42 protein-coding genes and 1 other RNA gene are annotated in these 51,229 nt (G+C 62.5%); 31 read left to right on the forward strand and 12 right to left on the reverse strand.

Annotated elements, in window-relative coordinates; translation table 11 throughout:
* Positions 1 to 162 precede the first annotated feature (162 nt).
* From hppD to maiA, 4 genes are all read left to right on the forward strand, one after another.
* A complete protein-coding gene (hppD, locus tag PG898_RS13970) occupies positions 163 to 1,293 on the forward strand; it encodes a 4-hydroxyphenylpyruvate dioxygenase (RefSeq protein WP_043129621.1) in 1,131 nt (376 codons plus the stop codon).
* A 50-nt stretch (positions 1,294 to 1,343) separates the two neighbouring features.
* Positions 1,344 to 2,495 (forward strand): homogentisate 1,2-dioxygenase, encoded by a 1,152-nt coding sequence (locus PG898_RS13975; protein ID WP_270824417.1) that lies wholly within the window; start codon positions 1,344 to 1,346, stop codon positions 2,493 to 2,495.
* 10 nt (positions 2,496 to 2,505) lie between these two features.
* Complete coding sequence (locus PG898_RS13980) at positions 2,506 to 3,504, forward strand: fumarylacetoacetate hydrolase family protein (protein WP_270824416.1); 999 nt, start codon at positions 2,506 to 2,508, stop codon at positions 3,502 to 3,504.
* A gap of 73 nt (positions 3,505 to 3,577) precedes the next feature.
* Positions 3,578 to 4,216, forward strand: coding sequence for a maleylacetoacetate isomerase (maiA, locus tag PG898_RS13985; RefSeq protein WP_270824415.1), 639 nt, complete (start codon positions 3,578 to 3,580; stop codon positions 4,214 to 4,216).
* 78 nt (positions 4,217 to 4,294) lie between these two features.
* On the opposite strand, the gene PG898_RS13990 is transcribed toward maiA, so the two are convergent.
* The 4 genes from PG898_RS13990 to PG898_RS14005 all read right to left on the reverse strand — a co-directional run bounded on the left by PG898_RS13990 (position 4,295) and on the right by PG898_RS14005 (position 8,069).
* Positions 4,295 to 4,795 (reverse strand): thioredoxin family protein, encoded by a 501-nt coding sequence (locus tag PG898_RS13990; protein ID WP_270824414.1) that lies wholly within the window; start codon positions 4,793 to 4,795, stop codon positions 4,295 to 4,297.
* Between the two features lie 181 nt (positions 4,796 to 4,976).
* A complete protein-coding gene (asnB, locus tag PG898_RS13995) occupies positions 4,977 to 6,641 on the reverse strand; it encodes an asparagine synthase B (RefSeq protein WP_171273670.1) in 1,665 nt (554 codons plus the stop codon).
* 193 nt (positions 6,642 to 6,834) lie between these two features.
* A complete protein-coding gene (locus tag PG898_RS14000) occupies positions 6,835 to 7,203 on the reverse strand; it encodes a cupin domain-containing protein (protein WP_005330238.1) in 369 nt (122 codons plus the stop codon).
* A 116-nt stretch (positions 7,204 to 7,319) separates the two neighbouring features.
* On the reverse strand, positions 7,320 to 8,069 hold the full coding sequence (locus PG898_RS14005; RefSeq protein WP_005302324.1) for an HAD-IIA family hydrolase: 750 nt from the start codon (positions 8,067 to 8,069) through the stop codon (positions 7,320 to 7,322).
* A gap of 201 nt (positions 8,070 to 8,270) precedes the next feature.
* On the opposite strand from PG898_RS14005, the gene PG898_RS14010 reads away from it, so the two are divergent.
* Positions 8,271 to 9,290, forward strand: a complete 1,020-nt coding sequence (locus PG898_RS14010) for an adenosine deaminase (RefSeq protein WP_270824413.1) — start codon at positions 8,271 to 8,273, stop codon at positions 9,288 to 9,290.
* 75 nt (positions 9,291 to 9,365) lie between these two features.
* Here PG898_RS14010 and PG898_RS14015 read toward each other — a convergent pair whose 3' ends face one another.
* The 3 genes from PG898_RS14015 to PG898_RS14025 form a co-directional block, all read right to left on the reverse strand.
* A complete protein-coding gene (locus tag PG898_RS14015) occupies positions 9,366 to 10,487 on the reverse strand; it encodes an alkene reductase (RefSeq protein ID WP_270824412.1) in 1,122 nt (373 codons plus the stop codon).
* A gap of 155 nt (positions 10,488 to 10,642) precedes the next feature.
* Complete coding sequence (locus PG898_RS14020) at positions 10,643 to 12,193, reverse strand: TerC family protein (RefSeq protein ID WP_005330231.1); 1,551 nt, start codon at positions 12,191 to 12,193, stop codon at positions 10,643 to 10,645.
* A 315-nt stretch (positions 12,194 to 12,508) separates the two neighbouring features.
* Complete coding sequence (locus PG898_RS14025) at positions 12,509 to 13,435, reverse strand: cation diffusion facilitator family transporter (RefSeq protein WP_182788588.1); 927 nt, start codon at positions 13,433 to 13,435, stop codon at positions 12,509 to 12,511.
* Positions 13,436 to 13,604: 169 nt separating this feature from the next.
* Between PG898_RS14025 and ydiJ the strand changes: the two genes are divergently transcribed.
* The 8 genes from ydiJ (at position 13,605) to PG898_RS14065 (ending at position 24,845) form a co-directional block, all read left to right on the forward strand.
* The gene (ydiJ, locus tag PG898_RS14030) at positions 13,605 to 16,667 is read left to right on the forward strand and encodes a D-2-hydroxyglutarate dehydrogenase YdiJ (RefSeq protein WP_270824411.1); all 3,063 of its coding nucleotides are present in this window, start codon (positions 13,605 to 13,607) and stop codon (positions 16,665 to 16,667) included.
* Complete coding sequence (locus PG898_RS14035; RefSeq protein WP_042649317.1) at positions 16,667 to 17,155, forward strand: hypothetical protein; 489 nt, start codon at positions 16,667 to 16,669, stop codon at positions 17,153 to 17,155. Before ydiJ ends, PG898_RS14035 begins: the two co-directional genes overlap by 1 nt.
* Before the next feature lie 96 nt (positions 17,156 to 17,251).
* Positions 17,252 to 17,713, forward strand: coding sequence for a hotdog fold thioesterase (locus PG898_RS14040; protein ID WP_042649316.1), 462 nt, complete (start codon positions 17,252 to 17,254; stop codon positions 17,711 to 17,713).
* A gap of 181 nt (positions 17,714 to 17,894) precedes the next feature.
* A complete protein-coding gene (locus PG898_RS14045) occupies positions 17,895 to 19,781 on the forward strand; it encodes a DEAD/DEAH box helicase (protein ID WP_041205964.1) in 1,887 nt (628 codons plus the stop codon).
* Between the two features lie 329 nt (positions 19,782 to 20,110).
* On the forward strand, positions 20,111 to 20,593 hold the full coding sequence (locus PG898_RS14050) for a molybdopterin-binding oxidoreductase (protein ID WP_043154943.1): 483 nt from the start codon (positions 20,111 to 20,113) through the stop codon (positions 20,591 to 20,593).
* Position 20,594: 1 nt separating this feature from the next.
* Positions 20,595 to 22,511 carry a putative bifunctional diguanylate cyclase/phosphodiesterase gene (locus PG898_RS14055; protein ID WP_042649314.1) on the forward strand — a complete coding sequence of 639 codons (1,917 nt, stop codon included), beginning with the start codon at positions 20,595 to 20,597 and terminating at the stop codon, positions 22,509 to 22,511.
* A 220-nt stretch (positions 22,512 to 22,731) separates the two neighbouring features.
* On the forward strand, positions 22,732 to 23,637 hold the full coding sequence (locus PG898_RS14060) for a LysR family transcriptional regulator (protein ID WP_042649313.1): 906 nt from the start codon (positions 22,732 to 22,734) through the stop codon (positions 23,635 to 23,637).
* A gap of 104 nt (positions 23,638 to 23,741) precedes the next feature.
* Entirely contained in the window at positions 23,742 to 24,845 is a 1,104-nt protein-coding gene (locus tag PG898_RS14065; RefSeq protein ID WP_270824410.1) for an MFS transporter, read from the forward strand.
* Positions 24,846 to 24,910: 65 nt separating this feature from the next.
* Here PG898_RS14065 and PG898_RS14070 read toward each other — a convergent pair whose 3' ends face one another.
* On the reverse strand, positions 24,911 to 26,233 hold the full coding sequence (locus tag PG898_RS14070) for a Na+/H+ antiporter family protein (protein WP_041205963.1): 1,323 nt from the start codon (positions 26,231 to 26,233) through the stop codon (positions 24,911 to 24,913).
* 272 nt (positions 26,234 to 26,505) lie between these two features.
* On the reverse strand, positions 26,506 to 27,168 hold the full coding sequence (rnt, locus tag PG898_RS14075) for a ribonuclease T (protein WP_270824409.1): 663 nt from the start codon (positions 27,166 to 27,168) through the stop codon (positions 26,506 to 26,508).
* Between the two features lie 146 nt (positions 27,169 to 27,314).
* Between rnt and PG898_RS14080 the strand changes: the two genes are divergently transcribed.
* Together PG898_RS14080 and PG898_RS14085 are read left to right on the forward strand one after the other, a co-directional pair.
* Positions 27,315 to 29,288, forward strand: a complete 1,974-nt coding sequence (locus tag PG898_RS14080; RefSeq protein WP_270824408.1) for a methyl-accepting chemotaxis protein — start codon at positions 27,315 to 27,317, stop codon at positions 29,286 to 29,288.
* A gap of 67 nt (positions 29,289 to 29,355) precedes the next feature.
* Positions 29,356 to 30,231 (forward strand): flagellar protein MotY, encoded by an 876-nt coding sequence (locus tag PG898_RS14085; protein ID WP_041205962.1) that lies wholly within the window; start codon positions 29,356 to 29,358, stop codon positions 30,229 to 30,231.
* A 182-nt stretch (positions 30,232 to 30,413) separates the two neighbouring features.
* On the opposite strand, the gene suhB is transcribed toward PG898_RS14085, so the two are convergent.
* Entirely contained in the window at positions 30,414 to 31,217 is an 804-nt protein-coding gene (gene suhB / locus PG898_RS14090; RefSeq protein ID WP_005326757.1) for an inositol-1-monophosphatase, read from the reverse strand.
* 200 nt (positions 31,218 to 31,417) lie between these two features.
* Between suhB and PG898_RS14095 the strand changes: the two genes are divergently transcribed.
* The 8 genes from PG898_RS14095 to emrD all read left to right on the forward strand — a co-directional run bounded on the left by PG898_RS14095 (position 31,418) and on the right by emrD (position 39,455).
* Complete coding sequence (locus tag PG898_RS14095) at positions 31,418 to 31,873, forward strand: hypothetical protein (RefSeq protein ID WP_042649309.1); 456 nt, start codon at positions 31,418 to 31,420, stop codon at positions 31,871 to 31,873.
* Between the two features lie 129 nt (positions 31,874 to 32,002).
* A complete protein-coding gene (locus tag PG898_RS14100) occupies positions 32,003 to 32,212 on the forward strand; it encodes a glutathione S-transferase N-terminal domain-containing protein (protein ID WP_042649332.1) in 210 nt (69 codons plus the stop codon).
* Between the two features lie 170 nt (positions 32,213 to 32,382).
* On the forward strand, positions 32,383 to 33,045 hold the full coding sequence (locus PG898_RS14105; RefSeq protein ID WP_270824407.1) for a glutathione S-transferase family protein: 663 nt from the start codon (positions 32,383 to 32,385) through the stop codon (positions 33,043 to 33,045).
* Positions 33,046 to 33,245: 200 nt separating this feature from the next.
* On the forward strand, positions 33,246 to 34,772 hold the full coding sequence (locus tag PG898_RS14110) for an ABC transporter substrate-binding protein (RefSeq protein WP_270824406.1): 1,527 nt from the start codon (positions 33,246 to 33,248) through the stop codon (positions 34,770 to 34,772).
* The gene (locus tag PG898_RS14115; RefSeq protein ID WP_042649306.1) at positions 34,769 to 35,731 is read left to right on the forward strand and encodes an ABC transporter permease; all 963 of its coding nucleotides are present in this window, start codon (positions 34,769 to 34,771) and stop codon (positions 35,729 to 35,731) included. The genes PG898_RS14110 and PG898_RS14115 overlap by 4 nt, the downstream gene beginning before the upstream one ends.
* 2 nt (positions 35,732 to 35,733) lie before the next feature.
* Positions 35,734 to 36,540 (forward strand): ABC transporter permease, encoded by an 807-nt coding sequence (locus PG898_RS14120; protein WP_042649305.1) that lies wholly within the window; start codon positions 35,734 to 35,736, stop codon positions 36,538 to 36,540.
* The gene (locus PG898_RS14125) at positions 36,537 to 37,967 is read left to right on the forward strand and encodes an ABC transporter ATP-binding protein (RefSeq protein ID WP_171268895.1); all 1,431 of its coding nucleotides are present in this window, start codon (positions 36,537 to 36,539) and stop codon (positions 37,965 to 37,967) included. The genes PG898_RS14120 and PG898_RS14125 overlap by 4 nt, the downstream gene beginning before the upstream one ends.
* A gap of 288 nt (positions 37,968 to 38,255) precedes the next feature.
* Positions 38,256 to 39,455: a multidrug efflux MFS transporter EmrD gene (gene emrD / locus PG898_RS14130; protein ID WP_270824405.1), complete on the forward strand. Its 1,200-nt coding sequence runs from the start codon at positions 38,256 to 38,258 to the stop codon at positions 39,453 to 39,455.
* A 133-nt stretch (positions 39,456 to 39,588) separates the two neighbouring features.
* Here emrD and ssrS read toward each other — a convergent pair.
* A non-coding RNA gene (ssrS, locus tag PG898_RS14135) (6S RNA) lies at positions 39,589 to 39,771 on the reverse strand.
* A gap of 16 nt (positions 39,772 to 39,787) precedes the next feature.
* Positions 39,788 to 40,120, reverse strand: a complete 333-nt coding sequence (gene zapA / locus PG898_RS14140) for a cell division protein ZapA (RefSeq protein ID WP_041205956.1) — start codon at positions 40,118 to 40,120, stop codon at positions 39,788 to 39,790.
* Between the two features lie 173 nt (positions 40,121 to 40,293).
* Between zapA and PG898_RS14145 the strand changes: the two genes are divergently transcribed.
* The 8 genes from PG898_RS14145 to PG898_RS14180 all read left to right on the forward strand — a co-directional run.
* A complete protein-coding gene (locus PG898_RS14145; protein ID WP_042649957.1) occupies positions 40,294 to 40,863 on the forward strand; it encodes a UPF0149 family protein in 570 nt (189 codons plus the stop codon).
* Between the two features lie 208 nt (positions 40,864 to 41,071).
* Positions 41,072 to 42,295, forward strand: a complete 1,224-nt coding sequence (gene ubiH / locus PG898_RS14150) for a 2-octaprenyl-6-methoxyphenyl hydroxylase (RefSeq protein WP_042649956.1) — start codon at positions 41,072 to 41,074, stop codon at positions 42,293 to 42,295.
* A gap of 99 nt (positions 42,296 to 42,394) precedes the next feature.
* On the forward strand, positions 42,395 to 43,615 hold the full coding sequence (locus PG898_RS14155) for an FAD-dependent 2-octaprenylphenol hydroxylase (protein WP_042649959.1): 1,221 nt from the start codon (positions 42,395 to 42,397) through the stop codon (positions 43,613 to 43,615).
* Between the two features lie 387 nt (positions 43,616 to 44,002).
* Positions 44,003 to 45,100 carry a glycine cleavage system aminomethyltransferase GcvT gene (gcvT, locus tag PG898_RS14160; protein WP_005329285.1) on the forward strand — a complete coding sequence of 366 codons (1,098 nt, stop codon included), beginning with the start codon at positions 44,003 to 44,005 and terminating at the stop codon, positions 45,098 to 45,100.
* 78 nt (positions 45,101 to 45,178) lie between these two features.
* Positions 45,179 to 45,568 (forward strand): glycine cleavage system protein GcvH, encoded by a 390-nt coding sequence (gcvH, locus tag PG898_RS14165; protein WP_005329287.1) that lies wholly within the window; start codon positions 45,179 to 45,181, stop codon positions 45,566 to 45,568.
* Positions 45,569 to 45,787: 219 nt separating this feature from the next.
* Positions 45,788 to 48,664 (forward strand): aminomethyl-transferring glycine dehydrogenase, encoded by a 2,877-nt coding sequence (gcvP, locus tag PG898_RS14170; protein ID WP_042649955.1) that lies wholly within the window; start codon positions 45,788 to 45,790, stop codon positions 48,662 to 48,664.
* A gap of 550 nt (positions 48,665 to 49,214) precedes the next feature.
* On the forward strand, positions 49,215 to 50,738 hold the full coding sequence (locus PG898_RS14175; protein ID WP_270824404.1) for a type I restriction-modification system subunit M: 1,524 nt from the start codon (positions 49,215 to 49,217) through the stop codon (positions 50,736 to 50,738).
* Positions 50,728 to 51,229, forward strand: a 502-nt coding sequence (locus tag PG898_RS14180) for a hypothetical protein (RefSeq protein ID WP_270824403.1), incomplete at its 3' end; no start/stop codon positions are given. The genes PG898_RS14175 and PG898_RS14180, both read left to right, overlap by 11 nt.

The following is a 51,229-nucleotide window of genomic DNA, read 5'->3' on the forward strand; positions in this document are numbered from 1 at the left end:
TCTTCTGGCGGTGGCTCTCGCCAAACTATCTGAAACCCGCCTCTTCTCTTCTGCTCCGCCCCTGCTTCTAATGAAACAAGTTGTTAACAATGCCGGTGGCGACTGCCTGTCGTGGCCCCGGTGTGACCCGTTTCGTTATCAATCCATCGCAAGGAGCGCATCATGACGACCTCTTCTTCCCGTTCCCATACCATCAATCCCCTCGGCACCGATGGGTTCGAATTCGTCGAGTACACGGCCCCGGATCTCAAGGGCATTGCCGCCCTCAAGGCGCTGTTCGTCTCCCTGGGGTTTGCGGAGGTGGCCAGACACAAGCACAAGCAGTGCTGGCTCTACCGCCAGGGGGACATCAATTTCGTGGTCAACGCCGAGCCTCACTCCCAGGCGGAGCAGTTTGCCAGCCTGCACGGGCCCAGTGTCTGCGGCATGGCATTTCGGGTGGCGGATGCGGGCCGTGCCCAGCAGTACGCCATCGCCAAGGGGGCCAAACCCTTCGTCGGCAAGATAGGGCCCATGGAGCTCAACATCCCCGCCATCTACGGCATCGGCGAGAGCACCCTCTCCTTTGTCGACCGCTACGGCGAGCAGGGCTCCATCTATGACGTGGATTTTGTCTTCTACCCCGACTGGCAGGCGCGCATGGCCGAGGTGGATGCGGGGCTCTACGAGATCGATCACCTGACCCACAACGTCCATCGCGGCAACATGGACGTCTGGTCCAACTTCTACGAGCGGATCGGCAACTTCCGGGAAATTCGCTACTTCGACATCGAAGGCAAGCTGACCGGGCTGCATTCCCGCGCCATGACGGCCCCCTGCGGCAAGATCCGCATCCCGATCAATGAATCCTCCGACGACAAGTCCCAGATCGAGGAGTACCTGCGCCAGTACAAGGGGGAGGGGATCCAGCACATAGCGCTCGCCTCCAGCGACATCTACCAGACCATCCGCACGCTCAGAGGGCGGGGAACCGGTTTTATGCCGACCCCGGACACCTACTACGAGAAGGTCAACAGTCGGGTGGAGGGGCATCAGGAGGATCTGGAGGCGCTCAAGGCGCTGCGCATCCTCATCGACGGCTCGCCCACCAAGGATGGCATCCTGCTGCAGATCTTTACCGACACCGTCATCGGCCCGGTCTTCTTCGAGATCATCCAGCGCAAGGGCAACGAGGGGTTCGGCGAGGGCAACTTCCAGGCACTGTTCGAATCCATTGAACTGGATCAGATCCGCCGTGGGGTGCTGAGCGGAACCGAGCAGGGCGAGAAGAAGGGGGAGCCGAGCGATGCGTAACGGGATTCGATCTCGTCGGCCGGTATTCATTTCATGGGAGATACACAGCCATGCGTAACTGGATAAGTTTCCCCCACCGGGAGGGGACCCACTCCCGCCAGGCCCACGCCGACCTGCCCGAGCAGGCCATCTATGAGCGTGAACTGGGCCGCTCCGGCTTTTTCGGACCGGCCACCCACATGCACCACAAGCATGCCCCCACCGACTGGAGCAGCTGGGAGGGGCAGCTGCGACCGCGGCTGTTTGATCTCAATGCCCTCGGCGAGGCGGTGAGCTCCCTCTCCCCCTGGGTGATGCCGGATCTCCTCAGCAACCCCCACTGCCGCTACCGGATGTGGCGCCTGAGCGAGTCGATGCCGTTTCTGGTGCGCAACGCCGATGGCGATGAGCTCTTGTTCATTCACGAGGGGGGCGGCGACTTCTTCTGCGACTACGGTCATCTGACCCTGCGGGAGGGGGACTACGTGGTGATCCCCCGCGGCACCATGTGGCGAATCGAGCCGACCGCGCCGCTGTTCATCCTGATGATAGAGGCGACGGAGGACAGCTATCAGCTGCCGGACAAGGGGCTGGTGGGCAACCACGCCATCTTCGATCCGGCGGCCCTTGACGTGCCCGCCATCGATGAGTGTTTCCTGGCCCAGCAGGACGAAAACCCCTGGTCGCTGCAGGTCAAGCGCCACGATCAGGTCTCTGTCATCACCTGGCCCTTCAACCCCCTGGATGCCCAGGGCTGGCATGGGGATCTCTGCGTGGTGCGCCTCAACTGGCGGGACATCCGCCCGCTGATGAGCCACCGCTACCATCTGCCGCCGTCGGCCCACTCCACCTTCGTGGCGAGCCGCTTCGTCATCTGCACCTTCGTGCCGCGCCCCATCGAGAGCGATCCCGGGGCGCTGCGGGTGCCCTTCTACCACAGCAACGACGACTTTGACGAGGTGCTCTTCTACCACGCCGGGGACTTCTTCAGCCGGGACAACATCGAGCGGGGCATGGTCACCTTCCACCCCGCCGGCTTCACTCACGGCCCCCATCCCAAGGCCTTTGCGGCGGGGCAGGCCCATGCCAAAAAGTTCACCGACGAGGTGGCGGTGATGCTCGACACCCGGGATGCCCTGGGGGTCGGCCAGATCTGCGAAGGGATAGAGGATCTCCACTATGTCTCCAGCTGGCAGCGGCCAGACGGCACCATCGGCAAATAAGGAATTCGATATGAAATTGGCAACCTTGAACAATGGCAAGCGCGATGGCGCCTTGGTGGTGGTGAGCCGGGATCTGACCCGGGCGGTGGCCGTGGCCGACATAGCCCTTACCCTGCAAGGGGCGCTTGATGAGTGGGACGAGACAGAGCCCAAGCTGACCGCCGTCTATCAGGCCCTCAACGACGGCGCCTGCCCCGATGCCTTCCCCTTCGATGAGACCGCCTGTCTTTCCCCGCTGCCCCGCGCCTACCAGTGGGCCGACGGCAGCGCCTACGTCAACCACGTGGAGCTAGTGCGCAAGGCGCGTGGCGCCGAGATGCCTTCGAGCTTCTGGCACGATCCCCTGATGTACCAGGGGGGCTCGGACAGCTTCCTCGCCCCCCGCGGCCCCATCGTCATGGGGTCGGAGGAGTGGGGCATCGACTTTGAATCGGAAGTGGCCGTCATCACCGACGACGTGCCCATGGGCACCAGCGCGCAGAAGGCCGAGGAGCACGTCAAGCTGTTGATGCTGGTCAACGATGTGAGCCTGCGCAACCTCATACCCGGGGAGCTCGCCAAGGGCTTTGGCTTCTTCCAGTCCAAACCCTCCAGCAGCTTCTCGCCGGTGGCCATCACCCCGGACGAGCTCGGCAGCGACTGGCAGCAGGGCAAGGTGCATCTGCCCCTGGTGACCCAGCTCAACGGCGCCCTGTTCGGGGAGCCGGATGCGGGGCTCGACATGACCTTCAACTTCTTCGAGCTGCTCGCCCACGCGGCCAAGACCAGACCCCTTGGCGCTGGCTGCATCATCGGCTCGGGCACCGTCTCCAACTACGACAGAAGCCGGGGATCCTCCTGCCTCGCCGAGCGGCGGATGCTGGAAATTATCGAGTCAGGTCAAGCCACTACACCCTTTCTTCGCTTTGGTGATACAGTGTCCATCGCGATGCAGGATCGCAACGGGATGAGTCTGTTTGGCACCATTTTGCAACGGGTCACGCAAGGGGGCGCCAGTCAGACGAGCTAGCAAGGCCTTGGCCGGCCAAGGTCGGCCAGGCGACACGGCAGGTGGCACACACCTGCCACCATAGGGACATAATATGCTGCAGTTGTTTGGATACTGGCGTTCATCGGCCAGCTTTCGCGTACGTCTGGTGCTGCAACTCAAGGGACTTGGTTATGAGCAGCACCCGGTCAATCTGAGACAGGGTGAGCAGAAAGAGAAGGCCTATCGCCGGGTCAATCCCCAGGGGCTGGTGCCTTTTCTCATCGACGGGGATGTGCAGCTGGGTCAGTCGGTGGCCATCATGGAGTACCTCGACGAGACGTATCCGGCCTACCCCCTGATGCCCTCCGCTCCCGAGGAGCGGGCCAGGGTGCGCCAGATAGTCAACATGATCGCCTGCGACACTCACCCCCTCAACAACCTGAGGGTGCTGAACTACCTGGAGCAGGAGCTGGGGCAGGGCAAGACGGCGCGCGATGCCTGGTATCGCCACTGGATTGACGAGACCTTCACCGCCCTGGAGCAGTTGTTGATGACCACCGCCGGCGTCTATTGCGTGGGCAACGAGGTGACCCTGGCGGACTGCATGCTGGTGCCCCAGGTCTATAACGCCCGCCGCTTCAACATGACGCTGGACGACTACCCCACCATCGCGCGCATCGTCGCCAACTGCGAGCAGTTGCAGGCCTTTGTCAAGGCTGCTCCCGCCAATCAGCCGGATGCGCAAGCCTGATTCTTCCCCGTGATAAACATTAAACACCCCGCACCGTCAGGCGACCGTGCGGGGTGTTTGCATCATGGTCAAGGCTTGTCAGCTACGAGCATCCTGGCGCTCAAAGTAGCGGATAAACTTGCCAAACTTGACCTCATCGTAACTTTTCCCCTTCTCCAGCAATCCGGTATTGAAGGACTCCAGCAGCTTGCCTCTGGCGTCCAGCACGTAGAAGTGGGGCACCCCCAGATATTCTGGATAGGCCTTGAGGAAGGGGGCGTTTTTGTTCTCCTTGCTGACGTTCACCTTGACCACCACGAAGGTTCGGTTGAACTGGTGCGCAAGCTCGGGCTCCCGATCCAGGAAGCGGTTCATCTCCTGACACCAGCTGCACCACTCGCCCCCCACCAGCAGCAATACCTGCTTGTCCTCTTGTTGCGCCCTGATGGTGGCAGCGGCGAGATCTTTCGCCGGATCCCGCTGCTCGTCATAGCCCTGACTGTAATCGGGTAAGCCCCTGGCCCAGAGGTGGTCACCCGCGCGGGCGGCACCATTGAACAGCAGGGTGCCCAGCACCAGGGGCAGTAACAGTCGTTTCATCGTCTTTTCCTTGTATTGTCGTTGTTGCTTCCAAGCCGGAATAATGTGACACGAGCGAGCCCCTTCGCCAAGCCGCAAACAGGGAAGGAGAGAAGCAAAAAAGCGGGAATGAAATGGCAGAAAACAACAAAGCCCCTCGAGAGGGGCCTTGTTGTTTGGTCGGGCTCTGTCCGATTGCGGATCAGTAGCTCTGCTGGTGGACGTCCATCACGGCGCGACCGGACGGGTCGGCCATCTCCTTGAACTTGGCATCCCACTCCAGCGCGGTCGGGGTGGAGCAGGCGACCGACTTGCCGTAAGGCACGGTGCGGGCAGCGGACTCCAGCGGGAAGTGCTCGTCGAAGATGGCGCGGTAGAAGTAGGCCTCCTTGGTGAGCGGAGTGTTGACGGGGAAGCGGAATGCCGCCGCCTCGAACATCTGATCCGTCACTTCGGTCTCGACCATGGCTTTCAGGCTGTCAATCCAGGAGTAGCCCACGCCGTCGGAGAACTGCTCCTTCTGACGCCAGGCCACCTCGTGGGGCAGCAGCTCCTCGAACGCTTCCCGCAGGATGTGCTTCTCGATCTTGCCGTTGCCACACATCTTGTCGGCGGGCTGCAGGCGCATCGCCACGTCCATGAACTCCTTGTCGAGGAAGGGCACGCGGCCCTCCACGCCCCAGGCGGCCATGGACTTGTTGGCCCGCAGGCAGTCATACAGATGCAAGGAGGCAAGCTTGCGCACGTTCTCCTCGTGGAACTCCCGGGCGTTGGGGGCCTTGTGGAAGTAGAGGTAGCCGCCAAACAGCTCGTCGGAGCCTTCGCCGGAGAGCACCATCTTGATCCCCATCGCCTTGATGTAGCGCGCCATCAGATACATGGGGGTGGAGGCGCGGATGGTGGTGACGTCATAGGTCTCGAGGTGATAGATGACGTCGCGCAGGGCATCCAGCCCTTCCTGCACGGTGAAGTGGATCTGGTGGTGGATGGTGCCGAGGTGATCGGCCACCTTGCGGGCGGCGGCCAAATCCGGCGAGCCTTCCAGCCCCACGGCGAAGGAGTGCAGCTGGGGCCACCAGGCCTCGCTCTTGCCATCGTCCTCTACCCGACGGGCGGCATAGAGCTTGGTGATGGCGGAGATGACGGAGGAGTCCAGACCGCCGGAGAGCAGTACGCCGTAGGGTACGTCACACATCAGCTGGCGTTTGACCGCCGCTTCCAGAGCGGCTTTCAGCTCGGCCTTGTCACTGACGTTGTGCTCGACCGCCTGATATTCCATCCAGTCGCGTTTGTACCACTGTTTGAGCTCGCCATCCTTGCTCCAGAGGTAGTGTCCCGGCGGGAAGGTCTCGACGCTCTTGCACACCGGCACCAGGGCCTTCATCTCGGAGGCGACGTAGAAGTTGCCATGCTCATCGCGGCCGGTGTAGAGGGGGATGATCCCCATGTGATCGCGACCGATCAGGTAGGCGTCCTGCTCGGCGTCATAGAGGATGAAGGCGAAAATGCCGTTCAGATCGTCCAGGAAGGCGGGGCCCTTCTCCTTGTAGAGGGCGAGCAGCACCTCGCAGTCGGAGTGGGTCTGGAACTGGAAGTCGACCTTGAGGTTCTTCTCCAGTTCCTTGTGGTTGTAGATCTCGCCGTTGACGGCCAATACGTGAGTGCGCTCCGGGTTGTAGAGCGGCTGGGCGCCATTGCCCGGATCAACGATGGCCAGGCGCTCGTGCACCAGGATGGCCTTGTCGGAGCTATAGACGCCGGACCAGTCAGGCCCGCGGTGACGCAGTCGCTTGGACATCTCCAGGGCCGATTTGCGCAAGGCGGCGGAGTCGGTCTTGATGTCCAGAATGCCGAAAATAGAACACATTGGCGGTAATCCTCTTGATTTTTATATGAGCCCCCCACGTTTGGGCTCGAAATTCCATTTACATTCCTCGCCAATCACAATGCCTAGTGCAAAAACCTTTTGCAAGCGGGAAAACCGCACAAAATCATGCCGCAAACGTCAACCTGGCCGGCATGAAAAAGGGCCGCAGACAGGGCCCTAGTTGACGTTGGCGTCAAGTCGCGGCGGGCTCGAAGATCACATAGAGCTTGCGACAGGGGGTGAGGGTCTCCCACTCGCCGACGAAGCCCGCCGGGATGACGAACTGATCCCCCGGTTTGAGGTGCAGCTCGCCCCCCTGGCCGTCGTGGATCCGCGCTTCCCCTTCCAGCAGCTGACAATATTCGTGCTCTGTGTAGTGAATGGCCCAGCGCCCCGGCTCGCAGGCCCAGAAGCCCACGTGAAACTGCTGACTGGGGTCCGAATAGTGGTTCCAGAGGGTCTGGCTCGGGTTGCCGGCCCGGATCCGCTCGGGGGCGGGCATCAGCGGCGTAGGAGAGACGGGGTGCTGGTCCAGCAGGATCCAGTCGTTCAGGCTCTTCATGGTGCGTCCTTGGGGTGGCGAGGGGAGCGTCCTGCTCCCGTTTAGTTTGTTTAACAATGTTGCGCTTACGTTAAACGATGTGTGTCGCCTTGCCAAGGGGGCACCGATGACGGGGATCAGACGATATCGATGTCTACCACGGAGTCGAAGATGTGATTCGGTCTGAACGGCATGCGGTCGATGTCCGCCACCTTGCTCACCCCGGACAGCACCAGCACCGTCTCGAGCCCGGCCTGGAAGCCCGCCAGGATGTCGGTGCGCAGGTTGTCGCCGATGATGATGGTGTCGTCGGAGTGGGCCTCCATCCGGTTGAGCGCCGCGCGAATGATCCAGGCGCTCGGCTTGCCGACGTAGAACGGCTTCTTGCCGGTCATCCGTTCTATGGGGGCGCAGAGGGCGCCGCAGGCCGGGTGCATCATGGGGCCGTGGGTATCGGGGTTGGTGGCGATGAAGCGGGCACCCTGATCCACAAACTTGGCCCCCAGCTGCATCATGGTCCAGTTGTAGTTGCGGGTCTCGCCCACCACCACGAAGTCGGGGTCGATGTCGGTGATGGTGAAGCCGGCCTTGTAGAGCTCGTGGGTCAGGGCCCCTTCGCCGATCACATAGGCCTTCTTGCCATCCTGGCGCTTGAGAAAGTCGGCGGTGCCCATGGCGGAGGTATAGAAGCACTCCTCTGGCACCTCGATCCCGGCGGAGCGGAAGCGGTTTTGCAGATCTTTCTGGGTCTGGGCCGGGTAATTGGTGAGGAACAACAGCTTGCTGCCCTGCTCCAGCAGGCGATGAACGAAACGGTCGGCGCCGGGCACCAGATCGTTGTTGTGCAGGATGACGCCGTCGATATCGCAGATGACGCTTTTCTTCATGGGAACTCCTTGTAGGGGGAGGTGGTTGCCAACCTCGAATGTCTTCAATCACTTATGGCTTTTTTGTGCCGCCATTATAAGGCGCTTTGATGACAAGTCTCCCCCGGCGCGTCAGATGGGTGCACAATGACGGCAGAGGGAGGGCGCCGTTGGCGCCTGTACTTGCCTTAACCATCAGGCGCTGACGATGGAGCCGTCATCATGGAGAACTTTATTGCCGGCTTGCCCAAGCTGGAGTTGCACCTGCATATCGAGGGCACCCTGGAGCCCGAGTTGATGTTTGCCCTTGGCCAGCGCAACGGGGTGACCCTGCCCTGGCCCGACGTGGCGAGCCTGCGAGCCGCCTATGAGTTTGACTGCCTGCAATCCTTTCTCGATCTCTACTACCTGGGGGCCAGCGTGCTGGTCACCGAGCAGGATTTCTTCGACCTCACCTGGGCCTATCTGGAACGCTGCGCCGCTGACAAGGTGGTGCATGTGGAGATCTTCTTCGACCCCCAGACCCACAGTGCCCGCGGCATTCCCTTCGAGACGGTGCTCGGCGGCATAGAGCGGGCATTGCAGCAGGGTGAGCGGCAGCTTGGCATCAGCTGGCGCCTCATCATGAGCTTTTTGCGGCACTTAAGCGAAGAGGCTGCCTTTGCTACCCTGGACGAGGCGCGGCCTCATCTGTCCCGTATCCATGGCATCGGCCTCGACTCTGGCGAGCTCGGCAATCCGCCCGGCAAGTTTGCCCGGGTCTTCGCCCGCTGCCGTGAGCTGGGACTGCCGGTGGTGGCCCATGCGGGGGAGGAGGGACCGGCGGCCTACATCTGGCAGACCATCCAGGAGCTGCAGGTCAGACGCATCGATCACGGGGTGCGCTGCGCCGAGGATCCAGCGCTGGTGCGCTACCTGGCCGATACCCGGTTGCCCCTGACCGTCTGTCCCCTCTCCAACGTACGGCTCAGGGTGTTTGACAAGATGGCGGATCACAACGTGCTGACCCTGCTGGAGCAGGGGCTCTGCGTCACCATCAACTCCGACGATCCCGCCTATTTTGGCGGCTACATGGGGGCCAACTTCCAGGCGCTGGCGAACAGTCTCGGTGCCACGCGGGAGCAGCTCTGCCGTCTCTCCCTCAATGGGGTGGAGGCGAGCTGGCTGAGCCTCGCCGACAAGGTGAAGCTGACCCAGGAGATCAGAGGTTATGGTGCCTGCCACGGGGTGGCTCTCTACTAGCGCCCGGATGTTCAAGAACAACGCGCCCGCCGATAAGGGCGGGCGCGTGTCAGGGTGGCGATACCGGTTGTCGCCTCAGACAAGCAGCGACGCGGCCTCTGCCTGATAGACGGGGTAGTCGGTGAGCCCCTGCTCACCACCGCCAAACAGGGTGGCGGGATCGTGGGGGGCAAAGGGATAGCCGTGGCGCAGCCGGTTCGGCAGATCCGGGTTCGCCACGAAGGGGCGACCGAAGCCAATCAGGTCGGCCCAGCCCGCCTGCAGCGCGGCTCTGGCTCGCTCACCGTCATATTCTCCCGCATAGATGAGGGTGTTGGGGAAGGCATCTCGCAGCCCCTGCTTGAAGCCCTCCGCCATCAGCGGGGCATCGTCCCAGTCCGCCTCGGCGATATGCAGATAGACGATGCCTATTTCCCCCAGCAGCTTCGCGGCAGCCAGGTAGGTCTCCTGCGGGTTCGCATCCACGGTACCGTTGAGGGTGGTGAGTGGCGCAAGACGCACCCCGACCCGATCGGCCCCGATCTCGTTACTGACCGCTTGTGTCACCTCTTTCAGGAAGCGCAGCCGGTTCTCCAGGGAGCCGCCATAGTTGTCGGTGCGGGCGTTGGACTCGGAGTCGAGGAACTGGTTGATGAGGTAGCCGTTGGCGGCGTGCAGCTCTATGCCGTCAAAGCCGGCCTCCATGGCGTTGCGAGCGGCCTGGCGGAACTGGCCCACCACGGCGTCGATGTCGGCCTGGGTCATGGCGCGGGGAGTGACCGTCTCCACAAAGCCGGGGGCGTCGCTGCCGTTGTCGACAAATACCCGCACCCCTTCGGCCTTGATGGCGGAGGAAGAGATGGGCTGGGCGCCGCCGATGTTGTCCGGATGGGTGACCCGGCCCACGTGCCAGAGCTGGGCAAACATGATGCCCCCCCTGGCGTGCACCGCATCGGTCACCAACTTCCAGCCAGCCACCTGCTCGGCGCTATGGATGCCCGGGGTCCACGCATAGCCCTTGCCAAGGGGATCGACCTGGGTACCCTCACCGATGATGAGGCCGGCGCCCGCGCGCTGGGCGTAATAGGTTGCCATCATGGCGTTGGCCACATCACCGGGCTGACTGGCGCGGGAGCGGGTCATGGGCGGCATGACGATGCGGTTGGCGAGGTGCAACTGGCCGAGGCGAAGGGGGCAGAACAGGGGATCGTGGTTCATGGTGAATTCCTCGTGTTGAGATGGAGGAGACTCTAGAGGGGATTGTCATTGTGAAAAAGAGGGGTAATTGCAGAAGAGAATTGCCCTTGGCACAGCAATGGGCCTGAGGCCATGAAAAAGAGGGCCAGTTGGCCCTCTTTTGATGTTGCGGCAGATCAGGCGGCGCTGGCGCCTATCGGGGTGACCCGCACCCGCTCTATCCGGCGCTCGCTCACCGCCAGCACCTCGAAGCAGAGCTGGCCGAGGCGCAGTTGCTGGCCGCTGGTGGGCAGGCTGCCGAAGTGGGAGAGCAGCATGCCCGCGAGGGTCACGTACTCATCGCTCTCGCTCACCAGGCCGTCATGACCCAGGGTCTGCTCTATCTGGTGGATGTTGGTGCTGCCGTTGATGAGCCAGCTCTCCCCCTCCTGGACGATGTCCGGGGTCTCATCCTCGTCCGGCAACTCGCCGACGATGGCCTCCAGCAGATCGTGGTTGGTGACCAGCCCCTGGATGATGCCGAACTCGTCCGCCACCAGAATGAGGCTGCCCCTGGCCTGGCGCAGCTCTGCCAGCAGCCGGATCACGTTGATGGTCTGGGGTACTATGATGGGGTCGTTCTGCCTGGCGAGCTCAGCCAGGGACTGCCCCTCGTTGAGGGAAAACAGCAGATCCCGCGCCTTCACCACCCCGATGATCTCATCCAGCTCCCCGTCGCAGACCGGGAACAGGCTGTGGGGTGCCCGCTGCAGCAGGGCCCGGATCTCGTCCGGGGAGTCATTGACGTCGATCCACTCCATCTCGGCGCGAGGGGTCATGATGGTGCGGATGGAGCGCTCGGCGAGCGACAGCACACCGGTCACCATGTAACGCTCCTCCTCTCCGAAGCTGATGGGGCGGGGTGCCTCCAGCTCCTCTTCCTCATCCTGCTGCGGGTGCTGGTTGGCCCGACTGCCCCCCATCAGTTTGAAGATGGCGGCCGTGGTGCGCTCGCGCAGGGGTTGCCTGGATTCGTGGCGCTGGGCACTGCGCTGGGCTAGCTGGTTGAAGAACTCGATCAGCACAGAGAAGCCGATGGCCGCATAGAGATAACCCTTGGGGATGTGGAAGCCGAAGCCCTCCGCCACCAGGCTGAAGCCTATCATCAGCAGGAAGCTCAGGCAGAGCACCACCACGGTGGGGTGGGCGTTGACGAAGCGGGTCAGGGGCTTGGAGGCGATCACCATCACCACCATGGCGATGGTCACGGCCGCCATCATGACGCCCAGGTGTTCCACCATGCCGACGGCGGTGATGATGGAATCCAGGGAGAAGACTGCATCCAGCACCAGGATCTGGGCGATCACCACGCCGAATCCGGCATAGACACCGGCCGGGCCCTGCTCCTCCGGCTTGGCCTCCAGCCGCTCATGCAGCTCCGAGGTGGCCTTGAACAGCAGGAAGAGGCCGCCCCCCATCAAGATGAGATCACGACCCGAGAAGGGGTGATCCCAGATGTGCAGTATGGGGGTGGTCAGAGTGACCAGCCAGGACATCACGCTCAGCAGGGCGAGGCGCATGATCAGGGCCAGGGAGAGGCCGATGAGCCGTGCCTTGTCCCGCTGGGCGGGGGGCAGCTTCTTCACCAGGATGGCGATGAAGACCAGGTTGTCGATCCCGAGCACTATCTCGAGGATGATCAGGGTGAACAGACCGACCCAGATAGACGGGTCCAGCAAGAATTCCATTAGGATGACCTCAATAAAAACAGACGCAGTGGATGTCGCTCACGGCAAGGGCCGTGGCAGGCGAAGGCTCGAGTGTTTTCAGAGGCGCTGATTGAGCAGGTACAGATAGGCTTTGATGGGGAAAGACGAAGGGCTACTTCGGGGGTTGTCCATGATGAGCAATAAAACCTCGGGTCAAAAGTGAGCCCTGATGATAACGGGAATCCCGTGTTTGGCAAGAGGGCACCCAAGGAAGAGCAAAGGGGAGATGCATGCCGCCAACGGTGGGGACAGGGACGGGCGGAGCTTGCCGGGCAACCTCCGCCTTGTGCTGGCTTACAGCCAGCGCTTCTCGCGGGTGAAGCAGACCGAGAGCCAGGCATCCCCCAGGGTATCGCCGAGGCGGGACCAGAGCTCCTGGCGCAGGGCATCCTGGCGCTCGACGGGCCATTCCTGTCCCGGGGCCACCAGTATGTTCAATTCCAGATCGAAGCGGCGGCCGCTTTTCGCCAGATGGCTGTAGCACTCGATGCCATGGCGTAGGCGCAGGGCCTCGATTTCGCTGGCCACCAGCTGGGAAACATCCCCCTTGGGAGCGATTTTCAACACCTCCCGCAGGTTGCGGCCGAGCACCTTGATGGGGATCAGGGTGGCGCACAGGGCGAGCAGGGTGACCAGCACGGGGTCTATGTAGCGGTTGTAGCGGCCGTAGCCGAGGGCGTCGAGGCCGATGGCGACCACGAAGCCGATGAGCAGGGTGGCGCTGAGCAGGGTGTCGACCAGCCACTCCTTGGCGTCGACCCGCACCAGTTCGGAGTTGAGCCGCTCGGCAACGCCCGCCTCGATCCGGTAGATGATGGCGCAGAAGAAGGTACAGACGGCGGCGTAGATGAGAGCGTGGCCGAGGTCTATCTCCCGTCCCCCTTCGAGCAGGGAGGTGATGCCGCTATAGAGGGCGCCGAGGCAGAGCAGCAGGATGACGGTGCCGTTGATGACGTTGGTGATGGGCTCGAAGTGGGCATAGCCGTACTGGAAGCGTGCGTCGGAGGGGCGAGTCACCAGGTAGGCGGTGATGAGTCCGAGTCCCGTCATGCCCATGCTGAACAGGGTGAAGATGCCATCGAGCATGATGGCGTTGGAACCGACGAACAGGCCGTAGCCGATCCCGAAGATGGCGAAGCTGATGCAGCCGAACAGCGACAGGGTCAGCGCCTGTTTCTCGGTGCGAACCAGCGTACTGATAACATGGCTGTGATGAGCCATAAGAGTCCTCTTTTCAAATGGTGAAGATTGCACGCGCAAGCGGTTTTCTAGCTGATATACTGCCCGCTCACATGTGAGCGGACTGGTTCGGGGGCCCGCGAAGAGGCTGGCCCGAACGGTCGTTGTCGCCGGAGTTCCGGCATCAAGCAAAGGATGGGAACAAGGATTCATGATCCCGAGACTCGATTACCAGGACAGTTTGTCACCTACAACCCTGCAGTTTCTTGAGTTGCTGGCGCGCTCAGCATTTCGTGGTGATATCGAAAAGTCTTATGCAAGCCGGTTGGCGATGGCGACGGATAACAGCGTCTATCAGGTCGTACCTCAGGCGGTGCTCTATCCGCGTAGCGCGGATGACATAGCGGTGATGCTCAAGCTGGCCCAGGGGCCCGAGTACGCGGCCTTGAGTTTCTTCCCTCGCGGCGGCGGTACCGGCACCAATGGTCAATCCTTGGGCGGCGGCATTATCGTCGATCTCTCGCGCCATATGAACCAGATCCTGGAAATTAATCTGGAGCAGGGCTGGGTGCGGGCCCAGGCCGGGGTGGTGAAGGATCAGCTCAACGCCTACCTCAAACCCCACGGCTACTTCTTCTCGCCGGATCTCTCCACCTCCAACCGCGCCACCTTGGGCGGCATGGTCAACACCGACGCCTCGGGTCAGGGGTCGCTGGTGTACGGCAAGACCTCGGATCATGTGCTGGGGCTCAAAGCGGTGCTGGAGAACGGTGACATCATGGTGACCGAGCCGGTGAACGGCCAGCGCCTGGCAGACAAGCTGGCGCTGGAGAGCCGTGAGGGGGAGATCTATCGCACCCTCTATCGCATCGGCCGCGAGCGCCGCGCCGACATCGAGGCGACCTTCCCCAAGCTCAACCGCTTTCTGACCGGATACGATCTCAAGCACCTCTATGTCCCCGAGACCGACACCCTGGATGTGAGCCGGGTGCTGTGCGGATCTGAAGGATCCCTGGGTTTCATCACCGAGGCGCGCCTCAACATCACCCCTATCCCGCGCTACCGTACCCTGGTCAACGTCAAGTACGACAGCTTCCCGTCGGCGCTCAGAAACGCCCCCTTTATGGTGGAGGCTCACGCCCTGTCGGTGGAGACGGTGGATTCCCGGGTGCTGGGGCTGGCTCGCGCCGACATCATCTGGCATTCGGTCAAAGAGTTCATTCAGGACGTGCCCGGCAAGGATCTGCAGGGGCTCAACATCGTCGAATTCGCCGACACCGACGAGGCTGAACACCAGGCCAAGGTGGCCGAGCTGTGCCGCCGCATCGACGCCCTGCTGGCCAAGGAGGAGGCGGGGATCATCGGCTATCAGGTGTGCAGTCACTTGCCGAGCATCGAGACCATCTACGGTATGCGCAAGAAGTCGGTGGGGCTGCTCGGCAATGCCGAGGGGCGAAAGAAGCCGGTAGCCTTCACCGAAGACACCGCCGTGCCACCGGAGTCCCTGGCCGATTTCATCATGGAGTTTCGCGCCCTGCTCGATGGCCACGGCCTCGACTACGGCATGTTCGGCCACGTCGATGCGGGTGTGCTGCACGTGCGCCCGGCGCTGGATTTGTGCGACCCCGAGCAGGAGGTGCTGCTGCGCCGCATCTCGGATCAGGTGGTGGCCCTCACCGCCAAATATGGCGGCCTTATGTGGGGGGAGCATGGCAAGGGTTTCCGCTCCGAATACAGCCCCGCCTTCTTCGGCGAGCTGTGGGAGGAGCTGCAGCGGGTCAAGGGGGCGTTCGACCCGGTCAACCGCATCAACCCGGGCAAGATCTGCATCCCTTATGGCAGCGGTGCCGAACTGGTGTCGGTGGACGGGCCCAAGCGCGGCAAGTTTGACCGCCAGATCCCGATTGCGGTGCGCGAAAGCTACACCCGCGCCATGGATTGCAACGGCAACGGCCTCTGTTTCACCTTCGAGACCGACTCCCCCATGTGTCCCTCGGTCAAGATAAGCCGCGACCGCCGCCACTCCCCCAAGGGGCGGGCCGGGCTGATGCGCGAATGGCTGCGTCAGTTGTCGGAGCAGGGCTTCGATCCCCTGGCCGAAGAAGTGGCGCTGCAAAGCGGTGGTCTGCGCTTCAAGCAGATTGTCGACAAGTTCCGCAATACCCTGGCCCGCGCCCGCGGCCAGTACGACTTCTCTCACGAGGTGATGGAGGCGATGGAGGGGTGTCTGGCGTGCAAGGCGTGCACCAGCCAGTGCCCCATCAAGGTGGACGTGCCCACCTTCCGCGCCCGCTTCATGCAGCTCTACCACAGCCGCTATCTGCGCGGCCCCAAGGATTACTTCGTCGGCACCGTCGAAGCTTACGCGCCGCTGCTCGCCAGGGCGCCCAAGCTGGTCAACTTCTTCCTGGAAAAAGAGTGGGCCCAGAAGGCGACCGAGAAGAGCATCGGCATGGTGGATGTGCCGCTCTTGAGTATTCCCACCCTGGCCGAGGAGCTGCGTGATCACAAGGCCCGCTACTTCGACCTGCCGGGGCTGGAGGCCATGAGCCCCGAGCAGCGCAAGAAGGTCGTGCTCATCGTGCAGGATCCCTTCACCAGCTATTACGACGCCCCCGTGGTGTGGGATTTGGTGAAGCTCGCCAGCAAGCTGGGCTATCAGCCCTACCTGCTGCCCTTCAAGCCCAACGGCAAGCCCCAGCACGTGAAGGGCTTCCTGCGCGCCTTCGCCCGCACCGCAGCCAGCAGTGCCCAGTTCCTCAACAAGATGGCGGCGCTGGGCATCCCCATGGTGGGAGTCGATCCCTCCCTGGTACTCTGTTATCGCGATGAATATGTGAAGGCGCTGGGCCCTGCCCGCGGCGACTTCCAGGTGCTGCTGCCCCAGGAGTGGCTGCTCTCTCTTCCTGCCCCGCAAGTCAGTGCCGCAGCGAAAGAGCCGGGAGAAGCCGAGCCCTGGTATCTGTTTGCCCACTGCACCGAGAAGACTGCCAAGCCCTCGACTCACGGTGACTGGGGTACCCTGTTTGGCCGCTTCGGCGCCACGTTGCAGCCGGTGTCGGTCGGCTGCTGCGGCATGGCCGGCACCTATGGTCACGACGCCAAGCAGGTGGACAACTCCAAGGGGATCTACTCCTTGAGCTGGGCCGAGCCGCTCGCTCGCCTGCCCAAGGATCGCTGTCTGGCCACGGGTTATTCGTGCCGTAGCCAGGTCAAGCGGATGGAGGGGGAGAAACTCAAGCATCCGCTGCAGGCGCTGCTGGAACTGCTCTGATGCTGCGCTTCCCCAAGCGGTTTCGGGTGCCGCAAGCCTATCGGCACCCGAGCTTTCTGCTGCTGCCTGCCAGCCCGACTCAGGCGGTGGTGGAGTTCGTCGCCATGCTGCGCGAGCGGGAGCAGCTTCATCAGCTGTTTCGCCCGGATGACGTCTGGCCCTCGGCTCAGTTCAGCCTGAGCCAGCACGAGGCCGATCTGGAGTGGCAGCGCTCGGAGTTTCTCGCCAAGCGCTCCTTCGCCTATGGCCTCTGGAGCCCGGAGCGGGAGCCCGAGTTCTGGGGCGGGGTCTATCTCTACCCCTCGGTGTTGCCGGAGGTGGAGGTGGAGCTCTTCTTCTGGAAGGTGGCCGAGGCCCCCCTTGATGACGTCGTGCTGGAGGCCGAACTCCGTGCCTGGCTGGGCAAGGTGTGGCACTGGCATCACCCGCGCCTGCCGGGGCGCGAGCTTCCCTGGGCCGAGTGGCCCGGGGTGACCTACCCCTGGTGACGCAAGGTACTTGTCAAGATGCCCCGGATCGGGGCATCTTTTTTCGCCGGCACTGATCGTGTCCAACTCATTGATCACATAAGGAGTCTGCTCGCCATGAGTCAAGAAAGCGCCCCCATCTGGCGCAAACCCATGAGCCTCGAAGGGCTCAATGCCAGCTCCCGCAACACCCTGATGGCCCACCTTGGCATCCTCTATACCGCCTTTGGCCCTGACTGGCTCGAGGCCAGCATGCCGGTGGATCACCGTACCCATCAGCCCCTTGGCATGCTGCACGGTGGTGCCTCCGTGGTGTTGGCGGAGACGTTGGGGTCGCTGGCCGCCAACATGGCGGTAGGGGAGGAGAGCTACTGCGTGGGACTGGAGGTGAACGCCAACCACCTGCGTGCCAAACGGGAAGGGGTGGTGACAGGGCGTTGCTCGCCACTGCATCTGGGGGCGACGACCCAGGTGTGGCAGATTGACATTCGGGATGAACGTGGGCGTTTATTGTGCACCAGTCGATTGACCATGGCGGTGCTCAAACACAAGCGGGACAAGGACTCCAGCGGGGCGTGACAAGCAATAACGCACCAGTAGTGCAAAATAAGCAAGCCATAGTCGCAAGATCCCTCTATAATTGCCAACGTCTTGAGACGCTTATCACATTTTTCAAGACAGCAGAACAAAGTGGCGCTATAATCGCCGCCTTTTTGCTATTCCGCGGTGCTTAGCCGCCTGCCTTACTCTGGAAGAATCTATGTCTGATACCCATACCGAACAAATGCCCCTTTTTAGTGAGCTTGGACTGGCCGCGCCTGTATTGAAAGCGCTGCAAGACGTGGGCTATGAGCGCCCGTCACCGATCCAGGCCGCAGCAATTCCCCACCTGATGGCGGGACACGATCTGCTGGGGCAGGCGCAAACCGGTACGGGGAAGACCGCTGCTTTTGCCTTGCCTCTGTTGTCTCGTCTGGAAGCTGGTAACCGTAACACCCAGATTTTGGTGCTGGCACCGACCCGTGAGCTGGCGCTGCAAGTTGCCGAGGCGTGCCAACGTTACGCCAAGCACATGCCTGACTTCCATGTCCTGCCCATCTACGGTGGCTCCTCTTACGAAACCCAGACCCGCGCCCTGCGCCGTGGAGCCCAGGTGGTCGTCGGTACCCCTGGCCGCGTGATGGATCTGATCCGTCGCAAGAACCTGGACCTCTCCGGCCTGAAAGCCCTGGTACTGGACGAAGCCGATGAAATGCTGCGTATGGGCTTCATCGACGACGTGGACTGGATCATGGAACAGTGCCCGGCCACCCGTCAGGTTGCCCTGTTCTCTGCCACCATGCCGGACCAGATCCGCCGTGTTGCCCAGAAGCACCTGAAGCAGCCCAAAGAGATCAAGATCATCACCAAGACGTCCACCGCACCGACCATCCGCCAGCGCTACTGGCAGGTAACCGGTCTGCACAAGCTGGACGCCATGACCCGTCTGCTGGAAGTCGAGCCGTACGAAGCCGTACTGGTCTTCGTGCGCACCAAGAACGCCGCCGAAGAGCTGGCGGGCAAGCTGGCCGCCCGTGGTCACGCCTGTGAAGCCTTGCACGGTGACATCCCGCAGAAGCTGCGTGAGCGTACCGTCGACAAGCTGCGTCAAGGCCAGCTGGACATCCTGATCGCCACCGACGTCGTCGCCCGTGGTCTGGACGTCGAGCGCATCACTCACGTGGTGAACTACGACATTCCTTACGATACCGAATCCTACGTTCACCGTATCGGCCGTACCGGTCGTGCCGGTCGCAAGGGCGAGGCCATCCTGTTCGTGGCTCCCCGCGAGCGCCGCATGCTGCGCGCCATCGAGCACGCCACTCGTCAGGCCATCGAGCCGATGAAGATGCCGAGCACCGAGGACATCAACCAGCACCGCATGACCAAGTTCAAGGAGCGCATCCGGGAAACCATGATGGGCGAAGAGCTTGAGATCTACGTAAACCTGGTGAACGAGCTGATCGAAGAAGATTCTGCCGATCCGCTGGAGCTGGCTGCCGCCCTGGCCAAGCTGGTGCAGGGTGACCAACCGCTGCTGCTGGATGACTCCGTCACTGAACCGGCAAGCGACCGTGCTGGCCGTGAGTTCGAGCGCCGTGACTTCGGTGATCGTGCTCCCCGTGATTTCGGTGACCGTGGCGATCGTCCTGCCCGTCGCATGCCGTCCCTCGAGCCGCGTCCGCTGAAAGACAACCCTGACGTGGAGATGGAGCGTTACCGCGTAGACGTGGGTGCCCATCACGGCGTCAAGCCGGGCCAGATCGTCGGCGCCATCGCCAACGAAGCGAACATCGAGAGCCGTTTCATCGGCAACATCGACATCGCCGATGACTTTTCCACCGTCGACCTGCCCAAGGGCATGACCGCCGACGTGCTGGAAGTGATCAAGAAGGCCCGTGTCTGTCAGCGTCCGCTGATGATCACTCGCTACACCGAGGTGCCGGCCGGCAGCAACACTGCCCCCCGTCCGCCCCGCAGCGATCGTCCCTTCAACAAGGATCGCCGCCCCAGCGGTGACCGTCCGTTCAACAAGAGCGGGGAGCGCCGTGAAGGTGGCTTCAACAAGGATCGCAAGTTCGGTGGCAACAAGCGCCGCGACAGCTAAACCCTGACTGCACTGATGAGAAGGCCGCTCCATGGAGTGGCCCTTTTTGTGTCTGTTTTTCAGATGCGTAGCGAAGATTGTCACCTTTTTCCGGCCGTGGTGGGCATCCGGTTTGATGAGGAGCCAGTGAAAGAAAAATGGTGCAATCCATTTGCCTGGGGGTGGCGCCTGGTGTCATTCTTTGGGAAGCGATTGGATACTTTTGGAAGACGCACAATCGTTGCTGGTTGCAAACGACTGCGACTTTGGTCTGAAGGTGCATTCTGTTGTTTGCATATGAGTCAGCAGAGTGAGATGAATAAATAAACCGTATGACAGGGAGGTGCGTGATGGGCAAGTGGCTTGGCAAGGTGTTGCTGATATCTGGATGGCTCGTGTCGGGTATGGTGTTGGCGGAGGAGCCCTTCTTCAGAATTGCGGGGGCGGGGTGCTGCAATGGCAAGGGGGAGGTGGTGCTGACCCGTGCCGAGTTTGAGGCCTTGCCGCAGACGGAAGTTAAGACGGGGACGCCCTGGACCGAGGGGGAGCACCTCTATCGCGGGGTGTTGCTGCGGGACCTGGTCAGGATCTACGGTCTCAAGAGCCAGGAGGTCAAGGCCCTCGCGGTCAATGAATACTGGGCCGCACTGCCGCTGGAAGACGGGGAGAAGTACCCGGTGCTGGTGGCCGAGAAGCAGGATGGCAAGGCTCTGACCCTGCGCAACAAGGGGCCGCTCTGGGTCATTTATCCCCTCACCGACCATCCCGAACTCAACAAGGAGATCTATCACAGCCGGATGGTGTGGCAGCTGACGGCGCTGGAGAGCAAATAAGATGCTGAGCAGCAAGTTCTTGAGCCTGATCCTGATGGTGACCACCTTTTTGGGGGTGACCCTCTGGTCGGTCTGGAACTATGACCGCGCGTTCAATGAGGTGACGCGCTACACCCAGCTCTCCGCCTGGGCACTGGCCCAGCTCGAGCTGGAGATCCACGACTTCGAGAAGGGCTTGCAGCTCTATCGTGCCGGTGCCGTCAGCCGGGAGGAGATGAACAAACGCTTTGACATTGCCTGGAACCGGCTCGATGTCTTCCTGCACGGGAAGGAGGCAAAGTCGGTCAGGGCCCGATTCGGTGCGGACAAGGCGGTCGGCAAGATCCTCGCTCTCTTCGAACGCTATGAGCAGGATGTGGTGCAAGGGGAGCCGGATTCCCCCGCACTCAAGATGTTCACGGCCGCACTCGATGACGAGATGCGCGGGGTGCGGGACGTGATGGTGAAAAACTTTACCGGGCCTTCTGCCATCGCCCAGCGTGAGCTGCTCAACGAGTCGAGAACCCAGAACTTCTTCATCCTGGGGTTTCTGATGCTGGCGACTATGGTGATGTTGATGGTGCTGTTTCGCGAAGTGCGTCGCCAGTATTTTCTGGCGTGGAACGACCCTCTCACCCGTCTCCCTAACCGGGCGGCGCTCATCAAGCACCTCCAGCAGTGGACCAGCCACCCCGGGCGGCGCAGCAGCATCACCGTCTGCCTCATGGATCTGGGGCATTTCAGGGAGGTCAATAACAGTCTGGGTTACGAAGTGGGGGACGCCTTGCTCAAACGGCTTGCGGCGCGGATCAAGGCCGCCTCTGGCCAGGGGATCTTCGTTGCCCGAACCGGCAGTGACGAGTTCACCCTCATCATCACCGGCACCATGCCCACCTATCTGCGCTTCCCGTTTCTGGAGCAACTGCGCAGCGAGCTGGCGGATCTGGTGTTTGCCGCCGATCCGGCGCACCGGGTGCGGGTCTTCATGGGCACCAGCCAGTACGTGAAACCGGATCATTCACCGGAAGAGATGCTGTTGTTTGCCGATATCGCCCTCGACAGCGCCAAGCGCAAACGGCTGAATGACAATGTGCTCTTCTCCAGCAGCATGTATCAGCACTATCAGCGCAAACGCCGGCTGTCGACCGAGCTGCGGGAGCTTATCCACTGCCCGCAATGCCCGCAACTGGCCCTTTACTATCAGCCCATCGTGCGCGGCCAGAGTGTAGTGAGGCTGGGGGCCGAGGCGCTGATCCGCTGGCATCATCCGGAATATGGCTTTATTGCCCCCCTCGACATCATCTCGCTGGCAGAAGAGAACGGGTTGGGCGAGGCGCTCGGGGGCTGGATCATCCGGCGCATGCAGCTCGATCTGTCCGGCTTCCCGGAGGAGGTGCTAGCACCGCTCGAGATCTCCATCAACCTTTCCAACTCCATGTTCAACATGGGGTTGGCCAGGGAGATTGAAGAGAAGATGGAAGATGGGCCGTTGGGGCTGCACCAGTTGATAGTGGAGCTGACCGAAACCATCGCCCTCGATGACATCGCCCTCAGCAAGCAGATCATTCACTCCCTGCGCCAGATAGGGGTGCGGGTGGCCCTCGATGACTTCGGGACCGGCTGGTCCTCGCTCTCTTACCTGCGTGAACTCTCTTTCGACAAGCTCAAGATCGACCGCTCCTTCATCACCGCCATCGACAAGGATCCCCGTCAGGCGCTGTTCGTCGAGACCATCACCACCCTCTCTCATCAGTTGGGGGTGCGTGTCGTGGCAGAAGGGGTGGAAAACAGCGATGAGCTCAAGGCGGTGCTCACCATAGGGGTGGATGAGATCCAGGGTTATTTCTACTCGCGTCCCTTGCCGCTGCCGGAGTTCATGCAGTTCTGTCACCGCTATTTCGCCCACAGCGCCGCTATTCAGGAAGTGGCACTGGGGTAGCCTTGGGGCAATCGAGCCCCTGTAGCCTTGTCTTCGAGTCCCTCTGTTCGATTGTTCCTGGTTGATATTTCATCCCGACACCTTTCTTCCATGGCAGGACCGCCCTTGACGCGGTTTTCTTGTGCCTCCTGCCAGAACGAGGGTGCGAGAGGGCAGGCCCGGTGCTACCTTGTGCCACGAACAGTGCCACGAACAGTGCCACAGGGCAGAGGAGCCATAAATGGATCGCTTGGGGGTGATGGAGGTGTTCGTGCTGGCGGTGGAGACCGGCTCGTTTTCGGCGGTGGCCCGCCGACTGGGGATGGGGCAACCCACGGTTTCCAGATTGATTGCCCAGCTTGAGGCGCACCTTGGCAGCCGCCTGTTGCTGCGTTCGACCCGGGGGCTGGCGCCCACGGAGGCCGGAGAGGCCTACTATCTGCGGGCGAGAGAGATCCTGGCCCAGGTCAACGAGGCCGATGCCATGGTGCAGCAATGCCGGGCCGGGCTGAGCGGGCGTCTGCGGGTGAGCGCTCCCGTCACCTTCGCCCGCCTGCATATCATTCCCCATCTTGCCGGTTTTCTGGCGGCTCACCCGGGACTGGATCTGGAGATCCTGCTGGATGACGGCAATGTGGATCTCATTTCGGCGGGCATCGAGGTGGCTCTGCGGATCGGCAAACAGGCTGACTCGTCGCTGGTCGCCCGCTGCCTCGCCCGAAGCGACGTGCGGGTGCTGGCGACGCCGGCCTATCTGGCCGCCAAAGGAGAGCCTGAGACCCCTCAGGCTCTGCAACAGCATGATCTGGTGCTTTACAGTCCACGGCCCGGAGTGGGGCAGCAGTGGCGATTTCGCCGCGGCGTCGAAGAGAAAGTGGTTTCCGGAGAAGGCAGGCTGACGGTCTCGGCGGCCGAAGGCATGCGCGCAGCCGTGCTGGCAGGCCTGGGGCTCGGTATCGCCTCGGAGTGGATGTTTGCTCCCGAGCTTGCCCGCGGCGAGGTGGTGGCGGTGCTGCCCGAGTGGCAACTGCCCATGCAGGAGCTCTGGACCCTGCTCCCGGCAGGTCGCCAGCCTGGTGCCAAGGCGAGCGCCTTTCTGGCATTCGTGACCGGCCTGCCCGGCGTGGGGCATACGCCAGCGGAATAACTGTTATGGTCCCCACCGCTCTACTGGTGGCGACGCTCCCCGGGTAGGCTGTGCGCATGGGGCCCGTATCCTGGCGGGAGCCCTTCTAACACGAGGAGAAGATCATGAGTACATCGCCTTCTGCCGGAGGGGCCGCAACCCCCGGCCCCTCCCTGCTCTTCGCCATGGCCCTGTCATGCGGCCTGGCAGTTGCCAACATCTACTACAACCAGCCCATGCTGGCGGTGATGGCGCAGGACTTTCCCGGGCACTCGGGCATGCCATTGATCGCCATGCTGACCCAGCTTGGCTATGCCATGGGTCTGCTTTTGCTGGTGCCGCTTGGCGATGTGGTCGAGCGCCGCGGGCTCATTCCGGGGCAGTTTGCACTGATCGCGCTGGCTTCCCTGCTGGCGGCAACCCTGGCAGATCCTGCCCGCCGTGGTGCCGTGGTCGGTAGCGTGATGAGCGGCCTGCTAGCCGGGATACTGCTCAGCCGCACCGTCGCCGGTCTGGTCACCGCCTATGGCAGTTGGCGCGCCATGTTCTGGCTGGCCATTCCCCTGGCCCTGTCGGGGGCCCTGCTGATGGCCAGGATGATACCGTCCGGATTGCCGCGCTCTCCCCTCGGTTATGGCCGTCTGCTTCACTCTCTGGTCGGTCTGTGGCGCGAAGAGCCCGCCTTGCGCCGCGCCACCCTGATCCAGGCCTTGCTGTTTGCCTCCTTCAGTGCCTTCTGGACTGTGCTGGCCTTCTACCTCGCCGATCCCGCCTACGGGCTCGGGGCTGAGGTCGCCGGTCTGTTCGGGGTGATCGGCGTGGCGGGCGTGGTGGCTGCCCCGCTGGCGGGACGGATGGCCGACAGGCGGGGGGCGAGATCCGTGGTGCTGGTGGGTGCCCTGCTGGTGGTGTTGGCCTGGATCCTGTTCGAGACATGGCTCTCTCTGGTCGGGCTGGCGCTCGGGGTCATTTTGCTGGATCTGGGGGTACAGAGTGCGCTCGTCGCCCATCAGCAGCTCATCTATGGCCTGAGGGCCGAGGCGAGGGGACGGATCAATACCCTCTTCATGACCGGCATGTTCCTGGGGGGAACGCTCGGCTCGAGCCTGGCTATGCTGGCCTGGCAGCAGGGGGGCTGGGTCGGTGTGGGCTGGGTAGGCCTCGCGCTGGCGCTATCGGCCTGTTTGGCCGCCCTCGCCGGGAAGCGGAGTCTGCAACCCGCTTCCTGAGACGAGAGCCAGAGACAATAAAGGCGACCCTGGGGTCGCCTTTCGTCTGCCTGCGTGGCGCCCTGTCAGAGCACCATGGCGGCTATCCAGCCGAAGATAATGAGCGGGATGTTGTAGTGGATGAAGGTGGGCACCACGCTGTCCCAGATGTGGTCGTGCTGACCGTCGGCGTTGAGGCCAGAGGTGGGGCCCAGGGTTGAGTCGGAGGCGGGGGAGCCCGCATCCCCCAGCGCACCCGCGGTACCGACCAGGGCGATGGTCGCCATGGGGGAGAAGCCGAGGTGGATGCACAGGGGCACATAGATGGTGGCGATGATGGGCACGGTGGAGAAGGAGGAGCCTATCCCCATGGTGATGAGCAGACCCACCAGCAGCATCAGGAAGGCTGCCAGCCCCTTGTGGCCCGCCATCATGCCGGAGACGGATTGCACCAGGCTCTCCACCCCGTGGGTCTCCTTCATCACGGCGGCGAAGCCGGCGGCGGAGATCATGATGAAGCCGATGAGGGACATCATGCGCACGCCCTGGGTGAAGGCATCCTGGCTCTCGCGGAATTTGATGACGCCGCCACAGGTGAAGATGATGAAACCGGCGAGGGCCCCCAGCACTATGCTGTTGGTCATCAACTGCAACCCCAGCGCCACGGCGATGGCCAGCAGGGCGACCCAGATGTGGTTGAAGTTCAGCTCGACGGTTTCCGGCTCGGCGGCCAGGATCTTCTCCAGATCATACTGGCGCGGCTTGCGATAGCTGAAGAAGACCGCCACCAGCAGCCCGATGAACATGCCGAGCACCGGTATGGCCATCGCCAGCGGCAGCTGGCTGAACTCGACCGCCACCCCGTTGTCGATCAGGTTCTTGGCCAGGATGTTGTTGAGGAAGATGCCACCAAAGCCTACCGGCAGCAGCATGTAGGTCGCAGTCAGGCCGAAGGTGATGACGCAGGCCACCTGGCGGCGATCGATCTGCATCTGGGCCATGACGTGCAACAGCGGCGGGATCAGGATGGGAATGAAGGCGATGTGGACCGGGATCAGGTTCTGGGAGGAGATGGAGACGCCCAGCACCGAGGTGAGCAGCAGGCTCTTGACCCAGAGGATGCGGGACGAGCTGGCATCCTTGCCGAGTTGGCTGATGACCTTGCGGGCCAGCAAGTCGGTGATCCCTGAGCGGGAGATGGCCACCGCGAAGGCCCCCAGCATGGCGTAGGAGAGGGCGATTTCGGCGCCGCCACCCAGCCCGCCGGTGAAGGTGCCGAGGGTCTGTTCGAGGGAGAGGCCACCGAGCAGGCCACCTACGATGGCGCCGATGGCGAGAGAGACCACCACATTGATCCGCAGCAGGCTGAGCACCAGCATCAGCGCCACCGCGATAACAACAGGATTCATTTGATTTCCTTATATATTGTGTTGCTGTCTGTCGGGGGAAAGTCAGCTAGTTTGCGAAAAACGTTACAAAAGTCGAGAAAAAAAACGGCAAAATGGCCTCTTCACGGCATTCCTGCCGAGCAAATTCGGATCAACCGGGATGGAATGCTGAAAGCGGTGCTGTATGACCCTGTTTATGCCACTCTGGTCAAACCAGCTGCCAGGCGTCGATTCCCCAGCAACCTCATGGAAAGAGGCTGCCAAGGCAGCCTCTTTCTCATGCCCAGGTGGAACTACTGGGGGTTGTCATCGGCGTGCGTTTCGTCCGGTGTGGCCAGTGGCCAACCCCCCAGGCTCTTCCAGCGGTTGACGATATGGCAGAACAACTCGGTGGTGCGCTCGGTGTCGTAGAGGGCGGAGTGGGCCTCTTTATTGTCAAAGGGGATGTTCGCGCTCTGGCAGGCCTTGGCCAGCACCGTCTGCCCCAGTGCCAGGCCGGAGAGGGCCGCGGTGTCGAAGGTGGCGAAGGGATGGAACGGATTGCGCTTGAGGCCTGCTCGCTCGGCGGCGGCCATCACGAAGCCGTGATCGAAGGTGGCGTTGTGGGCCACTATGATGGCCCGGCCGCAGTCGCTCTCCTTCATGCCCTTGCGCACTCCCTTGAAGATCTCGGTGAGCGCCTCCTTTTCGTCCACGGCACCGCGCAGTGGATTGAAGGGGTCTATGCCGGTGAACTCCAGCGCGGCCTTCTCCAGATTGGCCCCTTCGAATGGCGCCACATGAAAATGGAAGATCTGATCGGGCATGAGCCAGCCCTGCTCATCCATCTTGAGGGTATAGGCGGCGATCTCCAGCAGGGCATCGGTCTTGGCATTGAATCCGGCGGTTTCAACATCGATGACGACGGGGTAAAAGCCACGAAAACGGCCCTTGAGGGTGTGAACGGCGTCGGTCATGGTATCTCGGTCGGCGTGAAAGAAGGCGGCATTATGGCAAAAAAGCCGGCCCTTGTCCCTCCTGGGCCGCCATGCGCACGCCAACTGGTTCTATTAAAAGCAGTTGCGCTTATAATTGGCCACTTAAACCATGGAGGGGAGAGGCGATGAAGAAGCTGGGATTGGCGCACAAGATGTTGCTGGTGGTCTGTCTGCCACTGTTGGCCCTGCTGTTTTTTTCCGGTCGATACGTCTATGAGCGTTATCGGGTCGAGCAGGAGATGAGTCAGGCACAGGCTGCACTTGGAGTGGTGCGGGAGGCCGCGCAGCTCGCCCATGAGCTGCAAAAGGAGCGTGGCATGTCGGCCGGCTTCCTCGGCTCCGGTGGCAACAAGTTTCGTGATGCCCTGCCTGCCCAGCGCAAGGTGGTCGACACCCTGCTGGCGGGTTTTCATCAGGAGCCTGCCTTGCTGGCCTTGTCCGAGGTGCAGCAGGAGCTGGTGGGGCTCACCGCCATGCGCGAGCGGGTCAGTGCGCTGGGAGTCGAGGTGGCGGAGCAGGTTGGCTTCTATACCCGTCTCATCACCCAGCTGCTGGCCGTGGTGGATCAGGTCAGCATCCGCAGTCAGGATGCCACCATAGCGCTGCAGACCAATGCCTACGCCGCCTTCTTGCAGAGCAAGGAACGCATGGGGTTGGAGCGGGCGACCCTGAGCAATGTGTTCGCACGAGACAGCTTCACCCCGGCGCTGTTGCAGCAGTTCATCTCCCTCCTTGCCGCCCAGAACACCTATCTCGAGCGTTTCCAGGCGGTGGCGAGTCCGTCCCAGCACCAGTTGCTGGCCGAGAGCCTGGCTTCTCCCGTGGTGGCCGACGTGGCCGCCATGGAAAAACTGGCGTTGGACAAGGCGTCCAGCGGCGGTTTTGGTGTCGATCCCGAAGCCTGGTTTGCCTTGAGCACCGACAAGATAGGCCTGCTCAAGGAGAGCGAGGATCGCCTCTATCAACAGTTGGATGATCGGGTTGAGCAGATGCGGGCCCGCAGTGCCAGCGACTTCTGGTGGGCCGCCGTCGGTGTACTGTTGTGTGTGGTCCTGACCAGTGCCATCTGCTGGCGGGTGGTGCGCGACCTGCATCTGGGGTTCCTGGCGCTGCATCAGACCTTCAAACGGCTGGTGCAGGAGAACGATCTGACGGTGCGGGTCAACTGGCGATCCGGTGATGAGCTGGGTGCGTTGGCGCAGGATCTGAACCGCTTCCTCGAACACCTGGAAGGGCTGTTACTGGCGGTACGCCGCTCCTGTGACGTGCTGGCTCGCAGCGCCGCTGCCTCGGCAGAGGTGATTGCCCAGGTCAACGCCGGTGTGGTCAAGGGGGTTGGTCAGGTGGATCTGGTGGCGACGGCCGCGACCGAGATGGCCTCGACGGTGGCGGAGATTGCTCGCAATGCCACCCAGACCTCGCTGGCGACCCAGCAGGCCATCGGACGTGCCCATCAGGGTGACAAGGAGGTAGACCAGACCATAGACGCCATCCAGCAGGTGGCGGGTACCTTGGTCGATACCCAGCAGTTGGTGGACAACCTGCATCGGGAAACGGAATCGGTCGGCGAGGCGCTCAACCTCATCAAGCAGATCTCGGACAGAACCAATCTGCTGGCCCTCAACGCCGCCATCGAGGCGGCCCGCGCCGGTGAGTCCGGTCGCGGTTTTGCGGTGGTGGCGGAGGAGGTGAGGGCGCTGGCCTCGCGCACCCAGCATGCGGCGGATGACATCGCGCAGATGTTGGCCCGTCTGCGCCAGGGCGCCAGTCAGGCGGTGACGGCCATGCATCTGGGCACCGAGCAGGCGGGGCTGAGTGTGACCGAAGCGAAACGGGCAGGCAGCGAGCTGACCGATATCGTCAAGGAGGTGCGCAAGGTGAACGACATGACCGCTCAGGTGGCGACCGCCACCGAGGAGCAACGTTATGTGACCGACGACATCCAGCACAACGTGCTGACCATTCGAGAGGTCTATGAGGCCCACCGCCTGCACTCGGAGACCCTGCAGCAAAACAGTGTCGAGCTGGATCAGCTGGCCCGGGATCTGACGGCCCGCATCGCCAGCTTCAAACTGATGGAGCGCCCCGCTCCCCATTGAGGTTTTGCCCTAAAGCTTGGCTTGCCGCTGCCGATAGTTAATCCGAGATCGTGTGGAGGGCAAGCCGTTGAATGCTTGGGTGTTAGGGTTGATCAGCATATCCGTGAGTATGCAGTTGCAGGCGGGAGTGACCGAGTTCGGTGCCGGCCTGGATCAATCCGTCTGGCGGTTGACCTCGGATACTCAGGTGGAGTGCCGTCTCGAACACCCCATTCCCCGCTGGGGCACGGGCGCCTTCGTCAGCCGGGCCGGTCGCAAGATCAACCTGGACTTCGAGCTGAAGGGACAGCGGCCGCAGGCCAGGACCCAGACGGTGAGCCTCGGGATCATGCCTCCCAGCTGGCGCCCCGGTGTCTCCGGACGCCAGATAAGCCAGTTGCAGTTCTATCAGCAGTTCGACGGCCTGGTGGCGGGGCAAACCGCCTGGACCATGCTGGACGAGCTTGAGGGGGGCCGCATGCCTACCTTCCAGTACAGAGACTGGTATCGCCAGGACAGGCCGGTGCGGGTGTCGCTCTCCTCGGTCAACTTCAGGGTCAAATACCAGGCCTTCATGGACTGTCTGAGCGGCCTGCTGCCCTACAGCTTCAATGACATCGCCTTCAGCGTGCTCTCCTATGACAAGAACAGCGATCAGTTGTCACCGGCCTCCAAGCGGCGGCTGGCGCTGATCGGCGACTACGTGAAGGCGGACAAGAGCATAGACGTGGTGGTGATCGACGCCTACAGCGACAGTTACGGCGGGCGTTGGCCGAATCAGAAGCTCTCCGAGAAGCGGGCAGATGCCATCAAGCAGGTGTTTGTGGATCTCGGCATCGAGGAGGGCAAGATCTCGGTGGAAGGGCACGGCGAGAAACAGCACGTGGCCTCCAACGAGACGGACGCGGGCCGAGCCAAGAACCGGCGAGTGGTGATAAACATGGGGCGCAACGGCACCATCTGATCGAGCTGATCGAGGAAACCCAGTTCTGGCTTGTGCCCGACCGCTTATTCTGCTCATCTGGAACGGGGCTGGGCCAGTTCCACGCTTCAGCGGCTTAGTTTCCCGATATCAGAGATAAAAAAATGCCAGTCGGCTGGGCCGACTGGCATTTTTTTCAAGGGTTCGCGACTTACTTGGCCAGCTTATTTAGCCAAAGAATCCGGCAGGTTTTCGCGGATCTTGCCGAGCATCTCTTTCAGGACGCGCGGGTTGGCAACCACGATGTTGCCGGAGTTTTCGTAGTTGTGACCACCCACGAAGTCGGTGACGATGGCGCCAGCTTCCTTGGCCAGCAGCTCACCGGCGGCCGTTTCCCAGGGCTTCAGGCCGATTTCCCAGTAGCCGTCGATGCGACCGGCGGCCACATAGGCCAGGTCCAGCGCAGGGGCGCCGGCACGGCGGATGTCGGCACACTCGATGAACATGCTCTGGAACATCTTCAGGTAGGGTTCGATGTGGTGCTTCTGCTTGAACGGGAAACCGGTCGCCAGCACGGTGCCGGCCATCTCTTTGGCCTTGCCGACGCGGATGCGGTAGCCGTTCAGCTGGGCGCCGTTACCACGGGTGCTGGTAAACAGCTCGTCACGAATGGGATCGTAGACAACGGCTTGTTCGGTCTTGCCCTTGACGCGCAGGGCGATGGAGACGGCAAAGTGCGGAATGCCCTTGACCAGGTTGGTCGTGCCATCCAGTGGGTCGATGATCCATTGGTAATCCGGATTGGTACCGGCAATCTCACCAGACTCTTCAGCCACGATGCTGTGTTCCGGGTAAGACTTCTTGATGGTGTGAATGATGGCCGCTTCGGCTTCACGGTCAACGTTGGTCACGAAGTCGTGGCTGCCTTTTTGGATAGCCTCGATATTTTCGGGCTGGGAGAAGGCTTTTACTACAACTTGACCGGCGTTGCGCGCAGCGCGCACGGCGATATTCAGCATCGGATGCATAGGTTCACCACTGGATGTTAAAGAACGGGGGATAAAAGGACGCGGTATCTTACCAAGATATTCTGGAATGGCAACCGTTATCCGCGGGCGCTGTCACGGCATTGACTGCCAGATCTGACGGCTCCAATAAAGGCCTGTTATCGGCTAGTCTTATCGCGACAGCCGGCTAACAGGCTGTGGTGAGCATAGGGACATGAGCCATGAATCTGTCATTAGTCAGTCAAAAACCGTCGGCAGCGACAACATTGGGTGTGCTGGCCGCACTGCGTGCCGCCAGTGATGATGGGCATTACTTCACCGAGATCAGGGTCGCACAACCGGATAGGTGGCAACCGTCGAAGGAGGAGGCGGCCATCCTGCTGCTGGAAGACGATGATGCACCATGGCCGGAGTCGGTCTGGTCCGCCAGCGGCACTACGTTGGGATTACCCGTTTTGCCACTGTTGGTTCATCGGCAATATGACTGTGCTCCCCAGGGACCGGATATCAGGGACCCGCGCTTTTACTTTGTCTCCAATGGCATAGTGCTGGATGAGACTGAGCTTGCTGATCCCGCCTGCAGCCTGGTCCTGCAGAGCAAACTCGAGTCCTATTTTCCGCTCCTCTCCCGCCTCATCCTGCTGCGCCAACGTCAACCCCTCACTCTGTGCGGCTAACTGTTTCCCCTGTATTCGGGCTGTTCAAGCGGTGCAATATTTGTCATAACAGACCGATGTTGCGCCGCTGGCCATGGTTCCCCGTGGGGATGGGAAGCGGCCAGCGGTCTTCATTCCCACGCAGGCGAGATGAAGATCTATGAGTTGAAGTGTGTCCCCAATGCCCGCCGGTTCAGGATGTTTCTTGCGGAGAAAGGCATCGAGATGGCCTATCAGCAGGTAGATCTGGGAACAGGAGAGAACCTCGAGCTTGCGTTTCTTGCCAAGAACCCGGCGGGGCGCATTCCGGTGCTTGAGCTCGATGATGGTACCTGTCTCAGTGAGACGATGACTATCTAGCGTTACGGTGAAGAGCTAAGCCTCTTTGCTGTACACCATCGACTTTGGCAAGGTCGTCGGTCTTCGCATCGCCCCGCACCAGCATCACTTGCAGGCCTGGCATGAGCGGGTGAGTGCCCGTCCCAGCGCCCAGGCCTGATCATTACGTTTGAACGACCAAGGAGTCCAAGATGATAGATTTGTACACTGCCGCCACGCCCAATGGGTTCAAGGTGTCGATCGCCCTCGAGGAGCTGGGGTTGCCTTACAGGGTGATCCCGCTGGATTTCTCGACCATGGAGCAGAAGAAGCCCGAGTTTCTGGCCATCAACCCCAATGGCCGCATTCCGGCGATCGTCGATCGGGATAACGGTGATTTCGCCGTGTTCGAATCCGGCGCCATCCTGCTCTATCTGGCGGAAAAAACCGGCAAGCTGTTGCCGCAAGATCCCAAGCGCCGCTCCCAGGCCATCCAGTGGCTGATGTTCCAGATGGGCGGCGTCGGCCCCATGATGGGGCAGGCCAACGTCTTCTACCGCTACTTCCCCGAGAAGATCCCGGCGGCCATAGAGCGCTACCAGAAAGAGGGGCGCCGTCTGTTCGAGGTGCTCGACGGTCACCTGGCGCACCATGAATACCTGGCTGACGAGTACAGCATCGCCGACATCGCCACCTGGCCCTGGGTGCGGATCTATGACTGGAGCGGCATCTCCATTGAGGGTCTGCCCCATCTGCAGGCCTGGATGGCGCGCATGGAGGCCAAACCTGCCTGCCAGAAGGGCATCACCATTCCGCCCCGCAACGAGAGCCCCGAGGATCAGGTCAAGCGGGCGCAGCAGATGGTGACCCGCTAGGATGATGACGATGGCCCGATGACGGGCCATCTTTTTTTATGATTGCCGCCCCATTGCGCGTCTGCTGGGCCGCTCATCTGTTCCCCCTTTCCCGCTGCAAATAAGCCATCTATCAAAAATGAAAAGTCATTCATCCTGATTAATTGTTATGTTATAACGTCAGATATCGGTTGGTAATCATTATCGTTTGGATGGAATGGATGACAAAAATACACACCTGTTCGGGGTGGTGCGCCCTGGTGTTGATGGCCGGAATGAATGTTGCTCACGGCAAGCCGCTGGCCATGGTGGGGCCCTGGGAGATCCACAGTGTCGACCCCGCCAGCAACGGGGTCTTCTTTACCCGCATGCAGGTGGCGGAGACCCTGGTCGAGGTCGACAGCCAAGGCAATCTGCAACCCGGGCTCGCCAGCCAGTGGTCTCACTCCGAGGATGGCCTGCAATGGCGATTCACCCTGCGCCCCGGGGCCCGCTTTCACGATGGCAGCGAGGTGAGCGCCGAGCAGGTCGCCTTTGCCCTGCAGCAGGCATGGCGCAAGCCCAGCGTCATGACCAGCGCCCCCATCGCGTCCATCGAGGCCCATGAGGGGGCCCTGCTGGTCACCCTCACCGGCCCCTTCGCCCCCCTGGCCGCCGTGCTGGCTCACCCCAGCACCCAGATCCTGGCGAAGGGGGCTTACGGCGCCAAGGGGGAGGTGACCCAGGTCATCGGCTCAGGCCCCTATCGCATCACCCGGTTGCAGCAGCCCCAGCGAGTCGAGACCGAGCGCTTCGATGGCTGGCAGGGCCCCCAGCCTGCCATCTCGCAGGTGAGCTACCTGACGGTGGGCCGCGCCGAGAGCCGCACCCTGATGGCCGAGAGTGGTCAGGCCGACATTGCCTGGGGGCTGGATCCGGTCAGCATCCGCCGCTTGCAGCAGGCGCCCCGGGTCTCCATCGTCTCCGTTACCCTGCCGCGCACCATACAGCTCAAGCTCAATGGGGCCGATCCTCTTCTGAAGGATCCGGCGGTGCGCTGCGCCCTCAGCCTCGCCATCGATCGCCGTGGCATGGCGGCGGCCCTGCTGCGGGATCCCGAGATGGCGGCGACCCAGCTCTTCCCTCCCACCCTGGGGGAGTGGCATCAACCCGGGCTGACCCCGCTCGCCTATGACGTCAAGGCAGCTCAGGCGGCCTTGGCGGCGGCAGGCTGGCTGTTGGGGGCGGATGGCGTGCTGCACAAGGGGGAGGAGCGTTTCTCCCTGACCCTGCGCACCTTCCCGGATCGCCCTGAATTGCCCCTGCTGGCCACGGCACTGCAGGCACAGTGGAAGGCGGTGGGGGTGGATCTCAAGGTGGCGGTGGGCAACTCAAGCGAGATCCCGGCCGGTCATCAGGATGGCTCGCTCCAGCTCGGCCTCTATGCCCGCAACTATGCCCTGGTGCCGGATCCCCTGGTCACCCTGCTGGGGGATCTGGCCCCCGCCGGTGCCGACTGGGGGGTGATGAACTGGCACTCCCAAGCCATGGCGCAAACACTGGCCCGCCTTGGCAAGGAGACCCTGCCCGCGGGGGAGGCCGCGGCACTGCGCCGTGACATCGCCACCACCCTGCAGCAGGAGTTGCCCCTCCTGCCCATCGCCTGGTATCGCCAAAGCGCGGCGGTCAGCCGTGGGCTGAAGGGCTTTGAGCTGGATCCCCAGGAGCGTAGTTACCGTCTGGACAAGCTCGCATGGAGTGCACAATGACAGCGGCGCCCTTCTTTACCGTCATGGGAATACTGGGCCAGCGCCTGGTGCAGGCGCTGATGGTGGCCCTGCTGGTGGCCGGGCTCTGCTTTCTGATGGTGCAATCCCTGCCCGGGGACATCGCCTTTCGCATCGCCGCGGGTCGCTACGGCTATGACTATGTCACCGCCGAGGCCGCCAACGCGGTGCGAAGCGAGCTGGGGCTGGCCGGCTCGGCTCTCTCCCGCTTCGGTGACTGGCTGGGCGCCCTGCTGCAGGGGGATCTCGGCAGCTCCCTGGTGACGGGTGCACCTGTGGCCAGCGAGGTGGGCCACCACCTGGGGGCCACCCTGTCCCTGGCGGTGGCCGCCGTGGCCCTGGCCCTGTTGCTGGCGCTGCCGCTCGGCAGCCTGAGCGCCCTGCGCCCGGGGGGATGGTGCGATCGCCTGACCCTGGGCTGGAGCGTGCTGATGCGTGCGCTGCCTCCCTTCCTGCTCGGCCTGGTGCTCATGGTGTTGCTCTCGGTGGAGCTGGGCTGGGTCAGTGCCGCCGGTCACGGGGAGGGGAGCAACCTGCTGTTGCCCGCCCTCACCCTGGGGCTGGGGCTTTCGGGTGTGCTCTCCCGGGTGGTGCGCGAGAGCGTACTCACCGTGGTGCAGTCCGGTTATTACCGCTTCGCCCTCACCAAGGGGCTCTCGCCCGCCCGGGTCTTCAGGCGTCACGGCCTGCGCAATACCGGGGTCAGCGTCATCGCCTATACAGGGGTTCAGCTGGTGCTGCTGATCGAAGGGGTCGTGGTGGTCGAGAGCCTGTTCGCCTGGCCCGGCATCGGCCATGCCCTGGTGCACGCCATCTTCTGGCGCGACATCCCCATGGTGCAGGGAACCGTGCTGGTGCTGGCGGCGCTCTTCGTGCTGCTCAATACCCTGACGGATCTGCTCTGCCTCGCCATCGATCCCCGCGGTCCCAAGGAGTCCTGATCATGTCTTTCTCTGTCAAGGCGGGAGCAAGCCTGCTCCTGCTGGTGGTGCTGTTCGCCCTGCTGGGCCCCGTGCTCTGGCCCGATCCCGCCGCCCAGGATCTGGTGCAGTTCCTGGCCGATCCCTCCTGGCAGGAGCCGCTCGGGCGGGATCAGATGGGCCGCAGCCTGATGGCGCGGCTCGCGGCGGCGACCCGACTCTCCTTGCTGCTGGGGATGCTGTGCGTCCTGACGGCGGCCCTGCTGGGGTCGCTGCTGGGCTGGCTCTCAGCTTGGCGCGGTGGCTGGGTCGACGGCCTGCTGCGCAGCCTGGCCGACGGCGTGCTGGCCCTGCCGAGCCTGCTGCTGGTGCTGCTCTTCTCCGCCATGGCCCAGGGAGGCTTCGCCATCCTCTATCTCGGGTTGGCCATGGCCCAGTGGGTGGAGTACTACCGGGTGGTGCGGGCCCGCAGCCGGGCGCTGCTTGCCTCGCCCCAAGTGGAGGCGTCCCGGCTGCTGGGCTTTGGCAACGCCCACATCTTGCGGCGCCACCTCTGGCCCGAGCTGGCTCCCCAGCTGCTGACCATGATGGCCTTTGGCCTCGCGGGGGCCATCCTGACCCTCTCGACCCTGGGCTTCGTCGGGGTGGGCATCCAGCCACCCACCCCTGAACTCGGCCTGATGATGACGGAGGCGCTGCCCCACTATCAGGAGGCGCCCCGCCTGCTGCTGGCCCCCATACTGGTGATGGGAGTGATGCTGCTGGCCCTGGTGCTGCTCAATCAGAAGGGCACACTTCATCCTGGATCCCCGCAAGGAGTCACCCCATGACGACCATTCATATCAAGGGCCTGCAGGTGGATGACGGTCGACAGACCCTGCTGCAGGCGCTGGATCTCACCCTGCTCCCAGGCAGCGCCTTGACCCTGATAGGGGAGAGCGGCTCGGGCAAATCCCTGCTGGCCCATGCCCTGATGGGGACCCTGCCTGCCCCCCTGCGCGGCCGGGGTGAGATGGCGATGGGCGGCTTGTGCCACAGCCTGGCGGACCCCTGCGCCCTGCGCGCCCTCTGGGGGCGGGAGCTGGCCATGCTGCCCCAGGAGCCGGTGCTGGCGCTGGACCCCACCATGGGGCTGCTGCCCCAGGTGGAGGAGGGCTGGCTGGCGGGCGGCAAGGAGGCGCGCTCGCGGGCGCGGGACGCCCTCGAGCGGCTCGGGCTTGCCGGGCGGGAGCGCCACTTCCCGCACCAGCTCTCCGGGGGCATGGCCCAACGCGCCGCCTTTGCCGCCGCCACCCTGGGGCAGGCGCGCCTGCTCATCGCCGACGAGCCCACCAAGGGGCTCGACCGCCGGGCCAGTGCCAGGTTGCAGACATTGCTGCAGGGCTATCTGACCGAGGGGCGCCACCTGCTGACCATCACCCATGATCTCTCCCTGGCCCGGGCGCTGGGGGGCTGGGTGCTGGTGGTCAAGGGGGGTGAGATAGTGGAGCAGGGGCCCGCCGAGCAGGTGCTGCAGGCGCCTTCCCATGCCTACACCCGCGCCCTGCTGGCGGCGGAGCCCTCGGCCTGGCCCGAGGCCGTGCATCCCCCGACCGGCGACTGGCTGCTCAGGGGGGAGGGACTCGCCATGGGCTACGGGGATCAGACCCTGTTCGAGGGGCTCGACCTGCCACTGGCCAGGGGGGAGCGGCTCGCCATCATGGCGCCGAGCGGTGCGGGCAAGAGCACCCTCGGCAATGTGCTGCTGGGGTTGCAGCGCCCGCTGCGAGGGCGGGTGCTGCGCCAGGGGGGCATAGCCCCCCACCGCTGGCAGAAGCTCTATCAGGATCCGGTGCAGGCCTTCGCCAGCCGGGTGCGTCTCGCCACCCAGTTTGACGATCTGCTGCGCCTGCACAGGCTGCCCCGCCAGCCCCTCACCGACTATCTGGCAAGGCTCGGCCTCGATGAGCGGCTGCTGAGCCGGCTGCCGAGCCAGGTGTCGGGGGGAGAGCTGCAACGGCTGTCCCTGATCCGGGCCCTGCTGCTGCACCCCGTGCTGCTGTTTGCCGACGAGCCCAGTTCCCGGCTCGATCCCCTGAGCCAGCAGCAGACCGTCACCTGCCTGCTGGGGGAGCTGGCGGAGATAGGCTGCGCCCTGCTGCTGGTGACCCATGACGAGGCGCTGGCGGGCAAGGTGGCCGGGCGCTGCCTGCGATTGGGGGCGGCGTGCACAGCTGAGCACGGGCTGGCGCCCGCCGAGTTGGGGCGGGTGGGCTAACGGGAGCGGGGCGCCTGGGCACAGGCGCCCCGCTCCCGTTCGATGTCAGTTTGACGGGGCCGCTGGCCCCGTCACATTAGAAAAACTTGGGAAAGCAGATTATAAAGATTCGTTCGTTTTTTGTGACATGAATCACTAAGATCACCGCAAGCCAAAGAGCGTCCTGCTCCTGGCGGGTGCGGGTCCTCCGCCTTGCGTTTCACCTTTGATTGACCCTGTTTATTGGATCCCCTCTGCGGTTCTCTGCCAGAGGCGGGCAGCTTTTCGATGATTTTTCGGGACTGAGATATGTATCGGCACAGTTTTTATCCGCTGTTTTTCCTGACCATTCTGATGGTCGCCGTGGGCCAGATGACCCAGACCCTCTATGTGCCCTCCATTCCCATGATGGCGGGGGACTTTCATGTGGCCTCCGGCCAGTTGCAGGCGGTGATGGCCTGCTACCTGATCCCGTATGGCCTCTCCCAGTTCGTCTACGGTCCGCTGTCGGATCGCATAGGTCGTCGCCCCGTGCTGCTCATCGGCATGATGGTGTTTCTGGTGGGCACCCTGACCATTCAGCTGATCCCGCACTTTGCCGCCCTGCTGGCCGGCAGCTTCATCCAGGGGTTGGGCACGGGGGCCGGTGGCGCCATGAGCCGGACCGTGATGCGGGATCGCTACAGCGGCGCCGAGCTCAACCGCGCCAACAGCCTGGTGAGCATGGGGGTGATCTTCTCCCCCCTGCTGGCACCCGTGCTGGGGGGCTGGCTGACCGAGCTGTTCAACTGGCGCGCCGGCTACTGGTTCCTGTTCGGCTTCGGCGCCCTGACCACCCTGGCCCTGCTGGCCTGGTTTGGCGAGACCCTGCCGGCGAGCGCCCGTCAGCAACCACTGCGGGTCGGCGCCGCCTATCGCCACGTGCTCGGCAACCCGCGCTTTCAGGGCAACCTGCTCTGCCTGATGGCGACCTTCGCGGGACTCGCGGTATTCGAAGCGGCGGCCGGGGTGCTGCTCGGCGACGTGCTCAAACTGAGCGCCCGCACCGTGAGCGTGCTGTTCGTGCTGCCGCTGCCCGGCTACCTGTTCGGTGCCTGGCTCTCGGCCCGCCTGAGCTTTCGCCTGAGCCAGGGCAAGCTGATGCGCCTTGGTATTGCCTTCCTGGGGCTGGGGGCCCTCATCATTCTGGTGCCCGGCCTGTTCGGGGTGGTGAGTGCGGCTTCCCTGGTGGGGGGCGCGGCTGTCTACTTCATCGGCAGCGGCATCCTCTACCCGACCGCCACCTCCTGCGCCATCGAGCCCTTCCCGGGTCAGGCGGGCACCGCCGGGGCCATCCTGGGGGGCATGCAAAACCTGGGGGCCGGTGTGGTCACCCTGCTGGCCGCCAGCTTCCCAATGGAAGGGCAGGTGACCCTGGGGGCCATCATGGTGGTGATGGTGCTGATCGTAGCCCTGAGTTTCCTCTGGCTGCGCCACAATGGCTCGCCCCACGAGCAGATGGCCGTCTGAGTGCATCCAGGTCAGGTACAGAGCCCGCCCTCGTCGGCGGGCTTTTTATTGCGCCTGGTTCATGGACGATGGGCCCCTGGGCTGTACGCAGAAAAAGAAAGAGCCCGTCATATCAATGACGGGCTCTTGTGTTAGGTACCCCGGAGATGCCGTTGCCGGTTTGGGCCCTTGAACCGTGAGTTCAAGGCGGAGTTCTAAACTGGCCGCAGGCTTCTCGGTCGGGCCGAGCATGCGCAATAGTCAGAAGATAGAACTCCTGTTGGGTATGATTATCGGCTCGGGGACTTGAACCGGCTGACGCACACCCCAGGGAATTTTAAAACGGGTCGCGCTTAGGGCTGACGGCCCTCCTCGCTGGAATCACCATATTGACCGTGCTCGATCAAGGCCGCTTCTATGGTGCGCTGCAGCATCTTGATCCGCTTGTCCATGGTCTCAGAGTATTGGTGGTTCTTCTCTTTTTCAAGGCAGAGCTCATGACAGAAGTTGAGCGCCGCCATGATGGCAAGCTGTTCATTGCTGGAGACCTTGGAGCGTTGACGCAGCTCGATAAGCTTGTCACTCAGCTGGTCGGCGGCCTGGCGCAGGGCATCCTGTTGTCCCAAGGGACAGGATACCTTGTAGGGACGTCCCAAAATGACGATTTCTACGGCCTCTATGCTCATGCCTTCCTCAATACGGCGGGGCTGATTCCCGCTTTTATCCACGTGGACAACTGGGCGGGACTATATAGCGCAGATGCAGAAGTTTCAAGGCCTTGCTGGCTCTGGGAGGGGGAGAATGCTAGGATCTCGGCCATAATTTTTGCATATTTGCCTGAACTTTGAGCGGATCTTCGATGAGCAAAACGAACCCCCTGAAATACGCGGCCGTGGCCGACCTGATGGAGCAGCACGAGCTGATGGCGACGGCTGTCGAGGCCCATGGCGTGATCTGCGGCCTGGTGTGCGGTGGCGTGGTACTGGACGACAAGAGCTGGCTGCCTCCTTTCAACGATCTGATCAACGATGGTTTCGGCTTGCCGGCGCCGGTGCGCCAGGTGATGACCGAGCTCTATCAGAGCGTCATCGAGAGCCTGATGGCACAAAAAGGGGTCGAGCTGCTGTTGCCAAGTGACGAGGCGCCGCTCGACGAGCGCATCGATGCCCTGGTGGACTGGTCCCAGGCCTTCCTGGCCGGTTTCGGTGTGGTGCAGCAGGAGCTTTCCAGGGCTTCCGAGGAGCTGCAGGAGATGATCCAGGACATCGCCAGCATCACCCAGGTCTCGGCGGAGTTCGATCAGGAGGATGACGAGAACGAAGCTTCCTTCCTGGTGCTCTACGAACACGTGCGCCTCGGGGTCATGATGGCGTTCGAGGAGTTCGGCAAGCGCCCGGATGCCCCGAGCACCCCGCCGACCCTGCACTGAATCCCGCAAGAGTGCCCGAACGGAGATAGAAAAGAGCGCCTTATGGCGCTCTTTTTCCGTGATGGTTCTGCGCGGAGGAGGGGAGTGCCGAGCGGGCTCTGGCGAGCCAACTGTCGGTGCCAAATCTGTTTTTTGCCCGTGGCCTCGCATCCCGCCTCCCGCCTTTGTGATAGCATTGGCCCACGTTTTTAGCCTATGCCCTCTTCTCATGTCTCATTCTGATCCGGTTCACGTCGACGTGGCTATCGTCGGCGGTGGTATGAGCGGCGCCGTGCTGGCCCTCTCCCTCGCCGCCCTGAAGGGGCCGAGCGGTGCCCCCCTGCAGATCCTGCTGCTGGAGGCGAGCGCCCCCGAACTCAATGCCCATCCCGGCTTCGATGCCCGCGCCATCGCGCTGTCCGCCGGCACCTGCGAGGCGCTGGCCCGGCACGGGCTCTGGTCCCGTTTTGCTCCTCACTGCGCCCCCATCACCCATATCCATGTCTCGGATCGGGGTCACTGCGGCCAGACCCGGCTCACGGCGGCGCAGTTTGGTCTGCCCGCCCTCGGCCAGGTGATCGAACTCTCTGCCGCCGGCATAGCGCTGCAGCAGGGGATGGACGCCACCGCGAACATCAGGCTGTGCTGCCCGGCCCAGCTCTCCACCATAGCGCCACAGGAGGAGGGGGTGACCCTGACGCTTGCCAGCGGCGAGCGCTACCAGACCCGGCTGCTGGTGGCGGCCGATGGGGGCAACTCCTTCGTGCGCCAGCACTTCAAGCTGCCGGTCAGTCGCCATGACTATGAGCAGAGTGCCATCATCGCCACGGTCAAGACCGCCGAGGATCCCGCCGGCCGGGCCTTCGAGCGCTTCACCGAAGGGGGGCCGCTGGCGCTGCTGCCCATGCAGGAGGGGCTCTCCTCCCTGGTGTGGAGCGTCCCGCGGGACGAGGCGCAGGCCCTGATGGCGCAGGATGATGCCGCCTTCCTAGCCCGTCTGCAGCAGGCCTTTGGCTGGCGGCTCGGGCGCTTCGTGCGCACAGGGGCGCGCAACCTCTACCCCCTGGTGCTGACGGTGGCCGACTATCCCCTGGCCCAGCGCACCGTGCTGGTGGGCAATGCCGCCCACCTGTTGCACCCCATCGCCGGCCAGGGCTTCAATCTCGGCATGCGCGACCTGGACTTGCTCACCCAGGCGGTGGCCCAGGCCCTCGCGGCCGGGGAGGACATCGGCAGTTTCGAGGTGCTGAGCGCTTACTGGCAGCGGCGCAAGGGGGATCAGGAGCAGACCATCTGGCTCACCTCCTCTCTGGCCCAGCTCTTCTCCAACGGCCATGCCCCCCTGGTGGCCGGTCGCAATCTGGCGCTCTCCCTGATGGGGCGACTGCCCTGGCTGCAGGCGCCGCTCGCCTCCCGCACTCTGGGGTTTGTCGCCGATCTGTGCCGTGAATGAGGTGTGCCGAGAAGAGGCGACACCGAACAACTTGATGAGGGGATGCCAGCGGGCGTCCTCCTGCTGATCCTGGCGATCAGCCACGAAAGGATAGAGATGATGCAGATGCAAAATGTGGATGTGGTGATCGTGGGGGGCGGTATGGTGGGCCTGGGGCTCGCCGCCGCCCTCAAGAACAGTGCGCTCACGATCGCCATCGTCGAGGGGCAGCTGCCCGACACCCAGCTCGGGGAGGCACCGGACAACAGGGTCAGCGCCCTGAGCCTCGCCAGTCAGCGCATCTTGCAGGGGGTCGGCGCCTGGGACGGCATAGTGGCGCGGCGCCTGCAAGCCTACGACAGCATGGCGGTGTGGGAGCAGGACAGCTTCGGTCATATCGGCTTTGATGCCGCCAGCCTGCGCCAACCGGCGCTCGGCCACATCGTCGAGAACCGGGTCATCCAGCTGGCGCTGCTCGATGCCATCGCGGGAGCGAACAACATCAGCCTGCTCACCCCGGCCCGGGCCCAGAGCCTGCAAGTGAGCGATGCGGGCGCCCTGTTGCTGATGGAGGATGGCCGTGCCCTCTCGGCTCGCGTGGTGGTGGCCGCCGACGGCGCCCACTCCTGGGTGCGCCGTCAGGCGGACATCCCGCTCACCAGCTGGGACTACGGTCACCACGCCCTGGTGGCGACGGTGCGCTGTGCCGAGCCCCACGAGGCGGTGGCGCGCCAGATCTTCACCCCCGAAGGCCCGCTCGCCTTCCTGCCCCTGTGGGAGCCCAACCTCTGCTCCATCGTCTGGTCTGTGCCCGCCACGCGGGCCGAGGCGCTGTGCGCCCTGGACGATGAAGGCTTCAATCGCCAACTCACCACCGCCTTTGATGGACGGCTGGGGCTGTGCAAGGTGGAGGGGGCCCGCAGCGCCATTCCGCTCACCGCCCGCTACGCCCGGGACTTTGCCCGCGAGCGGCTGGTGCTGGTGGGAGACGCGGCCCACACCATACACCCGCTGGCGGGGCAGGGGGTCAACCTGGGTCTGCTGGATGCGGCGGCCCTGGCCGAACAGCTCCTCAAGAGCCAGAACGCAGGGGCGGATATCGGCCTGCTGGCCAACCTGCGCGGCTATGAGCGCTGGCGCAAGAGCGAGGCCGCCCGCATGCTGGCAGCGATGGAAGGGCTCAAGCGACTATTTGGTGGCAGCCACCCCCTCAAGAAGCTGGTGCGCGGGGTGGGATTGCGGGCCGTCGATGGCCTGGCGCCGCTCAAGCAAAGCGTGATCCGGGCCGCCATGGGGCTGGACGGTGAGCTGCCTGCTCTTGCCAAGGGTGAAAAAATCTAATCTTACTCGCTATTTTTAACAATAAAACTAATCTGACAAGGCTGAATGCCCCTCCGGGGTGTCAGCCTTTAATGTTGGCGGGAAGCGAAACGTTTTTCTGTAAATTGTGACGTAACGGTAAAAATCAACATTAAATCTCGAACATCCCGGGTTTGTACTGTTTTTATCACTGTTTTTGTCTTAGTGTCTGGTGTCTGTTTGTCGGAGCAGGATTAGTTTTTTTTGAGCGGCACACCGGCGCTCTTGTCATATAATCCGCTCCGTTCAAGGAATCACTCCTGCCCCACGGGTGGGAACGAGCACAGACCTTGCGGTTCGCCCTCCCGCTGTGCAAGGGAGCCGGAGCGGATTGCGAGCGTTGTCGCGAACGCTTAAGGAAACACAGCGATGATCCAGACTACTGTACTGCATCCCAAACACCTGGAAGCTGGCGCCAAGATGGTGGACTTCCACGGTTGGGAAATGCCCATCAACTACGGCTCCCAGCTGGAAGAGCACCACGCGGTGCGCAGCGATGCGGGCATGTTCGATGTCTCCCACATGACCATCGTCGATTTGACCGGCGAGCGAGTCAAAGCCTTCCTGCAACACCTGCTGGCCAACGACGTGGCCAAGCTCACCGTCCCCGGCAAGGCCCTCTACAGCGGCATGCTGAACCCGGAAGGCGGCGTCATCGACGACCTCATTACCTATTACCTGACCGATACCTTCTACCGCCTGGTGGTGAACTCCGCCACCCGCGAGAAGGATCTGGCCTGGATCCGCCATCACGCCATCGACTTCTCTGTGAGCGTGACCGAGCGCCCGGAGCTTGCCATGATCGCGGTGCAGGGGCCCCACGCCAAGGCCAAGGCGGCCAAGGTGTTCACCCCTGAGCAAAATGCAGCGGTCGAGGGCATGAAGCCCTTCTTCGGCGTGCAGGCCGGGGATCTCTTCATCGCCACCACTGGCTACACCGGCGAAGACGGTTATGAAATCGTGGTGCCCGAGCCCCAGGCCTGCGCCCTGTGGCAGTCCCTGCTGGACAACGGCGTGGCCCCTTGCGGCCTCGGTGCCCGTGACACCCTGCGCCTGGAAGCGGGCATGAACCTCTACGGTCAGGACATGGACGAGTCAATCTCGCCCCTGGCCGCCAACATGGCCTGGACTCTGGCCTGGGAGCCCAGCGATCGCCAGTTTATCGGTCGCGCCGCCCTGGAAGCCCAGAAAGCCGCCGGCACCCAACCCAAGCTGGTGGGTCTGGTGATGGAAGAGAAAGGTGTGCTGCGTGCCGGCATGCCGGTCACCTTCACCAGCGAGAGCGGTGAGCAGCGCGAAGGGGTGATCACCTCCGGCTCCTTCTCGCCGACTCTGGGTTACAGCATCGCCCTGGCGCGGGTGCCCCGCGACATTGGCTCTGAAGCCCAGGTCGAGATCCGCAAGAAGCTGGTCACCGTGAAGGTCACCAAGCCGGCTTTCGTGCGCAACGGCCAGCCCCTGGTGTAATGATTGATTGCGGCGAAGGGGAGCCCCTTCGCCGACCCATTTTTGTTGAAGCGATCCAAGAGCATAAAGGAAGCACAAATGAGCCATATCCCGAGCGAACTGAAATATGCCACCTCCCACGAGTGGGTCCGTGTTGAAGCCAACGGCGAAGCCGTGGTCGGCATCACCGAGCACGCCCAGGATCTGCTGGGAGACATGGTGTTCGTCGACCTGCCGGAAGTGGGCAAACAAGTGAGCGCCGGCGAAGATTGCGCCGTGGCCGAGTCGGTCAAGGCCGCCTCCGACATCTACAGCCCGGTGAGCGGCGAGATCCTGGCCATCAACGAAGAGCTGGAAGGCAGCCCCGAGCTGGTCAACTCCGACCCCTACGGTGCCGGCTGGCTGTTCCGCATCAAGCTGGATGATGCGGGCGAGCTCGCCAACCTGCTGGATGCCGAAGGCTACCAGAACGTGGTGGACGAAGAGTAATGCCCCCGGGCCCTGCCAACACAGCAGGGCCCTCTTGTATGACTGCCATCCTGCGGCCATGACGGTTGCAGGAAGGGCGCAGCCTTTGCGCCTTCGGGATGCCCTTGCCGCATTCCCCGTCTGCCTGCGGCGGACACAGAACATGAGTGGAGCCGGTATTCACCGGCTATCAGGAACATCAGGTCTTGGTTATCAGGACTTCATACCAGGAATAGGGAAATGACCCAGTCACTGTTTGAACTCGAGCAAAAAACCGATTTCATCCGCCGTCACATCGGCCCGGGTGAGGAAGAAGTGCGGGCCCTGCTCGCCACCGTGGGGGCCGAGAGCCTGGACGATCTGATTGAGCAGACTGTCCCCGCCACCATCCGTCGCCCGGGCCCGCTCGGCATCGGCGCCCCCATGACCGAAGTGGAAGCCCTGGCCAAGCTCAAGGGCTATGCGGCCAAGAACCAGGTCGCCAAGAGCTACATTGGCATGGGCTATCACGACACCCACGTGCCCCACGTCATCTTGCGCAACGTCTTGGAAAACCCGGGCTGGTATACTGCCTATACCCCCTATCAGCCGGAGCTGGCCCAGGGCCGCCTCGAAGCTCTGCTGAACTTCCAGCAGCTGACATTGGATCTCACCGGCATGGATCTGGCAAGCGCCTCCCTGCTCGATGAAGCGACCGCCGCCGCCGAAGCCATGGCACTGGCCAAGCGCATGGCCAAGTCCAAGTCCAACCTCTTCTTCGTGGCCGACGATGTTCACCCCCAGGTGATCGACGTGGTCAAGGAGCGCGCGGTGCACTTCGGTTTCGACGTGGCCGTGGGCCCCGCCTCTGACGCGGTGAGCGAAGAGGTGTTCGGTGCCATGTTCCAGTACCCGGGCACCACCGGCAACGTGACCGATCTGCGTTCCCTGATCGCTGCGGTCCAGGCCCAGAAGGGGCTGGCCTGCGTCGGGACCGACATGCTCGCCCTGCTGCTGCTCAAATCCCCGGGTGAACTGGGGGCCGACGTGGTGTTCGGCTCTGCCCAGCGCTTCGGCGTGCCCATGGGTTACGGTGGCCCCCACGCCGCCTTCTTTGCCACCCGCGATGCCTACAAGCGCTCCATGCCGGGCCGCATCATCGGCGTCTCCAAGGATGCCCGTGGCAAGAATGCCCTGCGCATGGCGATGCAGACCCGCGAGCAGCACATCCGCCGCGAGAAGGCGAACTCCAACATCTGTACCGCCCAGGTGCTGCTGGCCAACATGGCGAGCTTCTACGCCGTCTACCACGGCCCGGTGGGGCTGAAAACCATCGCCTCCCGCGTCCATCGCCTGACCAGCATCCTGGCGCTCGGCCTCAAGGCCAAGGGCCTGGCCCTCAAGCACGATAGCTGGTTCGACACCCTCACCGTGCTGACCGCAGGCAAATCAGAGCTGATCGCCAAGGCCGAAGCGCTGGGCATCAACCTGCGCGCGGATCTGGACGGCGCTGTCGGTGTGTCCCTCTCCGAGACCACCACCCGCGAGGACGTGGCCGAGCTGTTCGACCTCTTCCTGGGGCAAGGCCACGGGCTCGATGTCGCGGCCCTGGATGCCAAGGCCCAGGGCCATCACGCCATCCCGCAGGATCTGCTGCGCACCGACGCCGTGCTGACCCACGAGGTGTTCAACAAGTACCACTCCGAGACCGAGATGCTGCGCTACATCCACCGTCTCGAAGCGAAAGATCTGGCCCTGAACTACGCCATGATCTCCTTGGGCTCCTGCACCATGAAGCTCAACGCCACCGCCGAGATGATCCCGGTGACCTGGCCCGAGTTTGGCAAGCTGCACCCCTTCGCCCCGCTGGCCCAGACCCAGGGTTACCAGCTGCTACTGGCAGACCTCGAAGACTGGCTGGTGAAGGTGACAGGTTATGACGCCGTCTGCATGCAGCCGAACTCCGGCGCTCAGGGGGAATACGCGGGCCTCTTGGCCATCAAGAAGTACCACGAGTCCCGCGGCGAGGGGCATCGCGATGTCTGCCTGATCCCGGCCTCGGCCCACGGCACCAACCCGGCCTCCGCCCAGATGGCGGGCCTCAAGGTCATCGTCACCGCCTGCGACAAGGCCGGCAACGTGGATCTGGACGACCTGCGCGCCAAGGCTGCGGAGGTGGGGGACCAGCTCTCCTGCCTGATGGTGACCTATCCCTCCACCCACGGGGTGTACGAGGAGACCATCAAGGAGGTGTGCGACATCGTTCACCAGTATGGCGGTCAGGTCTATCTGGACGGCGCCAACATGAACGCGCAAGTCGGTTTGACGGCGCCTGGCTTTATCGGTGCTGACGTCTCTCACCTCAACCTGCACAAGACCTTCGCCATTCCTCATGGCGGTGGCGGCCCGGGCATGGGTCCCATCGGCGTGAAAAAACACCTGGCTCCCTTCGTGGCCGGTCACGCCGTGGTCAAGACCGACAAGGAGAGCCGTGACAACGGCGCCGTGTCTGCCGCCCCGTTCGGCTCGGCCAGCATACTGCCCATCAGCTGGATGTACATCGCCATGCTGGGGGACGAGGGGCTGAAGAAATCCACCCAGGTCGCCATCCTCAACGCCAACTACCTGGCCAAGAAGCTCGGCGAGTCCTTCCCCGTGCTCTACACCGGGCGTAACGGCCGGGTGGCCCACGAGTGCATCCTGGACATACGTCCGCTCAAAGAGGCCTCCGGCATCAGCGAGATGGACGTGGCCAAGCGCCTGATGGACTACGGCTTCCACGCGCCGACCATGAGCTTCCCGGTAGCGGGTACCCTGATGGTCGAGCCGACCGAATCCGAATCCAAGCGCGAGCTGGATCGCTTCGTCGAGGCCATGACCGCCATCCGCGCCGAGATTGCCCGGGTGCAGGACGGCCACTGGAGCCTGACCGACAACCCTCTGGTCAATGCACCACACACCCAGGATGACGTCATGGACGAGCAGTGGAGCCGCGGTTACACCCGCGCCGAGGCGGTCTTCCCGTCCGACGCCGTGCGCGCCAGCAAGCTGTGGCCCTCGGTGAACCGCATCGACGACGTTTACGGCGATCGCAACCTGTTCTGCTCCTGCGTTCCGACCGAGGATTACGCCAAGTAATAGCGGCGCTGATCACGGCCATTTAAGTTGGAAACCGTGACATTGAAGTTGGAAACCGACCATTTAAGTTGGAAACTCAAAGGCCCTGCAACAGCAGGGCCTTTTTATTTTTTGCGGTGATTAACTGTAATTAAATTACAAAAATGATCTCGGTTGGTGATCACGGACATTTAAGTTGGAAACTGAAAGACCTTGCATCGCAGGGTCTTTCTATTTGCGCGGTGCATGAATTGCGCAACAGCTGGGCGTTGATTGGGCAATATAAGTGACGTGACCCGCGTCGATGCTCTGCTCGCGGCGGATCTTTATAGCGATCATTGCGATAGAGGCAAAATGCGAGCTGGCACTCTTGACGCACCTGCGCCAGTTGCGACAGACTGCCGCCGCATCATTGGCGATAACGCGATATGTTGTGAACGTGCCGCCGCTTGCCACCCTCAGTGTCAGGCCTCTCCCTCGCGGCCCGCTGGCTTGAACGATTAATCCTGCACCCCGCTCAAGCGCCAGCGCTTTCCCGTTTATCCGGCCACAGCCCAAGGAATTGTGACTTATGACAACCTCGATAAACCAGGACGATATCAACAAGGCCCTCTGGTCTGCCTGCGATACCTTCCGGGGCACTGTCAGCCCTGATACCTATAAAGATTTCGTGCTCACCATGCTGTTCCTGAAATACATCTCCGATGTCTGGCAGGATCACTACGACGGCTACAAGGCGCAATATGGCGATGAGCCGGAGCTTATCGAAGAGATGCTCAAAAACGAGCGTTTCGTGCTGCCTAAACAGGCCAGTTTCTACAGCCTGTTCGAGCGTCGTCACGAGCCAGGCAACGGCGAGCGGATCGATCAGGCGCTGCATGCCATCGAAGAGGCCAACGGCACCAAGCTCAAAGACGCGGGCAAGAGTGTGTTTCAGGACATCAGCTTCAACACCGACCGACTCGGCGAAGAGAAGCAGAAGAACACCATACTGCGCCACCTGATGGAAGATTTTGCCAAGGATGAGCTCAACCTCAAGCCTAGCCGGGTCGGCACCCTAGATGTGATCGGCAACGCCTATGAGTATCTCATCAAGAACTTCGCCGCCAGCGGCGGCCAGAAGGCGGGGGAGTTCTATACCCCGCCGGAAGTCTCTGATCTGATGGCCGAGCTGCTGGAGCCGATGCCGGGCGACACCATCTGCGATCCGGCCTGTGGCTCGGGGTCGCTCTTGATGAAGTGCGGCCGCAAGGTGGTGGAAAACCATGGCGAGAAGCACTACGCCCTCTACGGTCAGGAGGCCATCGGCTCTACCTGGTCGCTGGCAAAGATGAACATGTTCCTGCACGGGGAAGACAACCACAAAATCGAGTGGGGCGATACCATCCGCAACCCCAAGCTGCTGGATATTAACGGCGATCTGATGCGCTTTGATATCGTGACCGCCAACCCGCCCTTTTCGCTGGATAAATGGGGTTATGAGGAGGCGGGGAACGATAAGTTTGGTCGCTTCAAGCGCGGGCTCCCGCCCAAAACCAAGGGGGATTACGCCTTTATCCTCCATATGATTGAAACCCTCAAACCCAAGAGCGGAAGAATGGGCGTAGTGGTGCCCCACGGTGTGCTGTTCCGGGGGGCGAGCGAGGGGAAAATTCGCCAGCAGTTGATCGACGAGAACCTGCTCGATGCGGTGATCGGCCTGCCGGAGAAGCTCTTCTACGGCACCGGCATCCCCGCCGCCATCCTGATCTTTAAAAAGCAGAAGGTGGATGACAATGTGCTGTTTATCGACGCCAGCCGCGAGTTCAAGGCGGGTAAAAACCAGAACCTGCTAAGCGCGGACAATATCGCCGACATCGTCGCCACCTATCGCAATGGCGGCAATGTCGATAAGTATGCCTATCTTGCCTCGCTTAAAGAGATCATCGATAACGACTACAACCTCAATATTCCTCGCTATGTGGATACTTTTGAGGAGGAGTCCGAGATCGATCTGCTGGCGGTGCGTGCCGAGCGGGAGTTGCTTAAAACCCAACTGACCGAGCTGGAAGGCGAGATGGCCAAGTATCTGGAGGAACTCGGCTATGGTGCCTGAATGCTGGAAGGTAGTTGAGATTGGTCAATGTCTATCTCTTCTTAAGAGTGGATTATCACGTCAATTGAGCAAAGATGATATTGGAATTCCTGTTATTCGCTCAGGGAATATGAGTGATCAAGAGGTTGATTTTTCTGATTTGAAGTTTTGGTATATTGATGACCCTCAGGGTGCTAATACGCAAAGCTATATCTTAGATGATGGTGATCTACTGATTAACTTTATTAACAGTCAGAGTCAAATTGGAAAATCTTGTCTGTTCAAAAACAAGATTGGTCGCCCTTGTATCTACACAACCAATATTCTTCGCGCCAAAGCTAAAATTGATGGTCAGTATCTTTTTTATACAACAAAAACAAAGCAATACAATGACTATATTCAATCAATAACAAAGCCTGCGGTCAATCAAGCTAGGGAAGGTGCGAATAAGCGGGGAAATTCTTCTCGGCTGACTCAGTCATTTCATTTCTTCATGTTTGAGCCGATTTTTT

This window comes from Aeromonas sp. QDB31, from assembly GCF_027707605.1.
In the GTDB taxonomy this organism is placed as follows: Bacteria; Pseudomonadota; Gammaproteobacteria; order Enterobacterales; family Aeromonadaceae; genus Aeromonas; species Aeromonas media.

Excerpts from the sequence above, each read along its gene's own strand:
- hppD (WP_043129621.1), top strand. The coding sequence starts at position 163 with ATGACGACCTCTTCTTCCCGTTCCCATACCATCAATCCCCTCGGCACC.
- PG898_RS13975 (WP_270824417.1), top strand. The coding sequence starts at position 1,344 with ATGCGTAACTGGATAAGTTTCCCCCACCGGGAGGGGACCCACTCCCGC.
- PG898_RS13980 (WP_270824416.1), top strand. The coding sequence starts at position 2,506 with ATGAAATTGGCAACCTTGAACAATGGCAAGCGCGATGGCGCCTTGGTG.
- maiA (WP_270824415.1), top strand. The coding sequence starts at position 3,578 with ATGCTGCAGTTGTTTGGATACTGGCGTTCATCGGCCAGCTTTCGCGTA.
- PG898_RS13990 (WP_270824414.1), bottom strand. The coding sequence starts at position 4,795 with ATGAAACGACTGTTACTGCCCCTGGTGCTGGGCACCCTGCTGTTCAAT.
- asnB (WP_171273670.1), bottom strand. The coding sequence starts at position 6,641 with ATGTGTTCTATTTTCGGCATTCTGGACATCAAGACCGACTCCGCCGCC.
- PG898_RS14000 (WP_005330238.1), bottom strand. The coding sequence starts at position 7,203 with ATGAAGAGCCTGAACGACTGGATCCTGCTGGACCAGCACCCCGTCTCT.
- PG898_RS14005 (WP_005302324.1), bottom strand. The coding sequence starts at position 8,069 with ATGAAGAAAAGCGTCATCTGCGATATCGACGGCGTCATCCTGCACAAC.
- PG898_RS14010 (WP_270824413.1), top strand. The coding sequence starts at position 8,271 with ATGGAGAACTTTATTGCCGGCTTGCCCAAGCTGGAGTTGCACCTGCAT.
- PG898_RS14015 (WP_270824412.1), bottom strand. The coding sequence starts at position 10,487 with ATGAACCACGATCCCCTGTTCTGCCCCCTTCGCCTCGGCCAGTTGCAC.
- PG898_RS14020 (WP_005330231.1), bottom strand. The coding sequence starts at position 12,193 with ATGGAATTCTTGCTGGACCCGTCTATCTGGGTCGGTCTGTTCACCCTG.
- PG898_RS14025 (WP_182788588.1), bottom strand. The coding sequence starts at position 13,435 with ATGGCTCATCACAGCCATGTTATCAGTACGCTGGTTCGCACCGAGAAA.
- ydiJ (WP_270824411.1), top strand. The coding sequence starts at position 13,605 with ATGATCCCGAGACTCGATTACCAGGACAGTTTGTCACCTACAACCCTG.
- PG898_RS14035 (WP_042649317.1), top strand. The coding sequence starts at position 16,667 with ATGCTGCGCTTCCCCAAGCGGTTTCGGGTGCCGCAAGCCTATCGGCAC.
- PG898_RS14040 (WP_042649316.1), top strand. The coding sequence starts at position 17,252 with ATGAGTCAAGAAAGCGCCCCCATCTGGCGCAAACCCATGAGCCTCGAA.
- PG898_RS14045 (WP_041205964.1), top strand. The coding sequence starts at position 17,895 with ATGTCTGATACCCATACCGAACAAATGCCCCTTTTTAGTGAGCTTGGA.
- PG898_RS14050 (WP_043154943.1), top strand. The coding sequence starts at position 20,111 with ATGGGCAAGTGGCTTGGCAAGGTGTTGCTGATATCTGGATGGCTCGTG.
- PG898_RS14055 (WP_042649314.1), top strand. The coding sequence starts at position 20,595 with ATGCTGAGCAGCAAGTTCTTGAGCCTGATCCTGATGGTGACCACCTTT.
- PG898_RS14060 (WP_042649313.1), top strand. The coding sequence starts at position 22,732 with ATGGATCGCTTGGGGGTGATGGAGGTGTTCGTGCTGGCGGTGGAGACC.
- PG898_RS14065 (WP_270824410.1), top strand. The coding sequence starts at position 23,742 with ATGAGTACATCGCCTTCTGCCGGAGGGGCCGCAACCCCCGGCCCCTCC.
- PG898_RS14070 (WP_041205963.1), bottom strand. The coding sequence starts at position 26,233 with ATGAATCCTGTTGTTATCGCGGTGGCGCTGATGCTGGTGCTCAGCCTG.
- rnt (WP_270824409.1), bottom strand. The coding sequence starts at position 27,168 with ATGACCGACGCCGTTCACACCCTCAAGGGCCGTTTTCGTGGCTTTTAC.
- PG898_RS14080 (WP_270824408.1), top strand. The coding sequence starts at position 27,315 with ATGAAGAAGCTGGGATTGGCGCACAAGATGTTGCTGGTGGTCTGTCTG.
- suhB (WP_005326757.1), bottom strand. The coding sequence starts at position 31,217 with ATGCATCCGATGCTGAATATCGCCGTGCGCGCTGCGCGCAACGCCGGT.
- PG898_RS14095 (WP_042649309.1), top strand. The coding sequence starts at position 31,418 with ATGAATCTGTCATTAGTCAGTCAAAAACCGTCGGCAGCGACAACATTG.
- PG898_RS14100 (WP_042649332.1), top strand. The coding sequence starts at position 32,003 with ATGAAGATCTATGAGTTGAAGTGTGTCCCCAATGCCCGCCGGTTCAGG.
- PG898_RS14105 (WP_270824407.1), top strand. The coding sequence starts at position 32,383 with ATGATAGATTTGTACACTGCCGCCACGCCCAATGGGTTCAAGGTGTCG.
- PG898_RS14110 (WP_270824406.1), top strand. The coding sequence starts at position 33,246 with ATGACAAAAATACACACCTGTTCGGGGTGGTGCGCCCTGGTGTTGATG.
- PG898_RS14115 (WP_042649306.1), top strand. The coding sequence starts at position 34,769 with ATGACAGCGGCGCCCTTCTTTACCGTCATGGGAATACTGGGCCAGCGC.
- PG898_RS14120 (WP_042649305.1), top strand. The coding sequence starts at position 35,734 with ATGTCTTTCTCTGTCAAGGCGGGAGCAAGCCTGCTCCTGCTGGTGGTG.
- PG898_RS14125 (WP_171268895.1), top strand. The coding sequence starts at position 36,537 with ATGACGACCATTCATATCAAGGGCCTGCAGGTGGATGACGGTCGACAG.
- emrD (WP_270824405.1), top strand. The coding sequence starts at position 38,256 with ATGTATCGGCACAGTTTTTATCCGCTGTTTTTCCTGACCATTCTGATG.
- zapA (WP_041205956.1), bottom strand. The coding sequence starts at position 40,120 with ATGAGCATAGAGGCCGTAGAAATCGTCATTTTGGGACGTCCCTACAAG.
- PG898_RS14145 (WP_042649957.1), top strand. The coding sequence starts at position 40,294 with ATGAGCAAAACGAACCCCCTGAAATACGCGGCCGTGGCCGACCTGATG.
- ubiH (WP_042649956.1), top strand. The coding sequence starts at position 41,072 with ATGTCTCATTCTGATCCGGTTCACGTCGACGTGGCTATCGTCGGCGGT.
- PG898_RS14155 (WP_042649959.1), top strand. The coding sequence starts at position 42,395 with ATGCAGATGCAAAATGTGGATGTGGTGATCGTGGGGGGCGGTATGGTG.
- gcvT (WP_005329285.1), top strand. The coding sequence starts at position 44,003 with ATGATCCAGACTACTGTACTGCATCCCAAACACCTGGAAGCTGGCGCC.
- gcvH (WP_005329287.1), top strand. The coding sequence starts at position 45,179 with ATGAGCCATATCCCGAGCGAACTGAAATATGCCACCTCCCACGAGTGG.
- gcvP (WP_042649955.1), top strand. The coding sequence starts at position 45,788 with ATGACCCAGTCACTGTTTGAACTCGAGCAAAAAACCGATTTCATCCGC.
- PG898_RS14175 (WP_270824404.1), top strand. The coding sequence starts at position 49,215 with ATGACAACCTCGATAAACCAGGACGATATCAACAAGGCCCTCTGGTCT.